The organism is Nostoc sp. KVJ20 (genome assembly GCF_001712795.1).
Classification (GTDB): Bacteria; Cyanobacteriota; Cyanobacteriia; order Cyanobacteriales; family Nostocaceae; genus Nostoc.
Genome location: NZ_KV757721.1, coordinates 1 through 57,671, shown reverse-complemented (window position 1 = coordinate 57,671; position 57,671 = coordinate 1). Strand labels below are relative to the sequence as shown.

Below are 57,671 nucleotides of genomic sequence, written 5' to 3'. Positions count from 1 at the left end.
CAAGGCATTCGCCTCTGCACTCCGCCCCCCTGCCTCTGATCAACCCAGTCAAGCAGCACTGATGCAAGCTCGTGAATTGATTGAGGCACTCCAAATTGCCGAACTCGATAACTTTTTTCGGGAAGCCTGTTTAGATAGAACTCAACAGATTGATCAAGTTGATCCCACTGCAACTGTCGTTTATCCGATTATTCTGCCAGATCGTTTAACAGTAATCCTCTCGAAAGCAGGGCAACCACTCCGTTCCTATGTCATTCACAAATCTCAAACTGAAATTGAGCAAACTCTGGAAAACTTTTTGGTTACTCTTAACCCTGTTTCGGATTCCAAAGATCGGGATCGATTATCCCAACAGATTTATGATTGGTTGATTCGTCCAGCAGAGGTGGATCAAGCATTCATTGATACTAAAACATTGGTGTTTGTTTTAGATGGTCGATTGCGGAACATTCCCATAGCAGCTCTTTCTGACGGTAAACAATATCTGATTGAGAAGTATGCTGTGGCGCTCTCACCAGGATTGCAATTGATGGCTACGCGATCAAACCACATCAGTGCGATCGTGGGTGGTATCAGCCAATCCCGCGCTGGTTTTAGTGCTTTACCCGCTGTGGAATCAGAAGTGAAACAAATTTCCAAGGCGATGTCCTCCTCTCTGTTGCTGAACCAGGAATTTACCAGTCAAGCCCTTGCTGAACGAGTGAAATCTAGTAGCGCAGGTATTGTCCACCTCGCAACCCACGGACAGTTTAGTTCCCGCCTCGAAGATACCTTCTTGCTCACTTGGGATGGACAAGTCAACGTTAAAGAGTTATCTGAACTCTTGAAAAATCGGGGTAGCGATCCATCGAAAGCCATAGAGTTGCTGGTATTAAGTGCCTGCGATACAGCAGCAGGAGACGATCGCGCCGTCCTGGGATTGGCGGGTTTGGCTGTCAAATCCGGCGCTCGTTCAACTGTTGCCACCCTATGGCCCGTCAAAGATCGGGCAGCTGCAATGCTGATGACTCGCTTTTATGACCAACTACGACAACCTAAAATAACTAAAGCCGAAGCACTAAGACAAGCACAAATTAACTTAATTCGCCAAACTGATTTCCACGATCCGTTTTTTTGGTCTGGCTTTGTTTTGATCGGCAACTGGATTTAGCTACGTAATAACACTGGTTAAAATGTAAGATAATTATGCTGTTTTTTTACATTTTTTTAGTGACAATCGCTTATACTGATAGTAGAAGTTACCTAACTTGACTGTTACTTAGACTTATCTCTAAGCTTCTGTCCATAGTCGAAGGAAACATATTTTGCATCACATTGCAATTAAATGAGGTCAAACATTATGAAACGTCGATATTTAGCTAGTACATTGAGCGTCATCGCTCTGATCACTAGCAGTGCATGGACTACTGCCCATGCTGTTACATTTACCCCGCCCACCAACAATGGTGCGCCTAGACAAGCAACCGGAGGTGCTTCTCGCGGTAGTCTCTTTACTCCTAGTGCCGGCAGAGGTGCGCCCAGACAAGCAACCGGAGGAGCTTCTCGCGGTAAACTATTTACTCCTAGTGCCGGAAAAGGTGCGCCCAGACAAGCAACCGGAGGAGCTTCTCGCGGTAAACTATTTACTCCTAGTGCCGGAAAAGGCGCTCCCCAACAAGCAAGTGGGGGTGCTTCTCGCGTTGGTACTTATTACTTGAATCCATCGGCTGTAAGCACAACAGAACCAGCAGCACTAATCGCCCTCTTGCCCCAAAGCTTCTATGGCACAACTGTGTCTGAACGTCCCACAATTCTGGTGTATCTCCCATCTTCCAATGCTCAAGAAGCCTTGTTCAGCCTCAAGGATGAAGCTGGCAATATGCAACATCAGATGAGCATTCCAGTTGCAGGAAAAACTGGGGTAATCGCGATTAAATTACCAGCCGATGCGCCCGCTTTAGCTGTTGGTAAAAACTATCAATGGTTCCTAGCGCTCAAAGTAGATGGACAACTCAGCCCTAGTACGCCTTATGTCGATGGTTGGGTTCAGCGTATCCAGCCCAATGCTGAGTTGGTAACAGCAATGCAAGAAAAAGATGCTCTAAAACAAGCTACAGCTTTGGGTAAAAACGGTGTTTGGTATGACTGTGTAGCAACACTTGCAGCGACATACACCGCCCAACCTAACAATGCAACTCTCCGCAAACAATGGGAAGAACTTCTGTCCTCAGCGAGTTTGAAGGAGATTGTAACAGCGAACTTATTGGCATCTACCAACTAATGCCAATTTGGGCATTGGGGATTGGGCATGGGGCATGGGAAGAGACAAGGTAGACAAGGGAGAGGGGGGAGACGAACAAGAAACTCGTTCAATAATTCCCCTTTATCCTCCTTGTCCCCCTCTTCTTACTTCCACCCAGTCCCCAGTCCCCAATCCCCATCCCCCTTGTATGGCACAAATATGTGGCGCAGATTCCAGGCTTTAGTCCAACGCACTCGTAGCGTTTTGATTATTACTCCCAGCGTTGCTTTAACGGTTATGGTTGGACAATCGTTGGGACTTTTCAATTTACCGGAATGGAAAATTCGCGACGAATGGGTTCGTCAGCGTTCTTCACAGGCGATGCCTATGAAGAACGCTGATGAGATTGTGATTGTTACAATTGATGAGCGCGATATCCAATCGGTACGTAAATGGCCAATTCCAGACTGGGCGCTAGCACGATTACTAGAAAAAATCCGATCGCAAAAACCCCGCGCCATTGGACTGGATCTCTATCGAGATTTACCGGAAGGAAGTGGACATGACCAACTTGTTCAAGTCTTCCGCACCACTCCCAATTTAATCGGAGTTGAGAAAATTACTGGTGAACGAGTCAATCCGCCACCGGAATTGAAAAAAAAGGATCAGGTAGGATTAGCAGATTTAGTCTTGGATGGCGATCGCTTTGTGCGTCGTGCCCTGCTGACAGCTGAAGATGCCAAAGAGCAAAACACCATTAAAGCGGGACTGGCAACCCTTGTAGCCCTCAAGTATCTAGAAGCTGAAAGAATTAGCTTAGAAAGCATTGACCCCCAAAAGCAAAAGTTCCAGTTGGGCAAGGAAATTTACCTGCCACTGCAAAATCAAGAAGCAGGTTACACCGATGCCGATTTAGGAGGCTATCAAATTCTGCTCAACTGGCATGGTTCAGAAGCAGCATTTCATACAGTTGCTATGCGCGATGTGTTAGCAGGGAAAATTCCAGCAAATTTGATGCGCGATCGCATGGTATTTATCGGATCAATTGCCTCCAGTACCAATGATTTCTTCAGCACACCCTTCTCTTCCTGGATGTCTGCTCAAAAACCGACTCCAGGGGTCGTTATTCATGCCAATATTGCTCATCAACTAGTACGAGGGGCAAAAACAGGAAAAGCCAGCTTACATGGCGTTTCTGGCACTTTCCTGTCGCTGTGGATTGTTTTGTGGTCTTTTGCTGGTTCTACTGGTAGTTGGTTGTTATCCAATAGCAAGCTGCGGATTCCCGGTGGCAAAATTCTTTGGGCAACTGTAGGCATCAGTGGAATCTGTATATGGGGTGGCTATGGGATGTTTTTGCATGGTGTTTTAATTCCGGTAACACCCGCCTTAGCTGCGTTTATCAGTAGTGTGATTGCTACAACAAATGCCTATAAACAGCGGAAGTTAGAAGAAACAAATCGCCAACTAGAAATTGCCAACAGTCAACTCTTGGATTATTCCAAAACCCTGGAGACAAAAGTCGAAGAACGCACTCATGAATTAGTTGAGGCAAAACAAGCTGCCGATGCTGCCAATCAGGCCAAGAGTGAGTTTCTCGCCAACATGAGCCACGAACTACGTACACCTCTCAATGGCATCCTTGGTTTTGCCCAAGTACTAGAAGGATCGCCAAACATGACAGCTAAAAACCTCGAAGGAGTCAGCATCATCTACCAATGCGGATCGCACCTCCTAATGCTGATTAATGACATTCTCGATCTCTCGAAGATAGAAGCGAGAAAATTGGATTTGGTTGTCACCAGTGTGCATCTGCCTAATTTCTTACATGGTGTGACTGAGATTTGTGGTATCCGGGCTGAACAGAAAGGGATTGGATTTAACGTATTAATTAGCGATCGCCTACCACTTGCCATTGAAGTCGATGAAAAACGCCTGCGACAAGTGTTGATTAACTTGCTGGGCAACGCGATCAAATTTACAGATAGCGGTAGCGTAACGTTCAAGGTAGAGGTGCTGGGGACTGGGGACCGGGGACTGGGGACTAGGGAGCAGAGGGGCAGAGGGGCAGAGGAGCAGAGGGGTGATTTTTCACCAATCCCCAATGCCCAATGCCCCATGCCCCATGCCCAATCCCCAACAATCAAGATTCGTTTTCAGATTGAAGACACGGGTATTGGGATGTCACCAGACCAACTGGAAAAAATCTTTTTGCCCTTTGAGCAAGTGGGTAAAGCAGGGCAGCGATCTGAAGGTACTGGCTTGGGATTGGCCATTAGCCAAAGAATTGCAGCATTGATGGGAAGCGAAATTCAAGTGCAGAGTCACCTGGGCGAAGGAAGTTTATTTTGGCTAGATTTGACAGTACCAGTACCACTCACTCATGACTGGCATGGAGGAGCCATCGCCCCAACTACCCAGAAAATTACCGGAATTCGGGGTAGTGCGCCCCAGATTCTCATTGTTGATGACGATCGCAACCACTGTTCTATGTTGACCAGTTTGTTGCAAGAAATTGGCTGTCGAACCTTAGAAGCGAGCGATGGCAAAAATGGGCTACAGATGGCAACTGAACACAATCCAGATGTGATTCTACTCGATTTAGCCATGCCCAATATGGATGGTTTTGAGCTAATGGTTCACTTGCAAGGAAATCCGCAAACCCGCTCTATTCCCATTATCGTCTCTAGTGCCAGTGTCTTTGAAGAAAATCGCCAGCGGAGTTTAGAGGCAGGGGCAACAGCATTCTTACCCAAACCCCTCCAGGTTGACGAACTACTTAATAGACTGCGATCGCTGTTAGGAGTGGAGTGGATGTATGGCAAATCTTCGTCTCAGCAGTCGTCTCTCAAAGCTGAATGGGTTCTACCATCCCAGGATGTTTTGCAACAACTTTATCATCTGGCAATGATGGGAGATATTTCAGCGATCGAGGGAATGTTAGGAGAGATGGTTGAGCAAAACAGTCAGCTAGCTCCCTTCGCGGCAGAGTTAAACAAACTCACTGCCAATTTCCAAACTGGAAAAATTCGTAAGTTCCTCAAATCATTTGTCACAACGGAGTTACATCCATGATCGCTGTTTCTGTCTCGAAACCCATACATATTTTGTTGGTGGATGACAATCCCAACAATCTCAAGGTTCTATCTGAAGCAATTCAGGGGTGTGGCTGGAAAGCCCTCATGGCAACAGATGGAGAGTCAGCGATCGAACAAACAGAATATGCCTGTCCCGATCTCATTCTCTTGGATGTGATGATGGCTGGTATTGATGGATTTGAAACTTGTCGCAGGCTGAAAACCAATCCCATCACTCAGAATATTCCGGTGATTTTCATGACTGCCCTGGCCGATTCTACAGATAAGGTGACAGGATTGGAAATTGGTGCAGTTGACTACATTACCAAACCCTTTCAGCAGGAAGAAGTTATTGCCCGTTTAAAGTTACACCTGAAAATTTCCCATCTCACCCGGACATTAGAAGAACGTGTGCAAAACCGCACCGCAGAATTAACTCAATCTCTAGAGCAGTTACAACAAACCCAATTACAAATGATCCAGAGTGAGAAAATGTCTACTCTCGGACAGATGGTTGCAGGTATTGGTCATGAGATTAATAATCCGGTTGGTTTTATTGGCGGAAACATATCTTATATTGATGAATATGTCAACAATTTGCTTCGTCTGGTGAGCCTCCAACAGCAGAAGCTAGCGCAGCCAGATCCGGAAATTCAAGAGCTTGTTGAAGAAATTGACTTGGAATATCTAGCAGAGGATCTGCCAAAGCTACTGGGATCAATGCGCCAGGGAATTACCCGTCTTAAAGATATCAGCCTTTCTCTGAGAACTTTTACTCGCACAGATATTTCATCTCAGGTGGAGTTTCAGATTCACGAAGGAATCGATAGCACCTTAATGCTGTTGAAACATCGACTCAAAGGCAATGGCGATCGCCCTAAAATCCAAGTTGTAACACAATACGGTGAATTACCTGCAATTAGTTGCTATCCCGGACAACTGAACCAGGTGTTCATGAATATCATCGCCAATGCTATTGATGCATTTGATGAACTCGATCAAAATCACTCCGATCAAAATATTAATGCTTATCCGAACACCATCACCATTACCACATCAGTTGATTCTCAGCAACAAACCGTCACAATTTGCATCCAAGATAACGGCCCCGGTATGCTTGCCGAGGTGCAAGCTAGAATTTTTGAGCAATCTTTCACAACTAAGGCTGTGGGTAAGGGAACCGGGCTAGGATTAGCTATTAGCCATCAAATTATTGTTGAGAAACACAATGGACAAGTCAACTGCTTGTCAATTCCCGGTGAGGGGACAAAGTTCATTATTACTCTGCCCATGTGACCGAAACAGAAAAATACTCTTTAGATTCTTATCTGGAGTATGGCGATCGCCTCTTGGATAATTAAGAATCTAAATGAGAAGTGCGTCAGTGTAAATATGGCTAATTGTCAATTCCGACGGAAATTTCTCTTGCGTTGTTTGTGTCTTGCGACTTCCTTGCGCTTGTGTTTTTCCAAAGGCGTTTCAAAGTGACGATTCTTTCTCATATCTGGAAAAATACCAGCTTTGGAAACTTCCCTCTTAAATCGACGCAAGGCTGACTCAATTCCTTCATTTTCGCCCACAAATACTTGGGTCATTTTTATCTCCTACTTAATTGATACTAGGCACTTTTACCTCTTGTCTCCTGCCTCCTGAGTTGAAAGTGCTAAGTTCTGAGTTCTGTTAGTGGGGCGTTTAGCCCGTGCTGAGTGCTGAGTAAAAATATTAATCTCCAATCCCTTTTTCATCCAAGGCTTTTGAAACTCGTTTCATTGGGACTGCCTTCTGCCTCCTACCTCCTTCACGCTATCCAGTAGACCGGAGCGCAAAAAGGGCAGATAATAATTCTGCCCTTAAGACGTTAAAACTTAATTTTTGATCTTAAAGTTTAGTAGCGATTTCTGTTATATCCGCCGCCACCACCACTGTTGCCTCGGTTTCCACCACCAAAGGAACCGCCTCTATCTTCTTTTGGTTTAGCCTTATTCACTTTAAGGTCACGTCCCATCCACTCAGCACCATCAAGAGCATCAATGGCAGCGGTTTCTTCGGCTTCTGTGCCCATCTCTACGAAAGCAAAGCCACGTGGACGACCTGTTTCACGGTCAGTAGGCAACTGAACACGCTTTACAGTACCGTGTTCGGCAAAAACAGAATTGAGGTCTTCTTGTGTGACCTCGTAGGATAGATTACCTACATAAATTGACATGCGTTATCTCCAAAATCATAGGTGTGTAGAGATTTAGATTTCGGAGACAAGCTTGTTAAGACCAAAAGGGAAAAGCCTGTCAATACTAAAAACAAACACTGTAACCGAATTTTATTCTCACTTGATTACCTTAGCACATCATTCAATTCTTACCCACCGTAAAAAAGGAAGTACTAGGAGTTCAGAGGCTTATGGGTGGGATTTGGGATTGGGTATTGGGTATTGGGCATTGGGGATTGGGCATTGGAATTAGGAAGAATTTAGTCCCCCAGTCCCCAGTCTCCAATCCCCAGTCCCTAATCCCCTCAATATAATTAGTAGAAATTCCTCAAATAATTGCAAAATAAATGCAGTTCGTCATTGTTACTACCTGGAAATGCCGACTACACTTGCTGACGCCCAAAATTTACTTTCTGACCTGATCGCCCGCTACTCACAGCGTGTAGATTATCTGATGATTCGCCTTGAAGAAGCAGAAGGGACTGATATCTTGTTGCGTGGCGACAAGGTAGAAACTCTCAGTGAAGGCATCTCCATTGGTGGACATATTCGCGCTTGTTATAAAGGTGGATGGGGTTTGAGCTGCTTTAACCAACTGGCGACAATTAAGGATCGTATTGAAGAAGCGATCGCAGCTGCGCGGATGGTTGGTGATGAAGAAACTTTACTTGCACCCATTGACCCGGTGCAAGCAGTATGCATTCTCCCCCTAAAAGGCACTGATCCCCGCAAAATCCCCCTCTCGAAGAAAAAACAATTGTGCGATCGCTATGCCCAATTGCTCAAAAGCGTTGATCACCGGATTACCACTACCTCGGTGCGTTACGGTGACAGCGCCCAAAAAGTGATCATAGCGACCTCAGAAGGCACTTTGATCGAGCAATCTTGGGTGGATATGGAAATGCGCTTTGCTGCCACCGCCAGAAATGGCGAAACCGTACAAACTGGACGGGAAACTACTGGCTCTCGCAAAGCTTACGAAGATTTAACTGATTTGGATGAACAGGTAAAAGGTGCGGCTCAAAGAGCGATCGCCGCTTTATCTCTACCATCGGTGAAAGGTAATACTTACACCGTAGTCATTGACCCGATTCTCACGGGTTTATTTGTCCACGAAGCCTTCGGACATCTTTCTGAGGCCGATATGGCTTACGAAAACCCCGATCTTCTGGAAGTTATGACCATTGGACGGCGGTTTGGCCCTGACGAACTCCAAATTTTTGATGGTGCGGCCCCAGAGGGACATCGCGGCAGCTATTTTTATGACGATGAAGGTACACCTGCTACTACAACTCAACTAATTAAAGATGGAGTTTTAGTTGGACGTTTACATTCTCGTGAAACCGCTGGCAAATTGGAGGAAGCACCCACGGGGAACGCACGTTGTCTCAACTATCACTTTACTCCCATTGTGCGGATGACAAATACCTGGATTGAACGGGGTAAAACCCCAGTCAAAGACTTATTCACCGATATCAAAGAAGGAGTGTATGCCCGTAATTGGTTGGGTGGGATGACAAATGGAGAAATGTTCACCTTCAGCGCTGGGGAAGCGTGGATGATTAGGAACGGCAAAATTGCTGAACCTGTGCGGGATGTGACGCTTTCAGGAAATGTATTCCAAACATTAGCGGATATTGAGGCACTTGGTGATGATTTTTACTGGGATGAATCCGGCGGTTGTGGCAAGGGAGGGCAAAACGGTTTATCAGTGGGCTGTGGTGGCCCTAGTCTGCGAATTCGAGATGTAGTGGTTGGCGGAGAAACGTGAACTATCCGCCGCGATACTGAAAATACTACGTATCGCGGTGGACTTACGGTTGACCCAATAACCAATGACCAATGACTAATTAATCAATTTGCTAGCCAAAAAGCGACGTTACGCACATAGGTTTTAATATCCTCTAAGGCGCGTGGCTCTTTTTTAATAGACTACTTAAAACTGGGTCACCATCCACTCCATTTGATTCGTAATCACGCCCCGTAACTTCAAATAAGGAGTTTCCAGCTTCGTCTTTAATCGATGCTAAGTAATCTTGTAACATCGAAAAACGAAAAATGCTCCAGTCATCTTCAGTCGTAGAAATCGTAGTCTGCAAAAGAATACGAATTGGTTTTACCATAATCTCTGCCGGACAAACACCACAATTGAGTATAGCGATCGCTTTGTACTAATTTTGCACTAATGCTCAAGTTTTTAAATCTCTCAACATCCCTCCCAAGTATGAAAAAAACTCACAACTCTAGGTAGTAGCGCGAGTAGTTGAAGATGGCTAACCTAGGTATTAGGTATTCGACATTCACTCTGGCTTGATATCACTACACCAATCCTCGGTGGCGCGTACTGTGGATTTAGTGCCTGTCTGAATAGCCTTAATCAAACGTTCCTTAGCACAGCGACAGATATGAATGCAGATCAACTCCTGAAAAACTATGCCGCAGGTGTCAGAGATTTTACTGGTGTCAACTTGAGCGAGGCAAACTTAAGGGAAGCTAATCTCAGTGGCATAATTTTAGATAGAGCAATTTTAGATGGAGCTAATCTGAGTCACGCTAATTTAGCCCACGCCAGTTTGATTGAGGCAGACTTAAATGGAGCAGATTTGAGTAATGCTGACCTCAGTAGTAGCAACTTGAGCGGAGCCATCTTGGATGGAGCTATCTTGGATGGAGCAGCAATGGAAGGAGCTAATTTGAGTCAGGCTGATTTGACGGTTGCTAAACTGATTGACACTAACTTGAGTGAGGCGGATTTGCAGGAAGCAAGCTTGATAGCGGCGAATCTAGATGGAGCAGATTTGAGTGGTGCAGACTTAACTGTAGCCGATTTATCTCAGGCCAATCTCACTCAAGCAGATTTGAACCAGACAAATTTGAACGGAGCAAATTTGGAGGGAGCCAATACAGAAGGAACTATCTTAGATGAGAAGGTGTAACATTTCTCGCTGCTAAATTGCAGTATCAACTATAGCGGCGGGATATAAGAGGCTGTTTGAAAAGTGTTTACGCTGTGACTTTAGGCACTTTTAGATCCCCCCTAACCCCTCTAAAAAAGGCTACGGTGTACATACAAGTCGAATTACCCCCCTTAATCCCCCCTTGTCAAGGGGGGAAAAAGAAATCTTTTTCCCTCCCCTTTGCAAGGGGAGGGTTAGGGTGGGGTAAAACCCTGCTTAATCAGCTATTTCAGACTTGTTGTATACACGGTAGCTTAAAAAAGTGGGAACTGGAATCAAAGTCTTCCAATTTATCGGGAGATTTAGAGGGATATAAAACTTTTAATACCAACAAAAAGACTTTTAAAACATCCTCTTAGCCAATTGTCTAGAAGTTTAAAATATCTAATGATTCTTCGATTTTTAAATCTACGATTCTTTCTCGTGTATCTTTGAGTGCTTCTAACTTACCTTCTTTACGATATATATCTGCCGCTTTTTGAAAGTCTGCAATTGCTCCCTGTTTATCTGCGATTTCTAAACGAATATTGCCACGATTGTAATAAGCATCAGCATAATTTGAATGAATCTGTATAGCTTGAGTATAATCTTCAATTGCTCCCTCAAAATCTCCTAAATCTGAACGAGCATTACCACGGTTATAAAAAGCATCGGCATAATTAGGATTCATCTGAATTGCTTGAGTATAATCTTCAATTGCTCCCTCAAAATCTCCTAAATCTGAACGAGCATTACCACGTTTTTTATAAGCTATGGCATCTTGAGGATTAATCTTGATTGCTTGGGGAAATCCCGGTTGAGATCCTAATAAATAACGAGCAATTCCACGGTTTTTATAAGCATCAGCATAATGGGGGTTAATTTTAATGGCTTGGGTATAATCCTCAATTGCTCCTTGATTATCTCCTACATGAGAACGAGCTTCAGCCCGGTTTTTATAGGCTACGGCAACATTAGGATTAATTCTAATAGCTTGGGTATAATCATTAATGGCTTCTTCTAATCGACCCAGTTGATATAGGGCTAAACCTCGTTTATTGTAAGATTTTGCATCATGAATATTTATCTGGATTGCCTGAGAATAATCTGCGATCGCAGCTTCATAATCTCCTATTTGATAGTGAGACAAACCTCTTTTGTAATATAAATCGAAATCAGTATAATTGGCTTTTAAAGCTTGATTATAGTTGGTAATTGCGTTTGTATATTCTCCTTTTTCAAAACATTCATCACCTAATTTTGCATAAAGTATATTTAAATCTTCATCACGATATTCAGGTTGGAAAGAAGATTTTATTAAATGATTATTAGTTGGCTTAGATAGAATTTCCTGTTTCGGAAGATATTTATAAATTGGTGGTTGTTGCCTAGAAGAATTATTTATAGAAGATTGTAACTGTTCTAAATAGCACCATAAACCACCACCATATAGTAATTGCTCTATTCCAAAGGAAATTTTACCAGTTTTCAACTTAATCATCCGGGTTGGGAGAAAGCCAGCCAAAAAAAGGTGATACTCAGATTGTGCTTCACTCACATCCTCTTGAATCAAAATGCAAACTACAACTGCATTTTTTTCGACTTCTTCAGAACTAATTGACCATCTTACTCTGTCAATTCGACCATGACGAGATTTAACCTCAATACCAATAGATGGGTCAGAAGTCAAGGTAAAATCTATATTGCCATCGCCGCCGAATCGCTTTTCATAATCGACTTCGGTAATAAAATCAGCCAAACGTTCTTTGACAACTTCCTCACCCAACTTACCTTTGAGATAACTAATAAAAACATCACGGACTGGTAAAACACGCTTATATTTCTCAGCCATCAGCCAGCAAAATTCCCGTAATGCCCTTAACCTTTCTCCAGAGATGATAGTTAATTCACTATATTGACCTTCGGTTTCACAATGAAGCAGAGAACCAGATGTTAACCTTTTAATAAAATCAGACTGTAGCGATCGCAGTAGTGTAATCCAGTCCATTTATATTTCTGCGAATCTTTTAATGAGATTATTCTATTAAAATATCCATTCGGCGTAAACCTTTTAATTACCTTGCAGGATTTACATCAGTTTTGAAGGTGCAACCATGTCTGATTATGCCAGAGTTTGAGGAGTTGGGAGAGTGCGATCGCTGGGGATAATATAGCAGGAGGCAGGAGGCAGGAGGCATGAGGCAGGAGGTAAAAGTATTACTATTCCTAGCCTTGGGGTTTTCAAAATGTCCTAACCTATGTGGCTACGCCTATACATGAAATATTAATTAGCTAACCACCAAGACCGCAAATGACCCCAAATTACAACCCCAAGCTAAAGCCTCTCACCGACCTCGCTTGCGGGGAGAGGGTGGTGTTGTCTACGACACACTCTTGCGTTCGACCTCTTCCCTCCTGAATCTAAAGCATTAAACGATCCTGTTGACAATTGTCCAAACTTCCCCATCAGAGCGGACGTAAGGAACAGAGATTGTTTTGAATCCAGTGATGAAGGGTTTGTAATAAATCTGCCAATACATTGGACTGAGTTGATTGGCACAAGCTTTAAGAAAACGGACTTCTGCCGCCAGTTCAGATGCTAATTGATTAATGCGTTGAGCATGAACCTGTGCGACTTCTTTTGCTTCCTCTAACTGCTGCTGGATGAGAAGTTGTTTTGATTCACCTTGCGATCGCACTAGCTTACCTTGTTTTTGTTTTATCTGGCCTTCCAAAGCGGCGATCGCTGCATCTATGCCCTGGAGTTCAATTGATAATTGGGCATTTTCCCTGGCTTGACGGCGATACGCCTCCACCATTGCCTGGGGTGATTCATTCTCGCCAGAGATGACATTATTAATAGTGAGTTCAGCGCGTTCTTCTAGGAGAATCTGAATTTGAGATTTAAGCGCTGCCATTTCAGCCTGAATTTGCTCCATAAATCGAGTTTTAAGTGCTGAGTAAAATAGTTATCTGATTTGTTAAAAGCTTTTTGCACCTTGGGTATCGAGAGAAAGCGATCGCACCTCGGCTGTAATTCCTTCTTCTTGCCAAGCAGCTAACATCGCCGCCTCCACAGCCTCCGAGTGTAATTTATCTGCCAAAGCTAACAGTGTCGGCCCCGCACCACTAATTACCATACCATAAGCACCAGCACTAACAGCTGCGATGTTGAGAGCATCATAACCAGGAATCAAAGCTTTGCGATAGGGCTGATGCAATCTATCTTGCAAAGCCGTCTTTAACCATTGTCCGTTACCAGTTTCCAAGCCGCGTAATAATAAGCCCAAATGTGCTGTATTGAAAATCGCATCGGCGCGACTGACCTCAGTGGGGAGAACGCCCCGCGCCTCTGAAGTAGAAAGTTCAAAATTAGGAATAGCCACAACTGGTACAACATCTTTATGCCAAGGAACATCACAAATTTCCCAAGCTGTACCACTGGTAGCAGCAAGACGACATCCTCCCAACAAAGCTGGAACTACATTATCAGGATGTCCTTCCATTGCGATCGCTAACTCCATCACCTGCGACTGACTCATCGGCGCACCCTCCAGTTGATTCGCAGCAACTAACCCACCAACAATTGCTGTCGCCGAACTACCCAAACCCCTCGCCAACGGCACACCTAATTTAATCTCTATTTTCACAGTTGGCGGCGTCTGCTCTATATGCTGATAGAACTTGACAAAGGCTTGGTAAAGGAGATTACTCTCATCAGTTTGGACTCGTTCAGCTTCCGAACCCGTGACATGAATAGTTAACCCGCCCTCTTCTAGGCGAGTGAACTTGAACTCGTTGTACAGCTTTAATGCTGCACCGATGCAATCAAAACCAGGCCCCAAATTCGCAGTTGTGGCAGGAACAGTAACAGTGATGGCAGAAACAAGAGACATTGGTAAAACTCACTAATCATCAACTAGCATCCCATGTAAAGGGTTGATTTGTTTCTTATACCAATTTAATGTGAAGTTGCACATATCTCGATCCCCCTAAATCCCCCTTAAAAAGGGGGACTTTGATAGATGTTTTTCCAGTTCCCCTCTTTTTAAGGGGGGCTAGGGGGGATCTAATTCTATGCAGCTTCATACAAAATTGGTATTAGCGATCTAATTATCTGTTGTGGTAGTTTGCATACTCATCTGAGTATTGACGTTTTATTAACACTATTTTTTACGTAATGATTGAAAAATAGTGTTAATATTAGGCTATATATTGATTATTTATATTAACTATTTGAGAATTATTTGAAATTGATAGCCTACTCATACTGAGCGGCTATCAATACTTTGTTATTCTTCAGAAAGATATCTAGAGATAGCTCTTTTCGACAAGTCTTTTGGTCAAAAAACTTACTTCAAAGTTCCCAAAACGGGTGCTACTTCAACCTCGGAAATTTGCGGAGCCAAGAATCTCTTAGCATAAATCTGGGGATTTGTTTGCGAGACTATGGCATAAGACTGGCGAAGATTAGCATTGACTGCGACAGTCTTCACGTCGTACATCTGCATCGCCATTTTGGGATAGAAACCAATGCCAACAATCATCAGCAGAAAACAGGCAGCGATAAACACCTCACGGGGTCTAGCATCCTCGTAGACTGCATCTTCTGGCACGAAACAGTCTGTACCAAAACAAACTGTTCCGTCATCTTCTTGATTTTCCAAGCTGGCGTTATTAATGTCGCAGATGAGTGCTGCACCTTTCCCATAAAACACTTCTCGCAGCATGGAAAGTAGATAAATCGGTGTGAGAATAACTCCAACTGCGGCGAGAAAAACTGTGACGGTGCAGAAAGTTGAACTGTAAACGTCACTGCTTGTCATCCCAACGAATACCGAGAGTTCGCCAGCAAAGCCGCTCATACCGGGAAGCGCTAGGGATGCCATCGCGGAGATTGTAAACAGGGCAAAGACTTTGGGCATGGCTTGACCAATACCGCCCATATCTTTCATTACCATTGTGTGGGTGCGATCGTAAGTAACGCCCGCTAAGAAAAACAGCACTGATGCAATCAAACCATGCGAAATCATCTGCAACATCGCGCCGTTGATTCCTAAATCAGTGAATGAGGCAATCCCAAGCAGTACAAACCCCATGTGAGAAATCGACGAATAAGCCAAACGCCGCTTCATATTGGTCTGAGCAAAGGAGTTCAATGCACCATAGATAATGTTGACAACACCCAGAATAGCTAGAACCGGCGCAAAGTAAATGTGGGCATCGGGAAGCAACTCAAGATTCAGGCGAATTAGTCCATATCCACCCATCTTCAGTAACACACCAGCCAAAATCATTGATACAGGAGATGATGCTTCGCCGTGGGCATCAGGTAACCAGGTGTGCATCGGGAAAACAGCAAGTTTGACACCAAATGCAACCAGTAACCCTGCATAAAGTAGCAGTTGTAGTCCAAGGGGATATTCCTTCTTGGCGAGGGCGGTGATGTCAAATGTCATATCACCACCGCCGTATAAACCCATTGCCAAGGCTGCCACTAAAATAAATATAGAAGCTGCTGCGGTATACAACAAAAATTTCATAGCCGCATAACGCCGCCTTTGCCCACCCCAAATGCAGACTAGTAGGTAGACGGGGATTAGCTCTACTTCCCACATAATGAAAAATAGCAGCAAGTCTTTGGCAACGAATACCCCTACTTGTGCAGAATACAGCACCAGCATCAAAAAATAGAAGAGGCGAGGGCGGTGATCAACTTGCCAAGCCGAAAACATCGAGAGTGTGGTGACAAATCCTGCTAGCAGCACAAGTGGTACTGATAGTCCATCGACTGATACCGCCCAGTTAAGACCCAACTGAGGCATCCAGGCATAACTTTCTACAAGTTGAAAACTAGCACTGCTAGCATCATAATGTTTCCAAAAGGCGTAGCACATTAAGGCAAAGTCTGCAATCCCTACACCCAATGCATACCATCGAACGCGCTTACCATCTTTATCAGGCAGCACAGGGATGAGCAGGGAAGCAATGAGTGGCAGCAAGACAATTGCGGTAAGCCAGGGAAATTGATCCGCTATCATGTATATGAGAAAAAATACTTATTTGGGATGATGTCATTGTACTAAACTTTGTAACAATTTCTTCATAAGTCTTTATCCCAGTTAACCATAAGTCTTTATCCCAGTTAACCGCTTTGACTCAAAGACAATTGACTTGAAAATGGCGACTGGGGACTGGGGAAGAAAGATTATAATCTAGTCTTGTGTACGCAGTTCATGATGGCTATTTAGAAAGAAAGGCAGAGGGCAGAAGGAAAGAAGCATTAATAAAAACTTTAGTTGTGGGTCTAGCAGCCCACTAGTATAAAAAAATGTGTCGAGATGCGTAGCACGAGAAAACTTGGCGTACTTACTTCAATCCCACCTTTTTAAACGTGAGTTCCCTCCTGCCTCCTGCCTTCTGCCTCCTGCCTTCTGAATTGCTCACGGGACTAATCCAGCCCGCAAAGCACGGACGGCAGCCTGTGTCCGGTCAGCAACACAGAGTTTATTGAGAATACCTCGAACATGAGTTTTGACAGTACCGACTGTTAAATAGAGCCTTTTCGCAATTTCTGCATTGTCACAGCCGGCGACAATCAACTCTAAAACATCCATCTCTCTGTGAGTTAAAGGATAGCTGACTATACTTTTCTCTGTATCTGGGTCAATACCTTCAATCAAGACTCTTTTTCCAGATGCGCCTCTGCTGCCATCGGGGAAATCTTGACGTATTTGTTGTAGTACAAGGTCTGCGATCGCTGGATCAATCCATGAGCTACCTGAGTATGTAGTTTGCACAGCTTCTACTAGTTTCTCAGTTTCGATATCCTTCATGCAATAAGAATCTGCACCTGCTGCAAACGCTGCTAAAACTGCCTGTTCACTATTCTGCATCGTTAAAATGAGCAGCTTTGTTGTATAGTCTTCATTTTCTGCTTGATATTGCCTAAATGTGCGTGTTAGCTCAATACCATCCATATCAGGCAAACCAATGTCAATAGTAGCAACATCTGGCTTGAGACTTTTCAGAAGCTTGATGCCATCAGTTGCATTGGCTGCTTCACCAACAATATTAAACTCTGGCTGGGTTTGTAAGGCAGACCGTAAACCGATTCTTGTCAGGTTGTGATCTTCAATCACAAGGATCTTGATTTCACTCATAGTTGCTTAACTTTACTGTTATTTATCTCAAAGTACAGATTAAAATAATCTCGTTCTTCTATTCGGTATCTTATACAAAAAGCAATCCCTTTGGTATTGTTCCCTGAACTTCATCTACCATTGGGCATAAATATGGCAGTTCTTGCTTGAGTGAGGTACAAACCTGGATTTCTCGCAAGTGAGAAATCCAAGGAGTGTGGGGAGATAGAAAAAAGCAAAACCTCCCACACCTCCCACACTATGAGTGAGAAATCCGGGTTCTACCCCAACCCCAACCCCTGCACCTTAGCAAGAGGAGGAGACTATGATATACCTCATGTAATTAACCCCATAACCTTATCCCCTGACATCCTCCCACGGAAGATACCCAATAGGATTCCAAGAATTACTTCTTTCTTGGGTTTTCTCTTTCCATGACTTGACTTACTTGGAGGAATTTCTCCACCCACGCAGAGGTCGATGTCTCAAAAGGTAATCGACATTACCATGTGCTGCATATTGCAATATTATGTGCGTGTAGTTACTTAAAAAGAGATTAGACTCGGAAAATTTTAAAGGAAAATGTGAATCCTTAATCGTGTCAGCGCTGGTGAAGTAAGCTATTACTAGATTTGCTAGCGATAGCCAAGCACTTCTTTTTTTATTTAGCCATGTCTTTAACTAAAACTGTCAAAAAAGATAAAATTCTCATTGTCGATGATGTTTTTGACAATCTACTGGTGTTAGAAGCAGTCCTAGAAGATGAGGACTATGAAATTAGCTTGGTGGAAGATAGCAAAGTTGCTCTGGCTATGGTTGAGGAGTTACTCCCAGACATAATTCTCTTAGATGTGATGATGCCGGAGATCGATGGCTATGAATTTACTCGCCGCGTCCGGCAAAATCAGGCGTTGCCATTTATCCCCATTCTGCTGCTCACGGCTCACTATCAGTCTAGCGTTGTGGAAGGACTCGATGCTGGTGCAGATGACTTTATTCGTAAACCATTCGATCCTGATGAACTACATGCACGGGTGCGATCGCTCCTGCGCCTCAAGCATAGTATCGATGAACGAGATCAGATGGCTAATCTCCGGGCAGATTTTGTCTCGCGTTTTACTCACGATTTACGTATACCACTGGTAGCCTCCAACCGCGTATTAAAATTATTGCTAGAAGGCAGATTTTGCGAAGTTTCGCCACAGTTGCAAGAAATAATTGATACCATGATTGGCAGCAATCAAGACCTGCTGGAAATGGTAAATACTTTGCTAGAAGTTTATCGTCATGAAGCGGGCTGTAAAACCTTAAAAATTTCTCCCTGCAATATTCAGGAATTAGTTAGTGAAGTTTCCCTAGAATTAACTCCCTTAGCTGAAGAAAAAGGATTAGCTGTAAATATTGATCGAGATGAAACTGCAATCACCATCATGGGCGATCGCGTAGAACTGCGACGAGTATTGACAAACATCATCGGCAATGCTATCAAATTTACAGACAAAGGCTCTGTAGATATTCACTGCTACCTCACTCCGGCAGATGTGACTATTGATATCCAAGATACGGGGCCAGGAATTTCTAAACCAGACCAAGAAAGATTATTCGAGCGATTTCGTCAAGGAAAACACCAACGTTCTGGTAGTGGTTTGGGGCTATATCTATCTCGCTACATTATCGAAGCACATCAAGGCACAATCGATGTCATATCTGAACCAGGGCAGGGTAGTACATTCACTATCCGTCTACCGATAGCTGGCGAAAACTAAAAGTAGGGATTCATAGAAAAACCTCGTCTTGGCTAAAGAGGAGAAATCCTGATGAGCAAAGTCGTGGGTTGAACTTTCTAAAGATGAGTAACGTTTTAAGAGAATTGCTCTCTAAAAATAAAGATTCATTTCTTTAGTTTATCTAAAGCCGCATCTAAGTTATCAAATTACCTTTCTAAGATAGAAGCAGCAACTATAAGTTGCTATAGATGACTAAAACCCAACTAACAGCTAGTGGCTGCGGAGAACATAAAAATGACAAAAGCGCCAGAATCTTTGGACTTATCTACTTACGATGCTACAGACAGAGCCTTAGATCGTGATTGTACAACCTTATCCCGTCACGTTCTCCAACAACTTCAGAGTTTTTCGCCAGATGCACAAGATTTAAGTGCGCTGATGAATCGCATCGCCTTGGCCGGCAAACTGGTTGCTCGGCGCATGAGTCGCGCTGGTTTAATGGAAGGCGTTCTTGGATTTACTGGAGAAGTTAATGTCCAAGGCGAATCCGTCAAAAAGATGGATGTCTACGCTAATGATGTATTTATCTCAGTGTTTAAGCAAAGCGGCTTAGTCTGTCGCCTCGCTTCTGAGGAAATGGAAAATCCCTACTACATCCCGGAAAATTGCCCCATTGGCCGCTATACCCTGCTGTATGACCCAATTGATGGCTCATCTAACACTGATAACAATCTCAGCTTAGGTTCCATTTTCGCTATTCGCCAACAAGAAGGAAATGATAGCGATGGTAAAGCAACTGACCTCCTCACCAACGGACGTAAGCAGCTTGCTGCCGGATACATCCTGTATGGCCCCTGCACAATGCTGGTTTATACTATAGGTAAGGGCGTTCATTCCTTTGTCCTCGATCCCAGCTTAGGAGAGTTTATTCTCACAGAAGAGAATATTAAGATTCCTAACCACGGTTCTGTGTATAGTGTGAACGAAGGTAACTTCTGGCAGTGGGAAGAATCGATTCGAGAATACATCCGCTACGTTCATCGTACAGAAGGCTACAGCGCTCGTTATAGCGGCGCAATGGTCAGCGATATCCATAGAATTTTGGTTCAAGGCGGTGTATTTCTCTACCCAGGGACAATTCAAAACCCAGAAGGTAAATTGCGCTTGCTGTATGAAACCGCTCCTCTCGCCTTTTTGATTGAGCAAGCAGGCGGCCGTGCTACTACAGGACTGGTAAATATCTTGGATGTGGTGCCAAAAAAACTGCATCAGCGCACGCCTTTAATTATTGGTAGCAAAGAGGATGTCGCAAAGGTGGAGTCTTTTATTCAAAACGGACACTAGTTGTAGAAAGCAAGGGACTGGGGACTGGGGACTGGGAACTAGGGACTGGGGACTGGGGACTAGGGACTAGGGAGTAGGGACTAATATTTTTTCTTAGCACTTAGCACTGGCTCAATGCCCCGCTATCTATGTACAGGACTCAGCACTTTAAAGACAGAGATAGGAGAAAAAAGCTTGTAAATTAGACTTCTGAAATTTTTCAACTCCATAGTTCAATAGTTATTTTTGCCATACAGCACTAAAAGACGGTAACAAAAGTATCAAGGATGCGTCTAGCCTATGGCATTAATTAAAAGTTAATCATGGTGATTTAGGATTGGGAATGCAGAGTAGCACTTCTTAAAGATGTATTAAAGATTATCTCAGCTGGCCGATGCGATAAGTGGTTGGCAACGCCACAATTCAAAAGTCACCATCAACATTTGATGGGTTTTGCCAACTTCACTTGGCGACATCACTATACAGGAGTGAAACAAATTAGAGCTATGGCTACCAATCATCTACTAGAAATTAAGCAATACGGTCAAAGTATCTGGATGGATAATTTGACTCGTGACATTATTCAATCAGGCGAACTCAAAGACCTGGTGGAAAATCAAGGTATATCTGGGATTACCTCTAACCCAGCTATCTTTGAAAAAGCGATCGCTGGTAACGTTATTTATGATGCCGATATCGAAGCCGGAGTCCGGGCTGGCTTACCGACATACAAAATTTACGAATCCCTAGTTTTTAAAGATATCCGTAACGCCTGTGATATTTTACGCCCTGTTTATGAAGCCTCGGATAGACTAGATGGTTATGTGAGTATCGAAGTCCCGCCAACCATTGCTCATGATACTGAAGCCACAATAGCCGAAGCCCAACGCTATTTCCAAGAAATTGATCGGGAAAATTTGATGATTAAAATTCCCGGTACAGAACCAGGTTTGCCAGCAGTGGAACAGGCGATCGCAGATGGTATGAATGTCAATATTACGTTACTATTTTCTGTAGAAAGCTATATCAACACAGCTTTGGCTTATATTCGTGGCTTAGAAAAACGGGTGGCTGAGGGTAAGGACATTAGTAGAATTGCTTCAGTCGCCAGCTTCTTCCTCAGCCGGATTGATAGCAACATCGACGGCAAGATTGATGCTAAGTTGAAAAAAGGCGTTGATGATATTTCCGTGGAAGCAAAGCTAAGAGCTGTTAAAGGAAAAGTAGCGATCGCTAACGCTAAGATTGCGTACCAAGAATACAAGAAAATCATCAGAAGTGAGCGTTGGCAAGATTTGGCAGCAAAAGGAGCCAAAGTACAGCGGCTACTTTGGGCTAGCACCAGCACCAAAGACCCCAACTACAGAGACGTGATGTATGTCGAAGAGTTGATTGGCGCTGATACTGTCAACACCGTTCCACCAGCGACCATTAAAGCTTGTGCCGATCATTGTAACGTAAGCAATCCCTTAGAAACAGATTTAGACAAAGCTTACACGCTGATCGAAAACCTCAAAGATCCCGACATCAACATCGATCTCGATAACGTCATGGATGAACTGTTAGTTGAAGGCATTGACAAGTTTATCCAGCCCTTCCAGTCCTTGATGAACTCTTTAGAAGACAAGATCAAGGTATTGTCACCAGTGTAGGGAACAGAAGAGGGGAAAAGGTTAAAGGGTAAAGGGTAAAGGTATAATTCTTCCCCTTTCCCCCTTCCCCTTTCCCCCTTCCCCTTTCCCCAATCCTAGTACCAAATCCAAAATCCAAAATTGTTATGGTTAGTCTGCTAGAAAATCCCTTGCGCGTTGGTCTGCAACAACAAGGGATGCCTGAACCCCAGATTATAGTCATTTTTGGCGCTTCTGGTGATCTCACCTGGCGCAAACTAGTGCCAGCGCTTTACAAATTGCGGCGAGAACGGCGTATTCCCCCAGAAACGACCATTGTCGGTGTGGCACGTCGAGAATGGAGCCACGAATACTTCCGTGAACAAATGCAAAAGGGCATGGAAGAGGCGCATCCTGATGTCGATTTAGGGGAACTCTGGCAAGACTTCTCTCAAGGTCTGTTTTACAGTCCTGGGGATATAGACAACCCCGAAGGCTACCAGAAACTAAAAAACTTATTGAGTGAATTAGACGAAAAACGGGGCACGCGAGGTAATCGCATGTTCTACCTCTCAGTTGCCCCCTCATTCTTTCCTGAAGCTATTAAGCAGCTAGGAAGCGCCGGGATGCTAGAAGATCCCTACAAACATCGTCTAGTAGTTGAAAAACCCTTTGGTCGAGACTTGGCTTCTGCCCAAAGTCTTAACCAAGTGGTACAGAAATATTGTAAAGAAAACCAAGTATACCGGATTGATCACTACTTGGGTAAAGAAACAGTCCAGAATTTGCTGGTGTTTCGCTTTGCCAATGCGATTTTTGAGCCGTTGTGGAATCGTCAATTTGTTGACCACGTGCAAATTACCGTGGCAGAAACCGTGGGAGTGGAAGACCGGGCTGGTTACTATGAAAGCGCCGGCGCACTACGGGATATGTTGCAAAATCACCTCATGCAACTTTACTGCCTAACGGCGATGGAAGCACCCAACGCAATGGATGCCGACAGCATCCGCACAGAAAAAGTGAAGGTACTCCAAGCTACTCGTCTAGCTGATGTTCACAATCTGTCGCGGTCAGCAGTCCGTGGTCAATATAGTGCTGGCTGGATGAAGGGTCAAGCAGTGCCAGGGTATCGAGTAGAACCAGGTGTTGATCCCAACTCCACCACACCCACATACGTCGCCATGAAGTTTTTGGTAGACAACTGGCGCTGGAAAGGTGTTCCTTTCTACTTGCGTACCGGAAAGCGGATGCCGAAAAAAGTCAGTGAGATTGCCATTCACTTCCGCGAAGTTCCATCTCGGATGTTCCAATCGGCTGCCCAACAGACAAACGCCAATATTTTGACGATGCGGATTCAGCCAAATGAAGGTATTTCCCTGCGTTTTGATGTGAAAATGCCGGGGGCAGAATTCCGCACCCGTTCCGTTGATATGGACTTTAGTTATGGTTCCTTTGGCATCCAAGCAACATCTGATGCCTACGATCGCTTATTCCTTGATTGTATGATGGGCGATCAAACATTGTTCACCCGCGCAGACGAAGTAGAAGCAGCTTGGCAGGTAGTAACACCAGCCCTTTCCGTTTGGGATGCACCCGCCGACGCAAATACTATTCCCCAGTACGAAGCCGGTACCTGGGAACCAGCCGAAGCAGAATTGTTAATTAACCAAGATGGCCGCCGCTGGCGCAGACTCTAAATATTAGTCATTAGTCATTAGTCATTGGTCATTAGTCACTAGTAAAAACACAAATGACAGATGACAAATGACAGATGACAAATGACAAAATCCAAAATCCAAAATCCAAAACTTCCTATGGCTCCCCAAGCTTCTACAATTTTTTCACTTCAGGCGCCAAAAGATATTTCGCTTAACGAAATAGAGGCGGAACTTAATCAAATTTGGCAAAGTTACGGCATTACTGGTGAGGACGGTGGGCTTCCTGCTGCGACTCGGGCCACGACATTTAGCTTAGTGGTTTACGAACCAGAAGAAACCCAATATCTTTTGGCTAGTTTGGGATTTTACAACGGCCCGCTTGACGGAATTTTAGGGCCTCAGATGGTAGCTGCTTTGCGGCAAGTGCAGACAAAATATGGACTGCCGGATACTGGCACAGCAACACCTGAAACTTTGGCTATCTTGAGAGAAGAATTCACCAAGCGTCAAGGAAACGGGGCTGGTGGGGATAATAATTCTATTGAACTCCCCAGCTTAAATGCCCCAAGCCCCAGAATTGCCGATGAAATCGCCCTCCGCAACCCTTGTCGGATTATTGCGCTGTTTCCCATTGCTGGCGAAGATGAAGGAGTCAAGGCTCAAGTTTCTGCTTATTGCCCCATCCAAAAGCAATCGTCAAGTACACTAATTTGCTGCGAATACATAACTCTTAGTGGAACTGCTGCTGCTTTGGAACGCATAGGTGGCTTGATTCCAGCATTGTTGATTGGTGGCTTACCGAAGTTTCTTTGGTGGAAAGCAACGCCAGTCCCCAACAACACTCTATTCAAGCGGCTGGCAGCAGTTTGTAATAATGTAATTGTGGATTCTTGCCGCTTTAACGAGCCAGAAAGCGATTTACTCCGCCTCCAAGAATTGGTGGAAAGTGGGGTTCCTCTGGCTGACCTCAACTGGCGTCGCCTCTCAGCTTGGCAGGAATTGACGGCCGAAGCCTACGACTCACCTCACCGTCGGGCGGCCCTCAGAGAAGTTGACCGAGTAACTATTGATTACGAAAAAGGCAACCCTGCACAAGCTTTGCTGTTTTTGGGTTGGCTGGCAAGTCGTCTAGAATGGCAGCCAGTTTCTTATGAAAAGGAAACGGGAGATTATGACATCACTCGCATTCGTTTTATTGCCCAAGACCAACGGCAAGTGGAAACCGAATTAGCGGGTGTTCCCCTTGCTGATGTGGGTGAGATTGCTGGTGACTTGATTGCCTTGCGCCTCAGTTCGACAAATCCCAAGGCAGACTGTGGTACTGTAATTTGCTCGGAAACTGGTGGCTGTATGCGGATGGAAACCCACGGTGGCGCCCAATCTGCCGGTCTGTTTCAACAGGTGACTTCACTTTCGGAACAAAAGGCGGAAGCATTGCTGAGTCAGCAGGTACAACGTTGGGGACGCGAGTCACTGTTTGAAGAAAGTCTGGGAATTACAGCGAGTATTTTCAAATTGGAAACACACTAGTACTCTGGCAAGACAACAATGCTTGCTTTGTAGTGAACGCTTTAGCGCTCAAGTCAAGGACTAAAAGTCTGGCCCCTTTCCTAACGGAGACGCTGGCGTAGCGTGTCGTAGATGAGACTCAGTAACGCTGCGCTATCGTTAGTCACTCATGGGGGAAACCCCCTTCTCTACGAGACGCTCTGCGTTGGCGGTTAGCCTCTCCCTTTGGGCTACGAGTTACCAAATGCGAAAATCAAACACAAACTCTTCAGATTTTTGGATATTTCAATAATCTGGAGGGTTTTTTTATTCTCCTTGGTTTTTGAGACGCGATAAATCGCCGTCTCTACAAGTGTTTTGGTCTTATCTGAACTGTATTGAGATACCAAAGTCCTGATTTATCGCGTCTCTTGCTTTAACCGAGAGCTATTGCCCCCTACTAGGCTGCAACTTTGATGCATCAAAGTTGTAAAAATTAATTAGCTAGGACTTACGCATTGACAGAAAATACCAAATATGGGTTCTTTGAAAAAGCACGTCTGTCGTAGGAGTTTAGCATTGCTAAACCCCTACAGATGACCATCGAAGAACGATTAATAAAAGGCTGAAACGACCCATTTTCGTATATGCATACCATGATTAAGTTGTACAGTGCGTAAGTCCTATTAGCCTATTGGCGTGACAAGAGTAGTAGCGTTGGCGTAGCCCACCGTAGGTATCGCTACTACTCTTGTTAAAATCAATTATCTTAAAACTTTGCAATATTAAAATATTCAAAAGTAACTAAGTTGATTCACCAATATTAAACACATCCGACTCGAACTGCTGTAGTTGCAGCCTCGGTACGGTTCGTTACTCCTAACTTATTTAGTACCTGGCTGACATGATGCCTAATAGTAGAAGGACTCAGTTTCATCCGTTGAGCGATCGCGTCATTACTCAATCCTAAAGCCAGTAGTGCTAAAACCTCTTCTTGTCGTTTGCTCAGATCATAGACAGGTGCAGATGACAGTTTGCTCGGTTGCAGCAAAGCCTGAATCACCTCTGCTGCCAACATAGACCGACCGATCGCAGCGGCTCGTATGGCATCCGCCAACTCATCAATCGAGATACCTTTAAGCAGGTAGCCAATGGCTCCGGCTTGCATTGCTTGCTGTACCAAGTCATTCGCTAGAAAACTCGTCAAAATTAAAACTTGAATTTCTGGGTATTTTTTGCGGATAGCTCTTGTTGCTTCTGCCCCATTCATTCCCACCATCATCAAATCCATTAACACTACATCTGGCTGCAACTGTTCGCACAAATGTACTGCTTCATTTCCATTACGCGCTTCACCCACTAATTGAATGTCATCAAACGCCAGCAAGACAAATTTAATACCTCCGCGTAGGATTTCATGATCGTCAACAGTAATCACCCGAATCGGTCGCAATGATTTATCTTTTTCCATATATAAATCCGGGATATTAAAACTATTTTTAATACATTTACATTACATTATTCTTCCATTTTCAGTATTTATACGTGAGATTCTTAATCTTTAATTTTTTATTTATCGCCAGTCAATCACGGAAAAATCTTACGTTATATATTAAGTCTGTCTTTTCTCAGTAACTCGATTGAAATAAACATAACTATATTACAAAAAGTAAATACGCCTAAAACTCTTACCAATAAGCAATCAAAAAGAACAAATTACACTTTTAATAGTTAACTTTATTTATACCCAATGCTTAACGCCTAATTTTATGCTCCCCACTCCCTATTTTATTGATAGCGGTTGACCAACTCAAGACAATCTCAGTCCCCTTCCCTGGATAGCTTGACAAATGGAAAATAGCGCCGATGGACTCAGCCCGTTCTTTCATAATTGCTATGCCCAAATGACCAGATGGTATTTTGTCGGAGTCAAAACCACAGCCATTATCACTAATACGCAAGACTATTTCCTGTGAATCGTTGCGGAGACTGACTGATACTTGGGTTGCTTTGGCATATTTAATAATATTATTCAGTGCCTCTTGAGTAATCCGGTAGAAAACAAGCTTCACTTCATTAGACAAAGAGCGATGATCGTCTTCCACCGTCGTTATTATCTGTAAACTTGCCCGTTCTTGAATTCCTTTAGTTAACTGCTGTAGCAATTCACCTAAAGGTTTCTCTACCAACCCGTTGGGACGCAACTCAATCAATAGATTCCGCATTTCTGCTAACGCCCCTTGTGTCAATTGGGCGAGTTCTTCTAATCCCTGTTGGGCTGTCTCTGGGTTGCGTTGCCAGACTCTAGGTAAAGCTTCGGCAATTGTCACCACGGTAAACAATGTCTGCGATACTGAATCGTGTAAATCGCGGGCGAGACGATTTCGCTCCACTTCCACAGCAATCTTCCGTAGCTGTTCGCTTTCAATCAATTGTTCCCGTAGCTTCACCGCTTGTATCAACTCCTTCCTTAGGCGTAGACTCATAATTATCACGAAGGACATAAATCCATATTCGCTAAGGTATAGAGATTTGAACACTCCCAAATCCACTAAGCGATCGCATTGAACAGTTCCGACAAAAATCGCCAGACTCAAAGCCAAAATCATTGCAGCTTGCTTTTCACCACGTTGATATTGACGGTAACAGGCGTAAAAAACAAAAACTACATTACTGATTAAAGCTAAGAATTGGAACCCGACTAAGGGATTGAGTGTACCTTCTGGGTAGGTAATTGGTTCGCCCCAAGGCAAAGAGATGCTTGATAACCTACTAATCTGGGAGTAGAGAATCCCAGTTGGTGAAACTTTGTTAATTAAGATGCAGATGATGTAGAGGCTATTTAGTGCCAACAGTAGGCGTACTGGCTTAAATTTAGTATATAAAGCCACAAACCAGACACAAGCAATTGTGAAAAGAAACCCTAAGGAAGATGCCAATTTTCTAGCATTTATATAATCTTCTACATCAGTGACTTTATATTTGGCTATAAGAGCCAAGATATAGCTAGCAGACAGCAAGCAGGTTAACCCAAAACAGAAGTGTAGCGCAGATTTTAATCGCGCAGAAGCGATTAGTAGGTGTAATAGACCAACATACAGGCAAATGCCAGCAAATAGACCCAAAAGGCTTGAAATAATAGTCATTACCTAATTTCACGAGAAACTTGTTTTATAGATAACGCAGTAATTTCACCGTACTTTACTGCTACTCGCGCAGATGAATGTTGATTCTGCAAATCAGAAAACAGAACAAAATTATAGATATATAGGATCAATGACCTAGTGCATTATAGGTCATTGATCCTAGTCAAAAATAGGACAACCATCCGATGCATTGATCAAGGCGATCGCTGTACAATCCATTACGTCAATGATTTAAGCAAAACTTTGGCGATGCACCGTAGGCGATCGCCTCGCCTCTGCAATCAAAGCGTACAGGTGCAAAAACCTGGATTTCTCACTTGTGAGAAATCCAAGGAGTGTGGGGAGTGTGGGGAGTGTGGGGGGTAAGACTTCTTCCCCATCCTCCCACACCTCCCACACCCTTGTGAGAAATCCAGGATAAAGTGATGCGCCAATACGTTAGGCGAGAGGTTTTCCAAAAGTTGCATCAACCTGCACCTTTGTTGTACTGACCTGCAACAAAGTTGCATCAACCTGCACCTTTATTGCATTCATCTACAGCAAAGTTACATTGACCTGCAACTTTGCTGTACTGACCTGCAAAACATAACCCAAGATATACAAAACCATGAATAAATTATTTTCAACTTTAACTTTAACAGCAGCTACAGCTTTAACCGTTGCGATCGCCACAGAAGTCATGAGCAATAACTCAGTTTTTGGAGAGACATCTATTGACTTAGCAAAGTTACGTAGCGCTGCTGTGTCTAAACACAACACTTATCGAGCCACACATAAAAGCCCTAACATCACCATCAGTGATTCCCTAAATACCAGCGCTCAAGCTTGGGCTGAGAAGATTGCCAGTAGTGGAGAATTTGAACACAGTACCAATCGCAACAATGTGGGAGAGAACATATACGCTTCTTACAGTACAGAAAGCACCGTAGAACCAACCACCCTTGGCAACACAGCAGTTAAGGAGTGGTACGACGAAATTAAAGACTATAACTACGCCAATCCCGGATTTTCTAGCGAAACAGGGCATTTCACTCAAGTGGTGTGGAAGGGCAGTACGCAATTAGGCTGTGGTGCAGCACAAGGCACTGCAACGATTGAAGGTACTAATTATAACGCTTTCTATGTGGTCTGCCAGTACGCTCCTGCTGGGAATGTGCAAGGGCAGTTTCCTGATAACGTACTCAAACCTTAGTACTTTGTCAAGCAAGTTTTGAGGGTTGGTAGTAAGCACTTTAGTGCTGATTTTTTTAAGCACTAAAGTGCTTACTACGAACTTAATTATCCATAAATTCAACTTTTCTAAATAACTAGGCAAATATTTACCCACCGGACAAATAACTCATTTACCGAAAACAGGAACGATAAACTTGTCGGTGACAATGGTGATGATTTACTCTACGACGGTACTGGCAACGATCAACTTTATGGCGGTAGGTTAGTTGCATCGCCCTGCACCTTTGATGCATCGCCTTGCACCTTTGATGCATCGCCTTGCACCTTTGATGCATCGCCTTGCACCTTTGATGCATCGACCTGCACCTTTGATGCATCGACCTGCACCTTTGATGCATCGCCTTGCACCTTTGATGCATTGCCTTGCACCTTTGATGCATCGCCTTGCACCTTTGATGCATCGCCCTGCACCTTTGATACATCGCCTTGCACCTTTGATGCATCGCCTTGCACCTTTGATGCATCGCCCTGCAAGAACGAGCTTACCCTTTGTTTAACCTTGTTTTATCTAAAAATCTCATCTTACTGTTAGCTTTAGGGTTGCAATGGGCACATTAAATATGTAGATTACAACAGTATGCTGATATGCCTATCCAAGATAAAACACGTCGTTTGCGCCCTCAAGTAATTAGTGAAGATGTGACTTCATGGCACGGTTTGCAAACGATCGCTACTTATGAAACAACCCGTGCTGATGCCTCTGCTACTAACTTACAGCAAACTTATCAGGCTATGTTAGCCCAGCAACAAGCCGAAACTGAGAAACTAACTTTATACCGTGCTGCTGCTGATGCTGCGCGATTAGCAGAATGGGAATTTCACAATGCGGTATTAGCGATGAAAGAAGTTGTGCGCGGACAATATGGTTCGGATAGCGATCAAGCCCAAGCTGTAGGACTGAAGAAAAAATCAGACCATAAGCGTCCTAGCCGCAAAAAGTTAGTCGCTTCATGAGCTAGGAAAAATTAACACATTTTAGATGTGTTCTTGCTCTACACCAAGAGCAAGAGACGCGATAAATCGCCGTCCCTACAAAGGAATTATTGTAGAGACGGCGATTTATCACGTCTTTATGATAAAGTCATACTCGCCTCCACGCTCAAGGGCGCGTTTGTAAGCAGGTCGCGCATGAATGCGATCTACAAATTCTTTCAGCTTTGGCCGGTTCTCGATATCTTCTTTTTGCATGACGACTACTTCCAGGGGAAAGCTCATTTGGATATCGGCGGCGGTGAATTCCTCACCTGTAAACCAAGTATTTTTACGTAATTCACTTTCTATATAATCAAAGTGAAGTTTGATTTGGGGCGCAACAAATCCCCTAACTACGTTGCTGTCTCCTTCCCCGAAATTGTTCAAGACCAGCCTCATTACCAACGGTGGCATTGCAGAGCCTTCGGCGTAATGCAGCCAATATGTATAGCGCAGATGCTCCGGTGTATCAGATGCGGGAACTAGGCGACCATTGCCGTAGCGATTAACGAGGTATTCGATAATTGCACCCGACTCAGCAATGGTGAGGTCTGCATCTGTGATTACTGGTGACTTACCGAGGGGATGAACTTGGCGCAGCGACTCTGGCGCCATCATCGTCTTTGGATCGCGTTCATAGAATTTGATCTCATATTCAATACCTAATTCCTCAAGTAGCCACAGCACCCGCTGCGATCGCGAGTTGTTAAGATGATGCACAGTTATCATAAAAAGGTTCCTCTTCTGGTGGCTGATTACTATCCAATCTGAGCTAATACCAATTCAATTAATGATTGCAACATATCCTTGGGTAAAGACGCGATGAATCGCGTCTCTACAAATAGACCATTTGTCGCATTCTTTTTTCAAATTGGTATAATCTCTAGCTATTAGTCATTATTAGACAAACTTTTTCAGATTAACTCCCCTAATTGGCTAGTTTTCTGCTTTTTAATTGGTATAAAAACCACATTTGTTTCATTTATGGCTTTAATCATTGCCGGAGAACGTAGTGGGGTGGGTAAGACAACAGTCACGCTCACCCTTTTAGCATCTTTACGTCGTCGCGATCGCTTGGTGCAATCTTTCAAGGTAGGCCCAGACTACATTGATCCAATGTTTCATCGACACGTAACTGGTCTTCCTTGTCGGAATTTAGACCCCGTACTGACTTCTGAAGCCTACGTTCAGCAATGTTTTGCCCGTCATAGCCAACTAAGTGAATATGCCCTAATAGAAGGGGTAATGGGGTTATTTGATGGAATTGGGCATGGGGAATGGGGCATGGGGCATGGGCAAGAAAAGCAAAAAACTGACTTTGCGAGTACTGCCCACATTACGCGGCTTTTAGATTTACCTGTGGTGTTGGTGATTGATTGCAGTCGTTTATCTGGTTCTGTAGCTGCGATCGCTCACGGTTATCGATCTTTTGATCCCCGAATTAAAATAGCTGGGGTAATATTAAATCGCGTGGGGAGCGATCGCCATCTCTCTCTCCTCAAAGATTCTCTAGAACCCCTACAATTACCCATTCTCGGCGTGCTGCGGCGTCAAGATAACATTACAATTCCCGATCGCCATTTAGGTTTAGTTCCTACAGCAGAACTTCCCGAACTTAACGCTTTAATCAATCGTCTCGCCGATTTAGGAGATACTTGCTTCAATTGGCAACACTTATTACCCCTGTTAAAATCAGAACCTCTCCCTCAGCCCCATCATCCCCCTTGTCCTCCGTTATCATCAGTCAGGATTGCTATTGCCCGCGATCGCGCTTTTAATTTCTATTACCAAGACAATCTCGATTTGCTGCAACATCTTGGCGCAGAACTGGTTTTCTGGAGTCCTTTAGAAGATGCTGACATACCCAAAAATGTGCAGGGAATGTATTTTGGCGGTGGTTTCCCGGAAGTTTTTGCCCAGCAATTAGCAGAAAATACCAGCGTTCGTGATGCAGTCAAAACGGCAATACTTAAAGGAATGCCTACAGTTGCCGAATGCGGAGGATTGATGTATTTGTGTGAGCAAATTATCGATTTTGAGGGTAAATCTTGGCCAATGGCGGGAGTTTTACCGACATCTGCTGTGATGGGAGGGCGTTTAACTTTAGGATATCGTCGCGCAGTAGCTTTGCAAGATAATCTGTTAGTTAAAGCAAATACAACTGTTTATGGACATGAGTTTCATCGTTCCCATTTAACCTTAACTCCCACTCAGCCGCTATTTGAAACTTCTCGCTACGATTGTGAAGAAAATATGGGATGTGAGGGATGGGGTTTACCTGCAAATGTTCATGCTTCTTATGTTCATCTGCATTGGGGAGAAAGTCGAGAAATTCCCCAGCAGTTTATTAAAGAATGTCTGAAAGTCGCATCTTCAGGAACATGGATTTAAGAGGATGTTTGAAAAGTATTTCTCTGTAACTTTAGACGCTTTAGCAAGAAAATGCCCTCTTCACTTTCCTTATGGTCTGGGAAAAGGTTAAGGAAGGGGTAAAGGATGTATTTAAAACCTTTTCCCCTTTTACCGAACCGTATTGGTCTATATTGGACTCAATTGAGAACCGCTATATTATGTGAGACATACCTGATTTGCTTTATGCTTGCAGTTGACAGAGCAGTAAACCAAACCATTGATTTGGATCTGTCCACACATGAAGAGGTAATAAACCCTGTGCGGTGAGTTGCTGTTTGATAGTATTAAGGTCAAATTTGCGAGAAATTTCGGTGAGGATAGTCTCATCTAGGGCAAAATTAACCTTGAGGTTAAGAGCGCGTAATTCTACAATTTGCGATCGCAAGCTGCGTAAATGCATTTCTATTTGATGTTCGCTTTCATTGTAAAACGCCCAGTGTTCAAACTGCGTGGTATCGAAATTCCCCTCAAACCGCTGATTTAAATGCTCCAGCATATTAAGGTTAAAAGCTGCCGTTACTCCCTGGCTGTCGTTATAGGCTGGTTCCAAAATCTGTTTCGGCTTTCGTAAATCTATCCCCAATAATAAATACTCACCTACTTGTAAAGCATTTGTAATTTGAGAGAAGAACACATCACACTCATCAGGTGTAAGATTACCTAAAGTGCTACCAATAAAACAAATCATCCGACTGGGTAATTGCGTCGGTACGAGTTTTGCAAGGGCTAATTCATAGGTTCCCGCCAGTGCATAAACTTGCAGGAAGGGATAATCTCCTAATAACTGCTTGGCGCTACTTTCCAACATACCTGCACACACATCAATTGGTAGGTAGTGCAGGGGATAGCCTAGCCGTTGGTAGGCATCCAGTAAAATGCGGGTTTTGTTAGAACTGCCACTGCCAAGTTCTACCAATTCACAAGGGCCAGTTATCTGGGCAATTTCACTAGCAAACTGCTGTAATATCGTCGTTTCTGTGCGTGTAAGATAATATTCTGGCAAATAACAGATTTGCTCAAACAGATCAGAACCAAGGTCGTCATAAAAGTAACAAGGGGGTAGAGATTTAGGTGTTTGAGTTAATCCCTTAACCACATCACTCCCAGCACTAGGTGCAACTATTTGGCTTGCTCCTACCAAACGTTCTATCTGCAAGCGTTTTTCAACGCTGCTTTGAGATGTAACCTTGCTGTTAACAGCTTTAGATATCGACATTAAACCTCCGTATGCTTGGGGTAATAAGTTACCTTTTATGGCAGACCTTTACCCCAATAAGTGAAACACATTGTCATAGCTAATAAAATCATGCTTGAGCAATATTACTCAAGCATTAGTCCTATTTGTAGCGATTTTCCCATTCAAATGACAGCAAGTAAGCGTTTAAGTGCTATTACTAACCCGTTACTTCATCGAAAGTCGGCGAGAAATTCCATCCCGCAAGTGGCGTGGAGAGGGATAGCCAACCGCCGACTTGGGGCATTGGTGACTCTTCCCCATGCCCCATGCCCCATGCCCCATGCCCTATTCCCCATGCCCTATTCCCCATGCCCTATTCCCCACCCCCTTGTGGGTGGTGTTTTTCATCAGCAGCACAGCGAAACCCTGCGAAAAGTTGGCGTACACCGGGATGATACCAATTACGAAAACTAGAACGCAGTACCCAAGAACGAGTTGCCCAACTACCGCCTTTTAAAACACGGTGCTGGTGGTCAAAATAAACTTGCGAGTAACCTGTGTAAGGGTAACTTTGGAAACCTTTGTAGCCATCAAACCAGGAATCTGTCCACTCCCAGACATTGCCGAGAGTATCGTACAAACCATAGGTACTTTGCCCAGCAGGGTAGGCATTTACTGCTGTTGTCTTACCAATTAGGCGATGTCTACGATGGGCTACGCCTACGCAATTACACTGTTGGACGGTTGGTTTTTCATCTCCCCAAGGATAGGTGCGGTGACTATTAGTCTGTGCATCCCAACTGACTGCTTTTTCCCATTCGGCTTCTGTGGGTAGCCGCTTACCCACAAATCGGGAGTAAGCCTCGGCTTCATACCAGCTAACACCGCAAACCGGGTGATTATCATAACTGCGTAGCTTGCCCCCGTAGGCATCACTGCACCAATAAAGCGGTTGGCTCACTGATTCTTTTTGTAACCATTGCCATCCTAATTCTGACCACCACTGAGAATTTTGGTAGCCTCCCGCCTCGATGAATTCACGATACTGTCCACAAGTCACAGGATAGCGGTCAATCAGATACGTATCTAAATACACTCGATGGGCAGGGCGCTCGTTATCTAGTGCATCAATTGAGTCGCTTCCCTGTTCAAATTCGCCTGCTGGGATTTGAATCATTTCGGTAAAAGGAGTGGAGGATGGAGGGACGTGGAGAGTAACAAATTCTGCCTCCTGCCTCTTGTTTAATTCCAAGACAAAACTAATAATTTCACAGTGCTGACTTTCGTGCTGAATCAAAAAGTGCCATAGACGTTCTTGCTGCTCAATGTCAGCTACTTCTAGGTATTCGAGAACTTTTTCTCTAACTGTGTCTAGGTAATAACGAATTTCCTCTAAGTTTGGTAAATGAACACGTTCTGATTTGGGTAAACCGTCGGCTGCAAACAGCTTACGGTATTGCGGAAACAAACAAGGGCTACCTGCACTGCGCTCTAGCAGCCATAAAGACTCGATATAGGCAATATGCCCCAAGTGCCAGCCAACAGGGCTAAAGTCAGGATGAGGCTGACTACAGAATGTGGCTTCGTCCATATCCTGGAACAGTGCAAAAGTTTGCAGACGACATTCATAAAAGGCTTGAAAAATAACCTCTTTCACACTAGATTTGCTCAATTTGGATCTCACAGTCTGCTCCCACACTAATAATGCTATTTTCTGGGCAAGCAATCCAATTACCTATAAATAGAGGTTCGGATGCAATAATTACAGAATTTGGGAAAGTCGGATCATCTCGTATCCAGTAAAGAGATGGAACTGGTGAATGAGTAGCAAACCGAGAAGCTATCAGGCGATGTCCGTCACTAAAAACTATGTTGAGTGAGGCTTCTACTTGATAGCGTTTTGCCATCTCTAAAAGCGTTAATAATGTGTTGCGTAAAGCATATTCTGGAGGTCGATGTTTATTGATTTGACTTTGTGAAAGTAATAAAGCAAAAATGTGTTCAGAGTCAGTACTGCCATTAATTTTCTCGTAAAAATCTTGGGTTAAAGTGCTGCGGATTTTTCTGTGTAATGTTTTGTGGAAATTTTCAATTCGTCCATTGTGAATAAAGAGTTGTTGTTGATGGTTAAAGGGCTGACAATTAGCAAAATCTACAGCTTGGCCTGGTGTAGCACTGCGGACATAAGCAAGTACACATTTTGATTCAACGTAACGGCTGAGACTGGGTAAGTTTATATCATTCCAAATAGGCAGGGTATTTTTGTAGATAAAAGGGTCAGTATCTTTTTGACTATGATACCAACCCACACCGAAGCCATCTGCATTTACTACCCCAGAGGTCATTTCGCGGGGTTGATAACTCTGGACTATCAGTGAGTGTTCTGGTTTATACAGAAGATATTCTAAAGAAACAGGCGAACCGAGGTAAGCAAGTAAACGGCACATGATTAAAGTATTTGCTCCCAATAGCTGTATAAAGTAAGCTTTTTGACTGAGAATTAGCTGATTTTTGGATAAATTTGCACTATCCTTGTTAACAAGTGCTACCTCATATCACCGTATTGACCTCCTCACTACACAAAACATTTAGTTTGCTAATGTTTTATACAAACTTGTATTATTTTGGCGTAATTTTGAACTTCAGGAGTAGTATTCAACAAAATAGACAAATAATAAAGACTAATTAGCAATAATCAAGAACCAATGACTGATGCCTAACTCAATAATGGTAATTTTCCCATATAGACATAATCAAACATGGGTATTTGATGATGAGCGAAGGGAACTAATCTAAGAACCATTTGTCAGTGGCGTACCCGAAATAATTGATATTTTGGTTGATGGTATTGCTAATGTTGATAAAGGCTTTAAACTGTTATTTTCCGCAAATCCCTTTCCTGGTTATCAAGCTGAACTAATTTGGTTAAGAGCAGAATATAACGGTTATTGGTATTACTGGGAGAGCCATAAATTGGAAGGTTGGCTATGTCCAGCTTTGTTCAAATACTTTAGTGAACCGCCAAATAAAATATGTTGTAAAGCTGAAAGACCTTATTTGTAGAGAATATCTCAAAAATTTTAATTTAACATAAGAAAATATTATGAAGATTCCAAACTCTATTATAACAATTATTGGACAACAGCCTTACCCACTTTTATTTGCAACTATCAGTGGTTCCCACTTATATGGTTTTCCGTCAGCTGATTCTGATTATGACTTGCGTGGTGTGCATATTTTACCAGTTACAGAAGTGGTGGGATTAGAGACGGGGAATGAAACTATTGAAGTTTCAGAAACTCGTGAATCTTTAGAAATTGATTTAGTCACTCATGATGTCAAAAAATTATTTTTGATGCTACTTAAAAAGAATGGCTATGTGTTAGAACAACTGTACTCACCCTTAATATTAACAACTTCACCCGAACATGATGAATTGAAAGTTATTGCCAAAAGTTGCATTACCCGTCATCATAGCTACCATTATATTGGTTTTGCTACGACACAATGGAAACTTTTTGAGAAAGAAGAAGCGTATAGGATTAAGCCATTACTTTATGTTTATCGAGTTCTGCTAACTGGGATTTATCTGATGCAAACAGGGATAGTCGAAGCTAATTTAATTAATCTCAATGAGGTGTTTAATTTACCATATATTCCTGATTTAATCGCCCAAAAGTTAGCAGGTACAGAAAGGTCTATTTTGTCAGATTTTAATATAAATTTTCATCAAAGAGAATATGAGCGTCTGCGTAATAAGTTGCAGGAGGCGTATGAATCTAGCCCATTACCTGAAGTACCTTCAGCAAATGTGGCTTTGCATAATTTGTTGGTACATTTGAGAACAAGAAGCTATGAATCATGAGTTCATCACTTTTGGCTCATGATTGTTTTAAAATACAGAATTTTAGTAAATTTAAATTGTATATTACTTATAGATAATTGTACTAGTTTGTTTATGTTTTAATAGGTAAAATGATTGCAAACTCTGTTCCTTGTTCTAATTCTGAAATTACTTCTATTTTACCTTTGTGTTTATCAACTATCTGATAACAAATACTTAAGCCTAATCCAGTACCTTTACCCACTGGCTTAGTTGTGAAAAAAGGATCAAATAGTTTATTTTTAATCTCTGGTGAAATTCCAGAGCCGTTATCTCTTATCCCTACTTTGATATAAATATTATCTATGTTTAATGTATTTATAATAATTTTTTTAGTTTCAACTGAATGAGTTTTTTGATCTAGCAGAGCATCTATCGCATTACTCAGAATATTCATAAATACCTGATTGAGTTGTGCGGGATAACACTCAACTAAAGGCAATTTCCCATATTTTTTGATTACTTCAATTTCTCGTTGAAGTCTATGATTTAGAATTAACAGAGTATTATCAATGCCTTCATGAATATCGACCTCTTTCATTTCAGCTTCATCTAATCGGGAAAAGTTCCGCAAAGATAACACAATTTCCCGAATACGTTGAGCGCCAATTTTCATAGAATCAAGTAGGTTGGGCAAATCTTTTTGAATAAAATTTAAATCAATATTTTCAATATTTTCTTCTATTAAATAAATAGGATTTGGGTATTGTTTCTGGTATAAAGTCACTAGATTAAGCAAATCTTGAGTATAGTCACTAGCACATTCAATATTCCCATAAATAAAGTTAACAGGATTATTAATTTCATGAGCTATACCTGCTACCATTTGTCCAAGAGAAGACATTTTTTCTGTTTGAATTAATTGCCCTTGAGCTTCTTTTAAGTCTTGCAGAGTTTTTTGAAGTTCTTGGGTTCGTTCTTCTACGCGTTGCTCTAAACTTTGACGAGCTAGTTCTAGTTCTTGAGTTCGTTCTTCTACGCGTTGCTCTAAACTTTGGTGAGCTAACTTGAGTTCCTGGGTGTAATCTCCCACCCATTCCACCAATTGATTAAGAGAAGTAGCTAATGTTCCTACTTCATCGTTGCTTGTAATATTAGCTCTGAGTTGGAAATTTGACTCTTCCGTAATTTTTCGGGCAACGTTAGTAACTATTTGTAGGGGACGTGCAATTAATTGACTGGTATATACTGCCAGTATAACTGCGATCGCAGCCGATAGCAGCATACTTCCAACAATAACTTTAATTCTCAATTTTTGGGCACTACTAAAACTAGCATTTGCTTGCTTTTTTTGAATTTCAGCATATCCTATAATCCGAATTAATTCGTCTGACAGCTTCTCAAACTCAACCGAAATATTACCTTCTTGATGAAAAAAAAATAATAGTTGTTCCTGCTTACCTTTTACTTCGTTTGTGGATAATTTATTTTGTTCAATCTGCTGCCAAAAAACTTTTACTTTTTGAGTATATTTTTGGGTATTTTTTTGATAACTATTCAATAAATTTAACAAATCTATATTATTTATTGTCAAATTATGAGGATGGTTATTTATAAATGTTTGTAGTTCAGATAACTGTTGATTAACCTGATTAATTTCGTCGATGAATTTATTTTTTTCAAATTCTACCCAAATATTACTTTCTAATACAGTCACTAACCTTTGTGGATGGAGCCTTACTCTAGTTATTGTATTTTCTAAATTTTTTAATAGAGATTGTTGCTGATAAGATAAATTCAACTGCTCTTGGGCAATAGTTTCGTAGCGGTATGCAATTAACAAACCACTTGTTGTGCCTATAAAAGCAATACTAATTGCTACAGTGTAGCCATAAATAATTTTCTTAGCAATGCTCCAATCATCGCTTAACTGATGAGGAAAACTAAAAATTCTTTTCAAGTATTCTTTCGTATTAATTATCATTAATTTATCGAATAATTTATTATAAAAAGTTTCCCTGTCCGATTTTTTGATAAACTTCACGAATCATATTATAATCAGCATCGTTTGCTAGAACTAACTTGCCTCCTTGATACTTTTGGTTCGCTTTAGCTATGACCAAACTTTGAATTAGTTTATCTTGATGCTTAATCATGCGGGATTGCATATCTGCTATAAAGCTAGATGCAAAATGGTTACTAGCAACAAATACATCATTGGGAAGTAATGGCCCTTTAAATATTACAGAAAAATCTTTTTCAATTAAGCCCTCAGATTCCAGAATGTTTTCGTATCTGTCAGATGCAGTTGCCCAGGCATCTACCTCACCTTTTTTTAATGCTTGTACTCCCTTATCATCCAACATGACAGTTTTGAAGTCAGTTTTTGGATCTAATCCAGCATCTATTAGTAGCTTTGTGGGAGCAATATGTCCAGAAGTTGAGCCAACTGTTCGCATAGCAATTGTTTTATCTTTCAATTGAGATAATAATTTAATTTTGCTATCTGCACGAACTACAATAATGCAATGGTAGTTTGTGCGCTCAATAGCAATTATAGGAATAGCCTTTGCCCTAGAATTTAAAATCAAGTATTCTGAAGGCCCTGCAAATACAATATCTACCTCTCTGGATGACAATGCTGGTGCTGCTGCTGTGGGATTTTCTACAGGAAAAAACTCAACTTTTATGCCTAATATTCCTTCTAATGTAGTGCGAAAAATTCCAAAATCTCGTTTTAAATCTTCAATTCCAGTGACATCTGTAACTGCAAATTTAAGATTTTTTGGTGCAGTTATTGCTATTTGATCTGAGCTATTATTAGTAGAATTTAATCCTGTTGTGCAGCCAGTAGCAAACAGTAGCGAATACCAAAGCAGATTGCGCCGTTTCATAGGTTTGAATGATATTACAAATGTAATTTTTTTAGCTGCTATTTGCTAGTATATATGTCTCCTATGCAGGTTATTGCTTTTTTTTATTCATGGCTTCTGTAATATTACGGAAATAAGTTTTATGGATTTAGTAATTCTATTTGTTGGAAAATATTAGGTGTGTCCCACTTTATAAAAAATACCTAACTATCAGAAATCGCTGCTCATTATTTTGCACATAAAAAAATCGCTGATACGGGTTTTATGAAAGTTTATCGAACAGAATAAAGGCGTCAGTCGTCAGAATGGGCTAAACCTTAGCTATCCGCTAACAGCAATGTTTTCTGTATGACTGACGGATAGCGCAGCGTATACCCTTCGGGATGCTTCGCTTAGAGCGAGTAATCGAGCGTCTGAATAATCGGCGTTTTGCACCTCCACAAAACAAGAAAATTTGGTGGTGCAACAATTCCTGCGTCGGTCTGAATCCCCGACTGATAGCGTTGCGGAAAGCGAGTCTTGTCTACGACACCCTACGCGAACGAGCGTCTTTATTCTGACTCCTGAATTCTGACTTCTGAATTCTTCTTCAAATATGTTCTATTAATATAAAATCTGCTATAAAAATGAGTAAATTTGGCCATAAATGGAGTTAGGAATTAAGAGTTTTTAACTCCTAACTCCTAACTTTTTTACAACTTCAAATTCCAAGCAGCGAAAGCTAAAGCACCCCAACCACTAAGAAAGGCTATACCGCCTAGTGGTGCGATCGCTCCCAAGGATTTAATACCGGTTAAGCTAAGGGCGTACAAGCTACCGGAGAAAATAGCTATGCCAATGAGAAACAGCCATCCACTGGCGATGAGAGTAGGTTGAGGGGACTCGGTACGACTAATTAGTATGGCTACTAAGAAAAGTGCCAGAGCATGATACATTTGGTAACGAGCGCCAGTTTCAAAAATTTCTAGCGATCGCTCACTAATTTTTTCCCGCAAGGCATGGGAAGCAAAAGCACCAGCCGCAACTGACAAACCGCCTAAAATGGCAGCTACGCTCAAAAAAATCTGCGTCATTACACTTAGCCGTAAGTTTATTATTAGTCATTAGTCATTAGTCATTAGTCATTAGTTAATAACAAGGGACAATAACAAAGGACAAAGGACAAATGACAATTAGACATCAAAATGATATGATACAGCCCCTTCTTCGTTCACCTTAAAGTTTGCATTGAATTCTTTAGCTTTTTCATCTAAATATTGTCTGGCGTTGGCTGCGGGTAGTTGTGACTGCATTGCAAAGCCTAAAACAGTTACACGCCCATGATTTTCTTGTAGCATCTCATAAAAAATCGATTGCAAGCGATCGCTATGTTGTTGATTAATCGCCTTTTTCTCCTGCCGACTTTGACGATACAATCCCAATGCTAGCCATGTGCCCAGTGTTAAGGTAGGAACGCCAAAAATTATACCACCAATAGCAGCATTATCATCTTCATAAGTAGTATTTGGTGCGTTAAACTCATACTCGTCTTTGGGTAGTATGATCACTTTACGCGTAGCAAGTTTTTCAAATACCGCTGTTGCTGATAGCGTTACAAACATGAATCCGAGTGTCAGTAGCCAGCCCGCAGCTAATTTTTCAGCAGTCTTCATAGTTTCACTTCAGATTTACACTTTGCTAGCGATTTTAACCTGACTTTCAGAAAGGTTCCAGTATGTCAATCTACTTGGCAAATGCGATATTTACCGATAATAACCCTTGAAATTGTCAAATTGCAGCAAAGTTATACTAGGATTCTCGCATCTATGTATGTTCTATATCCTATAAACCAATACGGTTGAGTTAAGGTTACTGATGTAGATAATTTGTCTTTGAAGACGCGATGAATCGCCGTCTCTACAAGTGTTTTGGGCTTATCTGAACTGTATTGTCCTATAAACTATCTTGCTGCAATTTTAACTTCACTAGACTTCTTGCATAAATCAAAAAAAGAACCCCACCCCGCCTTTGACTTACCTCAAAGTCTCCCCTCCCCGCACGAGGGGCTGGGGGTGGGCTGTTAAGGGACTTTTGCAAGAGGTCTACTTACGTGTAGCTTCCAGCAGACGGGAAAAATAAAAACGAGTCCGAGTCATCGACTCTCGTTGCAACGAAAAACCATTACTTTCTAAAATTTTCATGACATCAGCCTCACGATGCAAATATGCACGAGTGGCTTTACTTGGCCCAGGAAAAAAACTGCCAATTTTCTTGAGTATAGTCAAGGCGCAGGTCTTCGGTGCAAAACTGAGAATTATCCGCGACTGTGCTAAAGAACAGAGGTGAGATATCATCTCATCCGCTTTTTCTTGGGGGTAGTGGATAAGAACATCCAAGCAAATAACGGTATGGTAACTACCACTCAACGATTCCAAATCCTGCACAGCAAAAGTGGGATTTTCACCATTTCCCAAAGTTTCCTTTGCTCTGTCCTTGCCTTCTTCCACCATTTTTTCCGAAATATCGGTGGCATAGACTTTAGCACCATCTACCGCCAGAGGAATGCTGAGACTACCAACACCACATCCAGCATCACAGATTGATAGCTCTGGTAAATTGTTATCAGCCTTCAGCCAGCCGAGAACTGTATCCACGGTTTGCTGGTGTCCATTGCGGATGTCTAGTTGGACTTTGTTGACTTCGCCATCGCCGTAAATTCGCTTCCAACGGTCAAACCCTGTGGAATTGAAATACTCGCGAACAATCGTTTTGTCGTCGGCTGCGTTCATAAACTTTGATTTTTAGGAGTTCCCAATGCTTAAAATTATCATTGATAGGAACCTATAAGAGCGCTCTTCCAGATTTTTCCAGATGATAGTTCACTCATAGGCAAAGATACTTACGTACACAAAGAAGTTAGAATGCCGAATTCCAGCCAGACGAGCAAAAATCAAGCTGTATAATCAACGGGTTTGAAGTTCCATACAAAACAATAAAATTTAGTGTTCTACAACTCGTGGCGGGTCTGTAGTTTGCTTCCGGTAGGATATCACCAACTATATTGATTCTGAATTCTGTATTCTTCTTCAACTTGGGTTTCATCGATTTTAGCTATACCCTTTGCATATAACAGCAAATTACTTCCAAATAAATGAGTAGATGGTGAGACTTATTCGATTGCTCTCCATTGCTTTCGATTACCAAACTTTATGTTTGAATTTCGCTAATTGTTAGCATTATTTTTATCTTTCAATCCTTGTTAAGCTAATATTTGATTTATATAAACAAAAAATTCTATTTTTCTATGGTTTGACGATTGATAAGCGCTCAATATTATCTATATTCATTTAAATATCCATAAATTTTGTAAGTTAAAATTCCATCGATATTTATATCTATGGATGTAAAAAATCCCTCCTTAAGATAGAATTGACATTGCGATCGCAACATTTATCCTGTTAAAAATTTAATGGACTGTCACTAATGAAACTGAGTATACAAAAATTTTAAGTAAGATTTCGTATGCTTATTGTACATCTACCATTTAGGCTGATTGATTAAATATGACACTGAACTCGCTCACAGACAGTCCTATCGTTGCATTTACAATTCTCCTAACAGTAATCTTTACTGTACCTCCTATCTTTGAGCGACTGCGGCTACCTGGATTAGTGGGTTTGTTAGTAGCAGGCGTAGTACTAGGACAGAATGGATTAAAACTGTTAAATTCTGAGTCTGAAACTATCAATCTGCTCTCGGATATCGGCAAGATTTATTTGATGTTTGTGGCGGGTTTAGAAATTGACCTAGAGCAGTTCCGTAAAACTAAAAATCGCTCAATTGGCTTTGGTATACTGACATTCTTAGTGCCACTAATTGCTGGCATTGCTGTTGGACGTTTATTCAATTTTAGCTGGAATACTGCCGTCCTCATTGGTTCTTTGCTAGCCTCTCATACTCTCTTGGCATATCCAATTGTGAGTCGTTTAGGAGTGGTCACAAATGAAGCTGTAACTGTCACGATTGGTGCAACAATTTTTACTGACACAGGTGCTTTACTAGTGTTAGCAATTTGTGTTGGAATTCATGGGGGGCAATTCTCGGCTTTAAGTTTAGCTACTTTGTTAGGTGGATTAGCAATTTATTCTGCTGTTGTTCTGTTTGGCTTTGACTGGGCAGGAAAAGAGTTTTTTCGTCGCTCTGGGGATGAACAAAGTAACCAGTTTTTGTTTATATTACTAGCATTGTTTTTGGCATCTGTTGGAGCGCAGGTAATTGGAATTGAGAAAATTGTTGGTGCATTTTTAGCAGGTTTAGCAGTTAATGATGTTCTCGGACGTAGCCCTGTCAAAGAAAAAATTGAGTTTATTGGCAGTGTTTTATTTATTCCATGTTTCTTTGTGGACATGGGATTATTGATTGATATTCCTGCATTTATAAGAACTCTCAGTTCAGTTTGGCTGACTGTGGTAATTGTAGTAGCTTTGATTGGCAGCAAGTTTATTGCAGCATTCTTAGCCAAACTGTTATACCGCTACAATACGGCAGAATTGCTAACGATGTGGTCATTGTCACTTCCACAGGTAGCAGCCACACTAGCAGCAGCCTTAGTTGCATATCAAACGGTAAATCCTGCTGGTGAACGCTTAATCAATGAAGGTGTTTTAAACAGTGTGATTGTCCTCATGCTGGTGACAGCAATTATGGGGCCCATAATAACAGCACGATTTGCTTCTGCGTTACAGCTTTCTCAGACAGATTTTGAAACAGATAGTTTGACAACTTGGTGGGAAAGTAGTGAAACTCAACTAGTAGAACAGAAGCCATATCCATTTACTGTAGTAGTACCAATTTACAACCCCCAAACCCAGCGCTATCTCATAGAAATGGCAGCATTGCTGGCTAGTCATGAATCTGGAAGAATTGTGCCATTAGCTATTACTAGAGCGCATATTCAGATGGACAATCCGCAATTAGTAACAGCACTTGATCACAGTCAGCAAAGATTAAGTTTAGCTAGAGAAATCAGTCAAGAATTTGATGTAGAAGTTTCACCTGCAAATCGGATTGATGATGATATAGCTTTGGCAATTAGCCGTACCAGTCGAGAACAAAATGCTAGTTTAATAGTGATGGGTTGGTCGCGGACAACAGGTTTACGTGCCCGCTTATTTGGTAATGTCATTGATAGCGTGTTTTGGTCTTCTCACTGTCCGGTAGCAGTCACACGCCTATTGAGCAGTCCCAAGACAATCAAAAGAATTCTTGTACCAGTTGGAGACTTAACGCGCCAAACCATCGGCGCTTTACGGTTTGCTCAAATTTTAGCTGATGTTAATCAGGCGGAAGTTGTGCTGTTACACGTATGCGATCGCAAATCACCCCCGATTCGGGTCGAAAAATTTGTGTCTCAATTGTCTGAAATCGCTTCTAAAAGCCAGTTACAGGTGAATACCAATATCCAAACAATCAAGGGTGATGATGTTGCTAGAGTCGTAATTCGGGAAGCTGAGGCGTTTGATTTAGCAGTATTACGTTCCGTCCGTTATCGCACAGCCGGGGGATTAGCCGTTAGCGAAGTGACAACGCAGATGATTCAAGAATTGAAGTGCTCAATTGTGGTGTTGGGAGAGCCTCATTCCTAATATTGGAGTCAATTTAAGTAAAAACAGTTGCGATCGCTTTTGGCTCAGTAATGGGAATCGACAAGAGCGATCGCATCCAGCAGTCACGCACATTAATTTTAACCAAGTTCTTGATTATAAGTAGTTCCACAACTATTAATAGTCAATACTTAGAGTTCTAATAAAGCGATAATCTTTTCGCAACACACAAGCAAAAAGTCATAAATTATACAAGTTTAAAATATTACATTATTTAATTACATTTGTACAAATTCAGGTAAATGCAAGGACTTAATTTCTTTAGAGAGTTTTTGCAAGACAACCATCAAAACACCCAGTGAAAAAGTAGGAAAAGTAGGATAAATAGATAATTGATCTCAGCGCTTACTATCAAGCTAGTATAATGTAACTTGGTAAGAATTCAGGAGTCAAAATTCAGAATGAATTCTGTATGACTGGCGGTGCTTCGCAGCGTAAAGCCTTCTCTTTCAGAGACGCTAACGCGAACGGCATGGCTTCGCTTAGAGCGACGAAGAAGCGTCTGAATAATCGGCGTTTTTGCACTCCCACAAAACAAGAAAATTTGGTGGTGCAACAATTCCTGCGCCGATCTGAATCCCCGACTGTAAGCGAAGTGTAAAGCGAGTCCGCGGTAGTGAGTATTTTCGAGTCGCGTCTTTATTCTGACTCCTGAATTCTGACTTCTTCTTCAATAATTCTTATGAACTCAAAGGATACTCAGAAGAAATTAAGCATGAGTGTTTAGAAATGTAAGTCATATAGGACTCATATTTGATTTCTGAAAAAACTCAGTACAACTAAAAAGCCTTCTTTCCTGTTGCCTGTAGCAAGATTGCCTATTGCCTGTCTACGCAAATTCGTTCAGAAATCAAAGCGGATTCCTATATATTATCTCAAGTGTGGTTCAGTACGACTCAAGATGTGAGGTACAAGTCTCATTGTAGCGATCGCCTGATTCATATTTTGATTCAGCAACGCCAAGATTTAGATCCCAAGCAACCAACAGCAGTGACACTTCTGGGACTGCGTTTAGTCATCTGGAAACCCAAATCATCAAATAAACCAACTGATACTCACAAAATGAATATACTAATCATCCTGAGTGAAGTCATATTTTTAATAACTATTTTCTTGCTGTTTAACTGGTTAATTGGCATAATCTTCAAGCAAGTTACTAAAGTTTCATGGCTTCAAGGAAAAGCTGCAAATATCACTTTTCTGCGCCGCAGCATCAGTAAAATTTTAATTTTCATTTGTGTAATTATGTGTCTGGCGCTGGTTGGCTTGAATGGGATGGTGATTTATCGAGGTGGAAACATTCAGGAATTTCAACTTAATCTAATTCGCAGTCTTCCTACCCAATTTTGGATCAATATTTTTACGGCAAGCTTGAAAAGTGTTAGTTTGCTATTGCTAGTTAAATTTAGCATCCCACCATTAAAGCGGAGTATAGATTGGGTCTGCGATTACGCAAAGCAAGCCGATCAAATAAAAGCTAACGATGAGAGTATTGAGGCTTTTTTTAAAGTCTTAAAAAGAATCATTATTCATACTTTGTGGATATCTTCTGTTATTCTATGTGCTAAATTTCTCTATATCCCAGAAGTTGTTCCCAAATATCTTTACATTGCTTTAAAAATATACATTATAATCACAATTGGTTTGCTCATTATTAAAGCTGTTGCTACCATTGTTGATACTCTCGATGCACTGAGCCTTAAATACTCTAGTTCTAACAATCTACTACGTTTATATGAGCGTTTACGCAACTTAATTCCCCTCTCCAAAAAATGTTTGGAATATGTTCTCTATGTTGGCATAGTAAATCTTGTTGTTCCAGAAATAGAACCTATCGCTTGGATAAATGCTTATACCCCTAGAATTGTGCAGATTATTGGGGTTTATTTTATTAGCAATGTTTTGATTGAAGTCGTTTACTTTATCCTGGATGAGTTCTACTTAAAAACTACAGATTTAAATGACTCACAGCAACAGAAACGGCTGACTCTGATTCCCTTAATACGGAGTTTTGCCAAATATTTCATCTACTTCACTGCCGGAGTTACTATACTCAGGCTGATTGGCATTGATCCTGCCCCTATCTTAGCAGGTGCGGGAATTGTGGGTATAGCAGTTGGTCTTGGGGCACAAAACCTGATTAATGATGTTGTTTGTGGATTTTTGATTTTGTTTGAAAACTATTATTTGGTTGGTGATTATGTCGAAGCCGGGAAAATGGAAGAGAGAAGTGTTGAGGGGATTGTAGAAGCGATTGAACTGCGAACCACTCACCTTCGCCATCCTGATGGTCAATTGCAGATTATTCGTAATGGAGATATCGGATCAATTGTCAATTTCTCTAAACAGTATATATATGCAAGGGTGGAAGTTAGCGTTTCATATAACTCCAATTTAGATCATGTGTATAGAGTCGTTGAGAAGGTAGGACAGCAGTTAAAAGCAGATGAACAAGATGTTCTAGAACCTACCCGCGTAGCTGGACTAGAACACTTTGGTGAGAATAATCTATTGCTGCTGACACTGACAAAAGTCAAGCCTGGAAAACATCTTCATATTCAGCGTGTTCTCCGCAAGATATTGAAGGATACTTTTAGCCAAGAAGAAATTGAAATTTGCGGTTTTTCTAAGAATTGATACTATCACTCTAAAAGAAAAGAGCATCATCAGATGCACCAACGTGTAATTTTTTGTGAATTTTCTTCTGTACTAATACCAATTCAATTAATGATTGCAACACATCCTTGGGTAAAGACGCGATGAATCGCGTCTCTACAAATGGTCTATTTGTCGCATTCTTTTTTCAAATTGGTATAACTCATTCAATTTCTGATAATTTTCTTAAAATGGTTTTTGTGCGCGGTGAGAACTGGCTTTGGAAAAGGTCGAAATATCTACTTCAAATCCGGTGTTATACCAAAAACTATGAATATTTCGACAGTCATCATATTATTTTAATCATCGATTTTTTCACGAGAAAAAATGCTGCTTTACCACATCTAGGCGTGAACATTTCCAATAATCGATATGAGAGACAATCAAACCATCAGAGTTAAGTCCTAATTCACTCCAACCAGGAATAGAGATTCGTGGCTTCCAGGGGAGAGGAGTATTCCAACTGAGTGTCCACTCAGTTTTTATTGTCTCTCCTAAACGTTGAATATTATGTAAGTCCATCTTGGGATCTAAAAACCAAGTTTGGATAAAATTAATCATTTCTTTGTAACGTTTAACACCACGAAATTTATTCAGCGGGTCTTTAAAATAAACCTCTGGAGCGTAAATACTGTAAGTTTGATTGATGGGGAATCTTTGATAGTCTTCTTTGAGGATTTCAATGATATCCATGATAGATAAATATATCTGTAAATTGCTTTAATCGGAAAACTTAAAAATTGGAATCAACCCTCATTCCATAAACGTTCTAACTGACGCCGCCAAGCAGTTAAGACTTCTTCTCGCCCTTTTGCGGATGAGTCTATTTCGCCCATCATTCCTTCTGCGTAAAAGCGTTCTAAACTTTGCATAGTAGCTTGTAGAGATTGTCCTTGCTGTTTTGCTGCCTGAATAATTTGCCGGATGCGGCTTTCAATTAGTCGATTAAAGACATTATCTAATCCAGCCTGATAGAGAGATACAAGACGATTGATTGCATTGGATAAATCTGCACTTACTAAAGTGCTACTGTTATGTTGAAATACCCCCCAAATTCCCCCTTCATGCAAAGCATAACGTACTTCTTGAGTGTCATCAAAGTTGGCTTCTAGGAACTGTTCTAAAAATGGTTGGGCTTCTTGAATGGGCAGAATAGGTAGTAAAATTCGCAGCCAAGTATTATCTTCGGAAAGCAGCACCAATAGCCGAAAAGTAGAAGTGTCTACTTGCCACGATCCAGGAGCAATGCCGACAACAGCCGATGTACCAAATAATTCTGTGAGCGTACCCGCAATTTCTTCAGGTGTCATAAGCTTTTATTTAGATATAGCCTCTAGATTAGCGCAGAGGTGCATCAGCTGATTCATGTTGTGCTGTTGTACATTCACGGTTGCTAAAAATCCTGGCAGATATAGCGCTAACCTTTGGGCCTCCCAGATCGGGAGGCTTTTCTATGTTCCGCAGACTTACACGCCATTCTGCTTAAACCATGCCAAGAGACGTTTCCAACCTTCTTTAGCTTCTTTCTCGCGGTAGGAGGGACGATAATCGGCAAAAAATGCGTGGGGTGCATCGGGGTAGACGATGATTTCAGATTTGCTGCTGCTGGACTTTAAGCGATCGCGCATCTGCTCTACTGTATCTAATGGAATACCTGTATCCTTCCCACCATAGAGTCCGAGAACTGGAACTGTCAGTTTTGATGCAATATCGACGGGATACTTGGGTTGAAGTTCAGTAGCATCGCCCACGAGTCGCCCGTACCAAGCCACACCAGCCTTCACCTTGGGATTGTGGGCTGCATATAACCAGGTAATGCGGCCGCCCCAGCAGAAGCCTGTAATCCCCAATTTGTCGGCATTACCCTTAGCTGATTTCACCGCCCAGTTTACCGTAGCGTCAAGATCGGATAACACTTGAGCATCTGGAACTTTGGCAACAATTGGGCGAATTTCGTCTATGCTGCTTAATTTCAAGACATCGCCTTGACGTACAAATAATTCGGGTGCGATCGCTAAATACCCCAACTGAGCAAAGCGGCGAACGACATCCTGAATATGCTCATGGACACCAAAGATTTCTTGGATTACCAGGACAATGGGAAAATTGTCACCAGTAGCAGGTGCTGCTCTGTAAGCAGGGATTTCGCCATCTTTAACGGGAATTTTCACCGCACCAGCTACCAGCCCCTTAGCATCAGTGCTGATGACTTGGGCAGAAATGGGTTGCACTGCCAAGGCAAAACCCGTCGCCAGAGTGGTTGTTGCGATAAATTTGCGGCGTGTTATTTCTTTCATCATCTCTACCTTGAATTGGCGAAAACTTTATTGTTGCTTATCCGTACAGTACTACAATGAGATATACTACGGTTTACCCATAAGTTTACTGCAATACTAGCTGTCTTTGCTACTTCAGTTTTCGCCATCAAGAGCGATCGCCTCATTTTTCCCGATTTATCCCAATACCCTTGGGTTAAGGGCAACTGGCAAAAATTTTGGGTTTTCGAGACGCGATAAATCGCCGTCTCTACAAGTGTTTTGGTCTTATCTGAACTGTATTGAGATTTATCCCAACATATCAGGAGTTTGCAGCCAAAACAGGACTGTACAAATCATCGATTTCTAACAACCGAATGCTGTGGATAGTGACTGGTTTTGTCCAAGGTGAGTTGAGAATGTCTAAAGGTAGAAGTGTCTGTAATAATCGCCAGAATTGTGGAAGTAATCGATGTAGAAACTAGCGATTCTTTTGGTAGAAGTATTTACTGTCCCCCAAATAATCAGATAAATTTTATGCCGTAAAGCTGGAATCTCCAGCGAACTAATTAATCAAAATCTTTCAAGATAATGTGTTTTTTTAAGTCAAAACTGATAACACCTTGCTCTTGTAATTTGCCCATCAATCGTGTAATTGTGACTCTCGTAGTACAGCAGGCGCTAGCAATATCTTCGTGAGTGAAGCGAACACTTAGGCGAGTACCTTCCGGCACAGTTTCACCCACTTCTCGTTTCAAAAGTTGTAATAGATGTTGCAAACGCTCTTGTACCCGTCGTTTTCCACAAATGACTAAAAAAGATTCTGTTTGCTGTAACCGCTGATTAATTTTTGGTAAAAGAGTATGACTCAGATTTGGAGAAGCTGCTATCTCTGACGCATAAATTGACACCAACTCAACATCCGATAGGGCTGTTGCTTGGTAAATGTTTAAAGATGTCAAACTAGAGCCAAAAACCATTCCTGCTGTTGCCAATCCTATTAGCAGTTCTTCACCAGTTTCACTGTAGGTACTGAGTTTGACCAAACCCTGACAAACATACCAAATTACTAATGGGTTGAGGGGAATAGTTTCTCCTTTAGAGTGTTTATGTATGGGACGAGTATTGAAAAGATCGTTGTCATTCTTAATTGTTACTGATTTAAGCTGCTGGCGATCAGTAATATTACGCACTATCCAACGCAGAGAAATTGCTTTACCTTGGTGATTGCGGACAACTGCCACTGTCAAAGCTGCATCAAAAAACTCGCCATAATGTTGTTGTAAACGTACCAATAACTCTTGAACTCTGTCTGATTGGGATAGCTGCACGAGTTCGTTGCGAATCTGCTGACGTTCTTCTAAAAGGACAAAATTAATCATTGGTTTGCCCACCAAAAAATGCTTTGAAACATTCAGCAACTTAGCTGCGGTAAGATTAGCTTCTTGGATGATTCCTTCTGTATTAGTTACTAAATAGCCGTCTGGGGCCAACTCGAATAATTCTTGATAGCGTTGGCGTTCCGCTTCTAACCAATCCCGTGTTTGTAATAGTTCCTCATTTTGCTGATACAGTTCCTCCGCCGCTAATTGTACTATCTTTGAAGTGTTATAGAGTTCCTTGAAAGCTTGTGGCAGAAGATCCGCGGGAATCCAAGGTAATACATTCGCAGTTTGGTATAAATCTGCTAAACGCTTATGCAATGCTTCTGCGCGTTGGATAAATTTTTCTACGTTCACCTTAAATTCCCGCTACTTGCTTGCAGAGGTTGAGCAAAAAATCTGCTAAATAAATTCTTGGAAAAATTGCAGCATTCCCAATTTTGCTGAATGAGAAATTTAACTAGTTGTAAACTGCAATTGTTATTCAATTGAACTTATAAAATACATTTATTTTAGGTTTTTGACAATTTATGTCCTATAGCACTACAGATGGGCCAGTCTTTTAAATGAAAGGTGTCGCATTCAACCTAGATGCTCAAAGTAAATTGAATCTAGGAAATTACAAGGTGTCCATTGAAAACTTTTCGCCACTCAGATGCTTTTTACAAAAAAGATTACGGCATATTGCGAAGTATTACTTCTACCTCTGGTGGGAAAATTTACTCGACTCAGCTAAATAGGATCACCAAATCTGCTGATCTAAGAATTATGCTAATTAGTGACTAAACTGTTCAGCCAGTCCAGATTATAACTAATAGATAAATGAGATAAGATACCACAGTCGGAAAACTCCGAATCTCAACCTTAATTTCTCACGATTGTTTAATGATAATTGTTTCCATTTTTACCTACGATAACTGATCAGACTTTCTCCAACTTCCATCACAAGAATCAAGGCACTACTACCAAAGATATAGAACCTAAGTTAAGTTTCTTTGTGATCCTGAATACGTTCATTATTCTTGAAGAAGAATTCAGGAGTCAGAATGGGCTAAACCTTAGCTATCCGCTAACAGGAGTCAGAATAAAGACGCTCGTTCGTGTAGCGTGTCGTAGACAAGACTCGCTAACGCTTCTCTACGAGAGGCTCCGCCAACGCGAACGCTATCAGTCGGGGATTCAGACCGGCGCAGGAATTGTTGCACCACCAAATTTTCTTGTTTTGTGGGGGTGCAAAAACGCCGATTATTCAGACGCTCCTACGTCGCTCTAAGCGAAGCCATGCCGTTCGCGTTAGCGTCTCTGAAAGAGAAGGCTTTACGCTGCGAAGCATCCACCGCCAGTCATACAGAACTATATATAGGAATCCGCTTTGATTTCTGAACTGATTTGCGTAGGCAGGGAATAGGCAATAGGCAATAGGCAATAGGCAACAGGAAAGAAGGCTTCTTAGTTGTACTGAGTTTTTTCAGAAATCAAATATGAGTCCTATATACTATTCTTTTTAACTTCTAAGTTGCACAGGCATAGCTAAATAGGTCATTTTCAAACCACCCAATGGTGTAAAAATCACTGGAGTTAGGCTTTGATTTAAATGCATTTGAATTTCGGAAGATGGTAACTCTTTCAAACCTTCCATCAAATATTTAATGTTAAAAGCAATTTCAATGTTTTCCCCAGAAATCTGTGCCGGCATTGACTCTCTACCACTGCCCACATCTTGAGCTTCACATGATAAGGTAATTTCCTGAGCTTCGCTATCAATACTGACCTTGACAATATTATTTTTCTGATCAGCTAGTACGGCAATCCGTTCCAAAGTGCTGACGAATTGTCGCCGTTCAATTGTGACTTGTCGCTCAAATTGGCGGGGGATTAATTGTCGATAAGCAGGATATTGCCCTTCTAATGTGCGACTAGTCAAGCGTTGATTTTGCCATGCAAACACAACTTGACCTTGATCGAAATATAAAGCTACAGATTCATCTGATGAGGCGCTATGAGCTAGCATTCGTTGAAGTTCGCGTAATGCTCTAGCTGGTACTGTCACTTCTAGTTGAGTAGTTCCGCCTAGAGGACGCTCGTTGCTAGTTTCTACCACTGCTAGGCGATGTCCGTCGGTAGCTGCAAATTCTAGGGTATCTTGTTTAACTGTTAAATGTACTCCCGTAAGTACTTGCTTGGTTTCATCACCACTCGTAGCAAACAATGAACCCCGTAATCCCTCAATTAATGCAGCAGTGGTGAGATTGATTACTTCGGTATTTTCAATTACAGGTAGTTCGGGAAATTCTTCAGGCCCCATTGCTCGGACTTGATAATGTCCACTCTTGGGTGTGAGTGTAACTATTAAACCTTCTCCACCGGGTGTTGCACCTGTGAGGGCTGATTCATCGTCTAAAGTGATTTCGCCTTCTGGAAGACGAGAGGTAATATCTACAAGTAACTTAGCAGGAAGTGCGATCGCACCTCCTTGCCATACCTCTGCGTTAAAGCTGGTGCGGATTCCCAAGCTGAGATCAAAGGCTGTTAAACTTACCTGGTTAGTTTCAGCATCCGCTTGTAGCAGCACATTGGCAAGTACTGGATGAGTTGGTCGTGAAGGCACTGCACGACTTACGAGTGAGAGATTTGTACTGAGATCGCTTTGGGAGCAAACTAATTTCATAAGTCAGATTCAGCTGGTGAAAGATATCCTAACACCCTTATTGCTCATAGGCGATCGCTGTTTTTGAGTTAGTCCGTAGGCGTAGCCCCAATCCTGGATTTCTTCTAAGAAACTTCTTGTGCTGTGGGGTTAACGATTAAATCGCAACCGATTTTTTGAGCGGCTTTCTTGAGGTGATTAATCATGCGCTGCTTGTGTTTTTGTTCGTAGGAATCAGCACCAGGGTCTTGATAAAGCTCACCAGTAGACCACAGGTGATAAAAAATACGGGCTAACTTATGGGCAGTGGCAGTAATCGCTTTAGGAGCGCCAAGTTGAGCTTTTTTACGACGATAGAAAGCACCGATTGCAGATTGGGAACGAATCAAGGAAAGAACTGCAACCCGAAACGCAGTGGCCGCACGATTAACAACTAACTTTGCGGGTTTGAGAACTAAGAGCTTTACCGCCACTAATACGACTACCAGGACATAACCCTAGCCAGGAGACAAAATTTTTGGCACTTTTAAAACGTTTTGGATCGAGTCCAACTTCAGAAATGATTGTTTGCACTGTTAGAACATCTAAACCATCAATTGAGGTAAAATCAACACCGCTAATACGGTAAAGGTGAGAGCGTAAGTCGAAGTTGGGTGCATTACGCCTTTTGTTTTGACTTTTACGAGTAATCTTCAGAGGTGGTTGATCTTGATTTTTATCTTCAAAGCTCTCAAAGCATTTTTGGATTGCTAAGTCGCATTTTTCAATTTGGGCAAGGTATGTTTGGTACAAATACAGTTCTTGAGAAAGAATAAATATATGTTCTGGACGATAGTCTCCGGTTAAAGCAGCTTCAATATCTGCTTGTGTGCTTTTTACACGTCGGTCTCGATATGTAGCTAAAACTGAAGGGTCTCGTTCTCCGGCGATGATTGCTTGGATAATTTTGAGTCCTGTCACACCTGTAATATCGCTTAAGACTTGATGTAAATGCAGGTTCATCTCGGATAAGGCTTTCTGCATTCGTTGGATATGGGTACTGCTACTACGAATCAGATTATCCCGTTGGCGTATATAGCTGCGTAGCACGCATACTTGGTCATCGGGTCGAAACGAGCCTGATAATAAGCCGTAGGTATGTAATTGTTGTATCCATTGGCAGTCAAGTACATCGCTTTTACGTCCCGGTACTGTTTTGATAAAGTGGGCATTTACTAGCTTGACTTCAAACCCTTTGGTTTCTAGTATTTGAAACACTGGTATCCAGTAGACTCCTGTCGATTCCATTGCTACGGTTGTGATTCCACACTCCTTTAACCAGTCAGCTAGGGCATATAAATCCGATGTAAAACAGCTAAAACATCTGACGTGTTCTTCGTCTCGTCCTGCTGGTATACTGACCCAATGTTCAGATGCTCCAATATCAATTCCGGCTGCGTTTAGATTTATTTGTGCCAATTCTTCGATATTTTTGAATTGGATTTTTTTACCTTTTGCTCGCTTTCGTTGATTTTGCTGCTTTGACATCCTGAAGAACCATTTATTTATTCAAGAGTGAAAGTGTACCCTGACCTGGACTGCGAGAAATATGTAATTCTTCTAAACGGGATAGTACGCTTAATTCAGCTCCTTCACCAATATTCTGTTCGCTATAGCCCAGAACCACGCTCACAAACGGGCAATAAAGCACCATTGAAAATTCGGTTTTAACTGTCAGGGTACTTTTTGAGGATACCGTGCTTTTTATCCCTGTGAATTTAGTTTCTTTTATATTTGTGGAGGGGAAACGAAGTCCCTCCTCAACCGCTCACAAGCGAGAAATAGCCCTGGTGTGGGGAGTGTGGGAGGCGCTGCGTTCATTGGTGTCAACTTAAGCTAGAAATAGCTTCGCTGCGGGCTTCATAACCCGCCAGAGAATGAATTCTCTGGCTCATAGCTAAAGTCTACTGAAGTAGACTGAATATTTTTGGGGATATCTAGTCATCTGAAGATGACTTTAGCTATGAGACAGGGATTTACAATCCCTGGCGGACGTGCGGTTTCGCGTTAAGTTGACACCAATGAGC

44 protein-coding genes and 2 pseudogenes (1 of these 46 running past the window's edge) are annotated in these 57,671 nt (G+C 42.1%); 20 read left to right on the top strand and 26 right to left on the bottom strand.

The features are described from left to right. The 4 genes from A4S05_RS31900 to A4S05_RS31885 all read left to right on the top strand — a co-directional run. Positions 1 to 1,150: the final stretch of a CHAT domain-containing protein gene (locus A4S05_RS31900; protein WP_069073778.1), read on the top strand. The gene continues 1,502 nt to the left of window position 1, outside the view; the window shows 1,150 of its 2,652 coding nt (coding positions 1,503–2,652); the start codon falls outside the window, past its left edge; it ends in the stop codon at positions 1,148 to 1,150. Positions 1,151 to 1,339: 189 nt separating this feature from the next. Then, the gene (locus A4S05_RS31895; protein ID WP_069073777.1) at positions 1,340 to 2,260 is read left to right on the top strand and encodes a DUF928 domain-containing protein; all 921 of its coding nucleotides are present in this window, start codon (positions 1,340 to 1,342) and stop codon (positions 2,258 to 2,260) included. Between the two features lie 180 nt (positions 2,261 to 2,440). Beyond that, positions 2,441 to 5,296, top strand: coding sequence for a CHASE2 domain-containing protein (locus A4S05_RS31890; RefSeq protein WP_069073776.1), 2,856 nt, complete (start codon positions 2,441 to 2,443; stop codon positions 5,294 to 5,296). Then, a complete protein-coding gene (locus tag A4S05_RS31885) occupies positions 5,293 to 6,594 on the top strand; it encodes a hybrid sensor histidine kinase/response regulator (protein WP_069073775.1) in 1,302 nt (433 codons plus the stop codon). Before A4S05_RS31890 ends, A4S05_RS31885 begins: the two co-directional genes overlap by 4 nt. 107 nt (positions 6,595 to 6,701) lie before the next feature. Here A4S05_RS31885 and rpsU read toward each other — a convergent pair whose 3' ends face one another. Together rpsU and A4S05_RS31875 are read right to left on the bottom strand one after the other, a co-directional pair. Further along, entirely contained in the window at positions 6,702 to 6,893 is a 192-nt protein-coding gene (gene rpsU, locus A4S05_RS31880; RefSeq protein WP_069073774.1) for a 30S ribosomal protein S21, read from the bottom strand. 290 nt (positions 6,894 to 7,183) lie between these two features. Beyond that, on the bottom strand, positions 7,184 to 7,504 hold the full coding sequence (locus A4S05_RS31875; RefSeq protein WP_069073773.1) for an RNA recognition motif domain-containing protein: 321 nt from the start codon (positions 7,502 to 7,504) through the stop codon (positions 7,184 to 7,186). Between the two features lie 376 nt (positions 7,505 to 7,880). On the opposite strand from A4S05_RS31875, the gene A4S05_RS31870 reads away from it, so the two are divergent. Then, a complete protein-coding gene (locus tag A4S05_RS31870; RefSeq protein WP_069073772.1) occupies positions 7,881 to 9,275 on the top strand; it encodes a TldD/PmbA family protein in 1,395 nt (464 codons plus the stop codon). A gap of 133 nt (positions 9,276 to 9,408) precedes the next feature. On the opposite strand, the gene A4S05_RS31865 is transcribed toward A4S05_RS31870, so the two are convergent. Further along, on the bottom strand, positions 9,409 to 9,627 hold the full coding sequence (locus A4S05_RS31865) for a hypothetical protein (protein WP_069073771.1): 219 nt from the start codon (positions 9,625 to 9,627) through the stop codon (positions 9,409 to 9,411). A gap of 282 nt (positions 9,628 to 9,909) precedes the next feature. Here A4S05_RS31865 and A4S05_RS31860 point away from each other — a divergent pair, with 282 nt between their 5' ends. Continuing rightward, positions 9,910 to 10,440, top strand: a complete 531-nt coding sequence (locus A4S05_RS31860) for a pentapeptide repeat-containing protein (RefSeq protein WP_069073770.1) — start codon at positions 9,910 to 9,912, stop codon at positions 10,438 to 10,440. A gap of 388 nt (positions 10,441 to 10,828) precedes the next feature. Here the strand turns inward: A4S05_RS31860 and A4S05_RS31850 are convergent, their stop codons facing one another. The 5 genes from A4S05_RS31850 to A4S05_RS31830 form a co-directional block, all read right to left on the bottom strand. Beyond that, the gene (locus tag A4S05_RS31850) at positions 10,829 to 12,448 is read right to left on the bottom strand and encodes a tetratricopeptide repeat protein (protein ID WP_069073768.1); all 1,620 of its coding nucleotides are present in this window, start codon (positions 12,446 to 12,448) and stop codon (positions 10,829 to 10,831) included. A gap of 421 nt (positions 12,449 to 12,869) precedes the next feature. After that, complete coding sequence (locus tag A4S05_RS31845) at positions 12,870 to 13,379, bottom strand: hypothetical protein (protein ID WP_069073767.1); 510 nt, start codon at positions 13,377 to 13,379, stop codon at positions 12,870 to 12,872. A 42-nt stretch (positions 13,380 to 13,421) separates the two neighbouring features. Next, entirely contained in the window at positions 13,422 to 14,336 is a 915-nt protein-coding gene (gene thrB, locus A4S05_RS31840) for a homoserine kinase (protein WP_069073766.1), read from the bottom strand. Between the two features lie 456 nt (positions 14,337 to 14,792). Then, positions 14,793 to 16,481 carry an NAD(P)H-quinone oxidoreductase subunit 4 gene (locus tag A4S05_RS31835; protein ID WP_069073765.1) on the bottom strand — a complete coding sequence of 563 codons (1,689 nt, stop codon included), beginning with the start codon at positions 16,479 to 16,481 and terminating at the stop codon, positions 14,793 to 14,795. Positions 16,482 to 16,883: 402 nt separating this feature from the next. Continuing rightward, positions 16,884 to 17,603, bottom strand: coding sequence for a response regulator (locus A4S05_RS31830; protein WP_069073764.1), 720 nt, complete (start codon positions 17,601 to 17,603; stop codon positions 16,884 to 16,886). Between the two features lie 650 nt (positions 17,604 to 18,253). On the opposite strand from A4S05_RS31830, the gene A4S05_RS31825 reads away from it, so the two are divergent. From A4S05_RS31825 to opcA, 5 genes are all read left to right on the top strand, one after another. Further along, positions 18,254 to 19,348, top strand: a complete 1,095-nt coding sequence (locus tag A4S05_RS31825) for a hybrid sensor histidine kinase/response regulator (protein WP_069073783.1) — start codon at positions 18,254 to 18,256, stop codon at positions 19,346 to 19,348. Between the two features lie 255 nt (positions 19,349 to 19,603). Then, complete coding sequence (gene fbp / locus A4S05_RS31820; protein ID WP_069073763.1) at positions 19,604 to 20,653, top strand: class 1 fructose-bisphosphatase; 1,050 nt, start codon at positions 19,604 to 19,606, stop codon at positions 20,651 to 20,653. Between the two features lie 485 nt (positions 20,654 to 21,138). Continuing rightward, complete coding sequence (tal, locus tag A4S05_RS31815) at positions 21,139 to 22,284, top strand: transaldolase (protein WP_069073782.1); 1,146 nt, start codon at positions 21,139 to 21,141, stop codon at positions 22,282 to 22,284. Between the two features lie 125 nt (positions 22,285 to 22,409). Next, a complete protein-coding gene (zwf, locus tag A4S05_RS31810) occupies positions 22,410 to 23,939 on the top strand; it encodes a glucose-6-phosphate dehydrogenase (RefSeq protein WP_069073762.1) in 1,530 nt (509 codons plus the stop codon). Positions 23,940 to 24,056: 117 nt separating this feature from the next. Continuing rightward, positions 24,057 to 25,430, top strand: coding sequence for a glucose-6-phosphate dehydrogenase assembly protein OpcA (opcA, locus tag A4S05_RS31805; protein ID WP_069073781.1), 1,374 nt, complete (start codon positions 24,057 to 24,059; stop codon positions 25,428 to 25,430). A 781-nt stretch (positions 25,431 to 26,211) separates the two neighbouring features. Here the strand turns inward: opcA and A4S05_RS31800 are convergent. Together A4S05_RS31800 and A4S05_RS31795 are read right to left on the bottom strand one after the other, a co-directional pair. Beyond that, positions 26,212 to 26,859 (bottom strand): response regulator, encoded by a 648-nt coding sequence (locus tag A4S05_RS31800; protein WP_069073761.1) that lies wholly within the window; start codon positions 26,857 to 26,859, stop codon positions 26,212 to 26,214. A gap of 283 nt (positions 26,860 to 27,142) precedes the next feature. Continuing rightward, positions 27,143 to 28,534, bottom strand: a complete 1,392-nt coding sequence (locus A4S05_RS31795) for a sensor histidine kinase (protein WP_069073760.1) — start codon at positions 28,532 to 28,534, stop codon at positions 27,143 to 27,145. A 607-nt stretch (positions 28,535 to 29,141) separates the two neighbouring features. Between A4S05_RS31795 and A4S05_RS31790 the strand changes: the two genes are divergently transcribed. The 4 genes and pseudogenes from A4S05_RS31790 (at position 29,142) to A4S05_RS31780 (ending at position 30,721) form a co-directional block, all read left to right on the top strand. Further along, positions 29,142 to 29,726, top strand: a complete 585-nt coding sequence (locus A4S05_RS31790) for a CAP family protein (protein WP_069073759.1) — start codon at positions 29,142 to 29,144, stop codon at positions 29,724 to 29,726. Between the two features lie 111 nt (positions 29,727 to 29,837). Continuing rightward, positions 29,838 to 29,957, top strand: a pseudogene (locus A4S05_RS44375) (hypothetical protein); the annotation flags it as partial. A 16-nt stretch (positions 29,958 to 29,973) separates the two neighbouring features. Beyond that, positions 29,974 to 30,264: a hypothetical protein gene (locus A4S05_RS43820; protein WP_141699861.1), complete on the top strand. Its 291-nt coding sequence runs from the start codon at positions 29,974 to 29,976 to the stop codon at positions 30,262 to 30,264. An 88-nt stretch (positions 30,265 to 30,352) separates the two neighbouring features. After that, the gene (locus tag A4S05_RS31780; protein ID WP_069073757.1) at positions 30,353 to 30,721 is read left to right on the top strand and encodes a hypothetical protein; all 369 of its coding nucleotides are present in this window, start codon (positions 30,353 to 30,355) and stop codon (positions 30,719 to 30,721) included. A gap of 108 nt (positions 30,722 to 30,829) precedes the next feature. Here the strand turns inward: A4S05_RS31780 and A4S05_RS31775 are convergent, their stop codons facing one another. Then, positions 30,830 to 31,468: a glutathione S-transferase family protein gene (locus A4S05_RS31775; RefSeq protein WP_069073756.1), complete on the bottom strand. Its 639-nt coding sequence runs from the start codon at positions 31,466 to 31,468 to the stop codon at positions 30,830 to 30,832. Between the two features lie 255 nt (positions 31,469 to 31,723). On the opposite strand from A4S05_RS31775, the gene A4S05_RS31770 reads away from it, so the two are divergent. Then, positions 31,724 to 33,130 carry a cobyrinic acid a,c-diamide synthase CobB gene (locus A4S05_RS31770; protein WP_069073755.1) on the top strand — a complete coding sequence of 469 codons (1,407 nt, stop codon included), beginning with the start codon at positions 31,724 to 31,726 and terminating at the stop codon, positions 33,128 to 33,130. Positions 33,131 to 33,332: 202 nt separating this feature from the next. On the opposite strand, the gene egtD is transcribed toward A4S05_RS31770, so the two are convergent. The 4 genes from egtD to egtC all read right to left on the bottom strand — a co-directional run bounded on the left by egtD (position 33,333) and on the right by egtC (position 36,775). Continuing rightward, positions 33,333 to 34,367: an L-histidine N(alpha)-methyltransferase gene (gene egtD, locus A4S05_RS31765; RefSeq protein ID WP_069073754.1), complete on the bottom strand. Its 1,035-nt coding sequence runs from the start codon at positions 34,365 to 34,367 to the stop codon at positions 33,333 to 33,335. A gap of 178 nt (positions 34,368 to 34,545) precedes the next feature. Continuing rightward, entirely contained in the window at positions 34,546 to 34,698 is a 153-nt protein-coding gene (locus A4S05_RS42245; RefSeq protein WP_176727170.1) for a hypothetical protein, read from the bottom strand. A 3-nt stretch (positions 34,699 to 34,701) separates the two neighbouring features. After that, on the bottom strand, positions 34,702 to 36,012 hold the full coding sequence (egtB, locus tag A4S05_RS31760; protein ID WP_069073753.1) for an ergothioneine biosynthesis protein EgtB: 1,311 nt from the start codon (positions 36,010 to 36,012) through the stop codon (positions 34,702 to 34,704). Then, positions 35,987 to 36,775: an ergothioneine biosynthesis protein EgtC gene (egtC, locus tag A4S05_RS31755; protein WP_069073752.1), complete on the bottom strand. Its 789-nt coding sequence runs from the start codon at positions 36,773 to 36,775 to the stop codon at positions 35,987 to 35,989. The genes egtB and egtC overlap by 26 nt, the downstream gene beginning before the upstream one ends. Positions 36,776 to 37,163: 388 nt before the next feature. Between egtC and A4S05_RS43815 the strand changes: the two genes are divergently transcribed. Together A4S05_RS43815 and A4S05_RS31745 are read left to right on the top strand one after the other, a co-directional pair. Beyond that, positions 37,164 to 37,391 carry a DUF6717 family protein gene (locus A4S05_RS43815; protein ID WP_256091304.1) on the top strand — a complete coding sequence of 76 codons (228 nt, stop codon included), beginning with the start codon at positions 37,164 to 37,166 and terminating at the stop codon, positions 37,389 to 37,391. A gap of 40 nt (positions 37,392 to 37,431) precedes the next feature. After that, positions 37,432 to 38,193 (top strand): nucleotidyltransferase domain-containing protein, encoded by a 762-nt coding sequence (locus A4S05_RS31745; protein WP_069073751.1) that lies wholly within the window; start codon positions 37,432 to 37,434, stop codon positions 38,191 to 38,193. A 91-nt stretch (positions 38,194 to 38,284) separates the two neighbouring features. Here A4S05_RS31745 and A4S05_RS31740 read toward each other — a convergent pair whose 3' ends face one another. The 5 genes from A4S05_RS31740 to bchM all read right to left on the bottom strand — a co-directional run bounded on the left by A4S05_RS31740 (position 38,285) and on the right by bchM (position 43,792). Next, entirely contained in the window at positions 38,285 to 40,195 is a 1,911-nt protein-coding gene (locus A4S05_RS31740; protein WP_256091303.1) for a sensor histidine kinase, read from the bottom strand. Further along, positions 40,155 to 41,045 carry a phosphate/phosphite/phosphonate ABC transporter substrate-binding protein gene (phnD, locus tag A4S05_RS31735; protein ID WP_069073750.1) on the bottom strand — a complete coding sequence of 297 codons (891 nt, stop codon included), beginning with the start codon at positions 41,043 to 41,045 and terminating at the stop codon, positions 40,155 to 40,157. The genes A4S05_RS31740 and phnD overlap by 41 nt, the downstream gene beginning before the upstream one ends. Before the next feature lie 671 nt (positions 41,046 to 41,716). Further along, on the bottom strand, positions 41,717 to 42,097 hold the full coding sequence (locus A4S05_RS31730; protein WP_069073749.1) for a DUF423 domain-containing protein: 381 nt from the start codon (positions 42,095 to 42,097) through the stop codon (positions 41,717 to 41,719). A gap of 99 nt (positions 42,098 to 42,196) precedes the next feature. Further along, positions 42,197 to 42,676 (bottom strand): hypothetical protein, encoded by a 480-nt coding sequence (locus A4S05_RS31725; protein WP_069073748.1) that lies wholly within the window; start codon positions 42,674 to 42,676, stop codon positions 42,197 to 42,199. A gap of 429 nt (positions 42,677 to 43,105) precedes the next feature. Beyond that, positions 43,106 to 43,792, bottom strand: a complete 687-nt coding sequence (gene bchM, locus A4S05_RS31720; protein WP_069073747.1) for a magnesium protoporphyrin IX methyltransferase — start codon at positions 43,790 to 43,792, stop codon at positions 43,106 to 43,108. A 774-nt stretch (positions 43,793 to 44,566) separates the two neighbouring features. Here bchM and A4S05_RS31715 point away from each other — a divergent pair. Further along, a complete protein-coding gene (locus A4S05_RS31715) occupies positions 44,567 to 46,648 on the top strand; it encodes a cation:proton antiporter domain-containing protein (RefSeq protein ID WP_069073746.1) in 2,082 nt (693 codons plus the stop codon). A 1,080-nt stretch (positions 46,649 to 47,728) separates the two neighbouring features. Then, positions 47,729 to 49,303, top strand: a complete 1,575-nt coding sequence (locus tag A4S05_RS31705; protein ID WP_069073779.1) for a mechanosensitive ion channel family protein — start codon at positions 47,729 to 47,731, stop codon at positions 49,301 to 49,303. A gap of 333 nt (positions 49,304 to 49,636) precedes the next feature. Here A4S05_RS31705 and A4S05_RS31700 read toward each other — a convergent pair whose 3' ends face one another. From A4S05_RS31700 to A4S05_RS31675, 6 genes and pseudogenes are all read right to left on the bottom strand, one after another. Further along, complete coding sequence (locus tag A4S05_RS31700) at positions 49,637 to 50,014, bottom strand: C6orf136 family protein (protein WP_069073744.1); 378 nt, start codon at positions 50,012 to 50,014, stop codon at positions 49,637 to 49,639. Between the two features lie 53 nt (positions 50,015 to 50,067). Next, positions 50,068 to 50,631, bottom strand: coding sequence for a leucine zipper domain-containing protein (locus A4S05_RS31695; protein ID WP_069073743.1), 564 nt, complete (start codon positions 50,629 to 50,631; stop codon positions 50,068 to 50,070). A gap of 156 nt (positions 50,632 to 50,787) precedes the next feature. Next, entirely contained in the window at positions 50,788 to 51,618 is an 831-nt protein-coding gene (locus A4S05_RS31690) for a dienelactone hydrolase family protein (protein ID WP_069073742.1), read from the bottom strand. A 527-nt stretch (positions 51,619 to 52,145) separates the two neighbouring features. Further along, complete coding sequence (locus tag A4S05_RS31685) at positions 52,146 to 53,315, bottom strand: PAS domain S-box protein (protein WP_069073741.1); 1,170 nt, start codon at positions 53,313 to 53,315, stop codon at positions 52,146 to 52,148. 1,147 nt (positions 53,316 to 54,462) lie between these two features. Next, a complete protein-coding gene (dnaN, locus tag A4S05_RS31680) occupies positions 54,463 to 55,626 on the bottom strand; it encodes a DNA polymerase III subunit beta (RefSeq protein ID WP_069073740.1) in 1,164 nt (387 codons plus the stop codon). Between the two features lie 104 nt (positions 55,627 to 55,730). After that, positions 55,731 to 57,132: pseudogene (locus tag A4S05_RS31675) on the bottom strand (IS110 family transposase). Between the last annotated feature and the right edge of the window lie 539 nt (positions 57,133 to 57,671).

What these genes read in the sequence shown, in the direction of transcription:
- A4S05_RS31895 (WP_069073777.1), top strand. Translation starts at nt 1,340, where the DNA reads ATGAAACGTCGATATTTAGCTAGTACATTGAGCGTCATCGCTCTGATC.
- A4S05_RS31890 (WP_069073776.1), top strand. Translation starts at nt 2,441, where the DNA reads ATGTGGCGCAGATTCCAGGCTTTAGTCCAACGCACTCGTAGCGTTTTG.
- A4S05_RS31885 (WP_069073775.1), top strand. Translation starts at nt 5,293, where the DNA reads ATGATCGCTGTTTCTGTCTCGAAACCCATACATATTTTGTTGGTGGAT.
- rpsU (WP_069073774.1), bottom strand. Translation starts at nt 6,893, where the DNA reads ATGACCCAAGTATTTGTGGGCGAAAATGAAGGAATTGAGTCAGCCTTG.
- A4S05_RS31875 (WP_069073773.1), bottom strand. Translation starts at nt 7,504, where the DNA reads ATGTCAATTTATGTAGGTAATCTATCCTACGAGGTCACACAAGAAGAC.
- A4S05_RS31870 (WP_069073772.1), top strand. Translation starts at nt 7,881, where the DNA reads ATGCCGACTACACTTGCTGACGCCCAAAATTTACTTTCTGACCTGATC.
- A4S05_RS31865 (WP_069073771.1), bottom strand. Translation starts at nt 9,627, where the DNA reads ATGGTAAAACCAATTCGTATTCTTTTGCAGACTACGATTTCTACGACT.
- A4S05_RS31860 (WP_069073770.1), top strand. Translation starts at nt 9,910, where the DNA reads ATGAATGCAGATCAACTCCTGAAAAACTATGCCGCAGGTGTCAGAGAT.
- A4S05_RS31850 (WP_069073768.1), bottom strand. Translation starts at nt 12,448, where the DNA reads ATGGACTGGATTACACTACTGCGATCGCTACAGTCTGATTTTATTAAA.
- A4S05_RS31845 (WP_069073767.1), bottom strand. Translation starts at nt 13,379, where the DNA reads ATGGAGCAAATTCAGGCTGAAATGGCAGCGCTTAAATCTCAAATTCAG.
- thrB (WP_069073766.1), bottom strand. Translation starts at nt 14,336, where the DNA reads ATGTCTCTTGTTTCTGCCATCACTGTTACTGTTCCTGCCACAACTGCG.
- A4S05_RS31835 (WP_069073765.1), bottom strand. Translation starts at nt 16,481, where the DNA reads ATGATAGCGGATCAATTTCCCTGGCTTACCGCAATTGTCTTGCTGCCA.
- A4S05_RS31830 (WP_069073764.1), bottom strand. Translation starts at nt 17,603, where the DNA reads ATGAGTGAAATCAAGATCCTTGTGATTGAAGATCACAACCTGACAAGA.
- A4S05_RS31825 (WP_069073783.1), top strand. Translation starts at nt 18,254, where the DNA reads ATGTCTTTAACTAAAACTGTCAAAAAAGATAAAATTCTCATTGTCGAT.
- fbp (WP_069073763.1), top strand. Translation starts at nt 19,604, where the DNA reads ATGACAAAAGCGCCAGAATCTTTGGACTTATCTACTTACGATGCTACA.
- tal (WP_069073782.1), top strand. Translation starts at nt 21,139, where the DNA reads ATGGCTACCAATCATCTACTAGAAATTAAGCAATACGGTCAAAGTATC.
- zwf (WP_069073762.1), top strand. Translation starts at nt 22,410, where the DNA reads ATGGTTAGTCTGCTAGAAAATCCCTTGCGCGTTGGTCTGCAACAACAA.
- opcA (WP_069073781.1), top strand. Translation starts at nt 24,057, where the DNA reads ATGGCTCCCCAAGCTTCTACAATTTTTTCACTTCAGGCGCCAAAAGAT.
- A4S05_RS31800 (WP_069073761.1), bottom strand. Translation starts at nt 26,859, where the DNA reads ATGGAAAAAGATAAATCATTGCGACCGATTCGGGTGATTACTGTTGAC.
- A4S05_RS31795 (WP_069073760.1), bottom strand. Translation starts at nt 28,534, where the DNA reads ATGACTATTATTTCAAGCCTTTTGGGTCTATTTGCTGGCATTTGCCTG.
- A4S05_RS31790 (WP_069073759.1), top strand. Translation starts at nt 29,142, where the DNA reads ATGAATAAATTATTTTCAACTTTAACTTTAACAGCAGCTACAGCTTTA.
- A4S05_RS31780 (WP_069073757.1), top strand. Translation starts at nt 30,353, where the DNA reads ATGCCTATCCAAGATAAAACACGTCGTTTGCGCCCTCAAGTAATTAGT.
- A4S05_RS31775 (WP_069073756.1), bottom strand. Translation starts at nt 31,468, where the DNA reads ATGATAACTGTGCATCATCTTAACAACTCGCGATCGCAGCGGGTGCTG.
- A4S05_RS31770 (WP_069073755.1), top strand. Translation starts at nt 31,724, where the DNA reads ATGGCTTTAATCATTGCCGGAGAACGTAGTGGGGTGGGTAAGACAACA.
- egtD (WP_069073754.1), bottom strand. Translation starts at nt 34,367, where the DNA reads ATGTCGATATCTAAAGCTGTTAACAGCAAGGTTACATCTCAAAGCAGC.
- A4S05_RS42245 (WP_176727170.1), bottom strand. Translation starts at nt 34,698, where the DNA reads ATGGGGAATAGGGCATGGGGAATAGGGCATGGGGCATGGGGCATGGGG.
- egtC (WP_069073752.1), bottom strand. Translation starts at nt 36,775, where the DNA reads ATGTGCCGTTTACTTGCTTACCTCGGTTCGCCTGTTTCTTTAGAATAT.
- A4S05_RS31745 (WP_069073751.1), top strand. Translation starts at nt 37,432, where the DNA reads ATGAAGATTCCAAACTCTATTATAACAATTATTGGACAACAGCCTTAC.
- phnD (WP_069073750.1), bottom strand. Translation starts at nt 41,045, where the DNA reads ATGAAACGGCGCAATCTGCTTTGGTATTCGCTACTGTTTGCTACTGGC.
- A4S05_RS31730 (WP_069073749.1), bottom strand. Translation starts at nt 42,097, where the DNA reads ATGACGCAGATTTTTTTGAGCGTAGCTGCCATTTTAGGCGGTTTGTCA.
- A4S05_RS31725 (WP_069073748.1), bottom strand. Translation starts at nt 42,676, where the DNA reads ATGAAGACTGCTGAAAAATTAGCTGCGGGCTGGCTACTGACACTCGGA.
- bchM (WP_069073747.1), bottom strand. Translation starts at nt 43,792, where the DNA reads ATGAACGCAGCCGACGACAAAACGATTGTTCGCGAGTATTTCAATTCC.
- A4S05_RS31715 (WP_069073746.1), top strand. Translation starts at nt 44,567, where the DNA reads ATGACACTGAACTCGCTCACAGACAGTCCTATCGTTGCATTTACAATT.
- A4S05_RS31705 (WP_069073779.1), top strand. Translation starts at nt 47,729, where the DNA reads ATGAATATACTAATCATCCTGAGTGAAGTCATATTTTTAATAACTATT.
- A4S05_RS31700 (WP_069073744.1), bottom strand. Translation starts at nt 50,014, where the DNA reads ATGGATATCATTGAAATCCTCAAAGAAGACTATCAAAGATTCCCCATC.
- A4S05_RS31695 (WP_069073743.1), bottom strand. Translation starts at nt 50,631, where the DNA reads ATGACACCTGAAGAAATTGCGGGTACGCTCACAGAATTATTTGGTACA.
- A4S05_RS31690 (WP_069073742.1), bottom strand. Translation starts at nt 51,618, where the DNA reads ATGAAAGAAATAACACGCCGCAAATTTATCGCAACAACCACTCTGGCG.
- dnaN (WP_069073740.1), bottom strand. Translation starts at nt 55,626, where the DNA reads ATGAAATTAGTTTGCTCCCAAAGCGATCTCAGTACAAATCTCTCACTC.